We start from the raw sequence: 55,923 nt of genomic DNA on the forward strand, positions 1-55,923 counted from the left end.
GCCGCTAATCCCAATCACGAATCCATCCATTCTTGCATTTACAGCATAGGTTTTTAGCCAATTTACAATGTGATCTATAACTTTTTCGGTTTGCATTTTTTTTTGAAATTTAACTTTGAAACAATATAACGGATTTTATTATTTCTAAACATCTAAACATCTAAACATCTAAACATCTAAACATCTAAACATCTAAACATCTAAACATCTAAACATCTAAACATCTAAACATCTAAACTTTTAAACTCATAAACCATAAACTCATTGAGCAAAAAAGTACCTTTGCACGGCAAAAGTTTTTAAAGATAAAATTAATAAAGAGGAATGGCGTTAACCAATAATAACATTTTTTCTGCTATGAAGTATTTCGTTTTGGTTTTTTTGGGAGCTTTCTTTTTTTCGTGTAGTAATAGAAGTGAAGTTGAGGGTGAAATTGAAAAAATTCCTATAAACATTGAAATAATCCGCTTCGATAAAGAATTTGCAGCAGCCACTCCGGCAGACCTTTCATCGTTAAAGGCGAAATTTCCAGCATTTTTTCCGAAGCAATACAACGATAGTATTTGGCTTGAAAAACTGAGTGACACACTTCAAAACCAACTAGAAGAAGAGGTTATTAAAACTTTTCCAAAAGATGAAACATTGGAAGATCTACTTGTTCCGTTATTTCAACATATACAATATTATTTTCCAAAATTTATGACTCCGGTGGTTGTGACCACAACTTCAGATGTAGATTATCGCAATAAAGTGATACTTGCAGATGGTATGCTGGTTATTGGTTTGGATAATTATCTGGGGGCCGAGCACCGTTTTTACGAAGGCATTGATAATTATATTTCGAAGGAAATGAAGCCATCCCAAATTGGTCCCGATGTGGCCGAAACCTATGCAAGACAATATATAAAACCGCCAACCAAAGCTTCATTTTTGGGACAGATCATTTACTTTGGAAAAGAGCTTTATTTGAAAGATCTTTGGCTGCCAAATACTACCGATGCTGAAAAGATAGGATACACCGAGCAAGAATTTGAATGGGCAGCGGAGAATGAAGAATATATGTGGCGCTATTTTATTGAAAAGGAATTGCTTTACAGCACAGATCCCAAAATGGGTGCGCGGTTTATTAGCCCGGCGCCTTTTTCAAAATTTTATCTTGAAATAGACAATGAATCCCCTGGAATGTTGGGTCGCTATTTGGGCTGGAAAATTGTCCGTGCCTATATGGAAAATAACAAAACAGACGTTCAGCGATTAATGGTTATGGATGCAGACGAAATATTTTTAAATTCAAAATACAAACCAAAGAAATAATGGCAATAAAACACACTTCTGAAATAAAACTCAACATAGAGCTTGATGCAAACAAAATTCCTGAAACCATTCATTGGACGGCCGAAGACGGAGGAATATCAAATGAAGAGACCAAAGCAATAATGCTTTCTGTTTGGGATAGTAAAAAAAAGGAATCGCTTAGAATAGACCTTTGGACAAAAGATATGCCTGTGGACGAGATGAAGATTTTCTTTCACCAAACCTTGAGCGCAATGGCAGATACTTTTCAGCGTGCCACCAATGATGAAAAAATGAGCGCTACGATGCGAGATTTCTGCGATTATTTTGCCGAAAAACTGGAGCTGAAGCGCGAATAATGAAGTATATATTTGTTTACAATGCAGATTCTGGAAAGTTGAATGCCTACAAAGATATGCTTCACAAAATTATAAGTCCAAGCACCTATCAGTGTAGTCTTTGCGACATTACTTATGGCGTTTTTAAAGAAAAAGAAATTTGGAAAAATTTTCGCCAAAGCAGTGCCATAGATTTCGAATTTTTGCACAAGAATGAATTTTATACAAAATACAAATCAAAATTTTTACTGAAATATGACTTGCCCATAATTTTGGCTGAAAATCACGGGGAACTTGAGATTGCTGTAAGTAAAAAAGAATTGGACAATCTTAAAAATGCAGAAGAATTGATCACGCTTGTTATTGAACGTTCAACTGTTCATTAAGTTGGTCTATGTATTTTAAAACTTCATCGCGGCCAGTACTGTCGCTTGCAGAAGTAATAAAAAATGGGGGCATTTCTTCCCAAGTTTCCAACATTTTTGTGGAGTAAACCTCAAGGTTTCTTTCCAACGCTTTTGGTTTCAACTTATCTGCTTTTGTGAAGATTATGTTGAAAGGCACTCCTGTTTCGCCCATCCATTCCATAAATTCAAGGTCTATAGGTTGCGGTTCGTGGCGACAATCTACCAAAACAAAGGCGAGCACCATCTGTTCACGCTTTTCGAAATAATTGGTGATGAATTTCTGAAAAACCTTTTTGCTGCTTTTTGAAACGCGGGCGTAACCATAGCCAGGTAAATCTACCAAATACCAGTTTTTGTTAATGAGAAAATGATTAATAAGCTGAGTCTTTCCAGGCCTTCCTGAAGTTTTTGCCAAACTTTTGCGCAGCATTAACATGTTGATTAGGGAAGACTTTCCCACATTGCTTCGGCCTATAAACGCATATTCTGGTAGGCGGTCTTTTGGGCATTTGGCAACATCACTATTGCTCATTAAAAATTCCGCCGATTTAATCTGCATTGCTTAAGTATTTATTTTAAAATTTGAATGTTGTGGCTTAATATCCTCGCTTTTCCAACCAAGCATTAAGCAGTTGGTTAAACTCATCAGGATGCTCCATCATTGCTGCGTGGCCACATTTGTCAATCCAGTAAAGATCTGAATTTGGCAGCAGTTCATCAAACTCCACGGCTACCTCTGGTGGTGTTACATTGTCGTTTTTTCCCCAAATAATGCAGGTTGGTGTATGCATTTTGGGCAAGTCTTTTGCCATATTATGCCTTATTGCACTTTTGGCAATCGCTAAGGTTCTAATAAGTTTATTTCGGTCGTTTACTGTTTCGTAAACATCATCAACAATTTCTTTTGTAGCAATGGCTGGATCGTAAAAAACATTCTCAGCTTTTTTCTTAATATATTCGTAATCACCACGCTTTGGATAGCTTTCGCCCATTGCACTTTCATAAAGCCCAGAACTTCCGGTTATTACCAGAGCCTTGACTTTTTCAGGATACATTTTTGTGCAGAGCAAGCCAATGTGCCCGCCAAGAGAATTTCCCAAAAGAATTACTTCTTCATAACCCAAATGGTCAATAAATTGCGCCGCATATTTCGCAAAATTTTTCACGTTTGTGCGCAATAAGGTCATCTTATAAATAGGCAATTCGGGAATAAGAATTTTATATCCTTTTGGTGGAAAGAAATTTGCAACTCCGTCAAAATTGCTCAACCCGCCCATAAGTCCGTGAAGGATAATAATTGGAGTGCCTTTACCTATTTCTAAATATGAAAATTTTCCTTCTTTCTTTAAGTTTTCTGACATGCTTGGTTGCTGCAATTTAGAATGACAAAAGTAAACAAAATTATTTCATACAGTTCATTTAAACACAGCCTTTGTTTTTTCAAATTTGGAGTAGATATTTATTACAAAGCGGTAAAACTTATCAACAAAGTGGTAGAATGTGGTAAAAAGTGGTAAAAGTTATATATATTTGAAACTATAAATTACAAACAGGGAATATCCACAATGCTCAATCTAGTAGGCACATACGAGTGTAAAGCAGACGTAAAGGGACGGGTCATGGTACCCGCGCCTTTAAAAAAGCAGTTGGCTTCTGTGGCTCCCGAGAGCTTCGTGATTAAGCGTGCCGTTTTTCAGCCTTGTCTGGAAATCTACCCAATGAAAGAATGGGAGGCTTTAATGCTGAAGATGAGCGAACTCAATCGTTTCAGTAGAAAAAACAATGATTTTATTCGAAGATTTACGGCGGGTGTCAAAACCGTTGAGCTAGATGCTACGGGGCGTTTATTGATTCCGAAAGACCTACTTTCTTTTGCAGGCATTAGCAAAGAAATAGTGCTCTCTTCTGCAATAAATATTGTGGAAGTATGGGATAAAGACAAATATGAACAGGCTATTGATGATGCTGCAAATGATTTTGCAGACTTAGCCGAAGAAGTAATGGGAGACAAAAGTAATGATGGTGATGGAATATCATAATCCAGTTTTACTCACAGAAACTGTCGATGGACTAAACATAAAGCCGGATGGTGTTTATGTGGACGTTACCTTCGGCGGTGGTGGTCATTCCCTCGAAATCTTGAAGCGGCTGGGGCCCAATGGAAAACTTATTGCTTTTGATCAAGACAAGGATGCTTTGGAAAACGCAATTGACGACGCACGTTTTCTGCTTATCAATCAGAATTTTAAGTTTCTGAAACAATTTTTAAGATTTCACGGCTTCAAACAAGTCGATGGAATTTTGGGCGATTTTGGTGTTTCCTCCCATCAGTTTGATGTTGCCGAAAGAGGATTTTCAACCCGTTTTGAAGCCGATTTGGATATGCGAATGAACCGCGACAGTAATTTTTCGGCATATACGGTTGTCAACAAATATGAAGAAGCACAATTGCGAAACGTACTTTCAAATTATGGTGAATTAAGAAGTGCACCGGCAATGGCAAGAGTAATTGTCGAGGCCAGACAAGAAGAAAAAATAAAAACAAGCGAACAGCTAAAAAAAGCACTCAGCAGATTTCTGCCGGCGCATAAAGAGAATAAAATTCTGGCTCAGATTTATCAAGCAATCAGGATTGAAGTGAATCAAGAATTGGAAGCGCTGAAAGAATTTTTATTACAGACCAATGAAGTTTTAAAACCCGGAGGAAGAATCAGTTTAATTAGCTATCATTCTTTGGAAGACAGGCTGGTTAAGAGGTACATCCGCAGTGGTTTATTTCAGGGTGAGCCAGAGAAAGATGCGTTTGGTCATTTTGAAGTGCCATTTAAAGCAGTGGGAAAATTCATAATTCCTTCCAAAGCAGAAATTAAACTAAACAATCGCGCCCGAAGTGCCAAGCTTCGCATTGCAGAAAAAGTTTAGTTTTTTGGAAAAAAGAGGAAAGAGTAAAGAAAAAAGAAATATCAAAAATACCTAATTCACGAATTCAAAAAATGAAAGAAGGCTTTTACAACATAATAAAGGGGAAATTTTTGGTAAGTGATGATGCCCTAAAAAACTGGCGTTTTATCATTTTCCTTTCTGTTTTGGCCTTGGTGATGATTGGCAGTTCACATAGTGCAGATAAGAAAGTTCACAGAATTTCAAAATTGAACGCTGAAGTGAAGGAGCGAAAAAGCGAATATGTGGACATAAGAATGTTGCTGATGCAAGCGCGGATGGAAAGCAAAATTATTGCCGCAATGGAAAGTCGTGGCTTAAATCCGTCGTCAACACCGCCCAAGCGAATCCGAATTATCGAAAAGAAAGAATAGGAGTTAGCGAAGAGCCAAAAGAGAAAAATTATTTTACAACCAACAACCAACAACCAACAACCAACAACCAACAACCAACAACCAACAACCAACAACCAACAACCAACAACCAACAACCAACAACCAACAACCAACAACCAACAACCAACAACCAACAACCAACAACCAATAATGGCTTTTGAAGAGAAAAACATACTAAACCGCTTATACATCATCGCCGGATGTATGTTTCTCTTCGCGCTTGCTATAAGTATTAAGTTGATGAACATTCAGTTTGCTGACGGTGAAAAGTACCGTGAGCTAGCTAAGGAAAACACTACAAAAAACTTCGTGATTCCTGCAAATAGAGGTAATGTTTATGCAGATGATGGCAGTCTTTTAGCTACTTCGGTTCCTAAATACGATATCCGCTTTGATGCTGTAACAGTTACTTCCGAAGATTTCAAAGAAAATTTAAAGCCGCTTTCCGAAGGTTTGAGCAAGATGTTTGGTAAGCCAGTTTCGCATTATCAAAACATTTTTAGAAAAGCACGGGCAGATAAAAATAGGTATTTGCTAATCGTTAAAAACTTAGGCTATTCAGATTATATAAGAGTGAAGAATTTGCCGCTTTTCCGCAAAGGACCGTATCAGGGCGGAATCATTGTAGAGCAGCGCACCGTTCGGGAACATCCCATTGGAAAAATTGCACAACGCACCGTTGGCGACGAAGCTTTTGATCGTCCCGGCTATTACGCGGTCGGTTTGGAAGGAGCTTTCAACGATTTATTAACAGGAAAAGAAGGACATCGCCTAAAACAAAAGATTGCAAAAGGACAATGGAAACCTGTTTCTGATGACAACGAGATAGAGCCGCAGGATGGTTTTGATATTGTATCAACTATTAACGTGAACATGCAAGATATTGCGCACCATGCCCTATTGAAACAGCTTGAATATTATGAAGCTGAGCATGGATCAGTTATAGTTATGGAAGTGGCTACGGGCGAGATTAAGGCTGTTTCAAATTTAGGGCGCACTTCTGACGGGACATATTACGAAAAATTGAATTACGCAATTGGCGAATCTCACGAGCCTGGTTCAACTTTTAAAGTAATGGCAATGATGGCTGCATTAGAAGATAAAGTGATAGATACCAGTACCGTTGTGGATACCGGAAACGGTAGAAAAGTATTTTACGGAAAGGCCATCAACGATTCGCACCGTGGTGGTTACGGAAAAATCTCTGCGGCAAAGGCGTTGGAAGTATCTTCAAATATTGGGCTCGCTACGATTATTGACGACGGGTATTCCAAAAACCCAAATAAATTTATCAACCGCTTAAAAAGCTGGCATCTCACGGAAAAAACAGGAGTTGCAATAAAAGGAGAAGGACAGCCAATGATTCCACAACCAGGCGATAAAAAGTGGAGTAAGAATGCCCTGCCTTCTTTGGCTTACGGCTATGGCTTAGAGATTACGCCGCTGCAAACCTTGACTTTTTACAATGCCATTGCAAATAATGGTGTGATGGTGAAACCCAGATTTATAAAGGAAGTGCGGGCTTGGAATGAAAAAGTTACAATTTACGATACGAAGATTATAAATCCTAAAATCTGTTCTGATGAAACCTTGGGAGCTATCAGGGAAATTATGAAGAACACCGTAATTCGTGGTACGGGAAAATCACTTTACTCCCCAGATTTTTCAATGGCAGGAAAAACTGGAACCGCCCAAACTGAATATTGGATGCCAGATTGGAGCAGCAATCGACGTTACATTTCTTCTTTTGCAGGCTTCTTTCCCGCCGAAAATCCAAAATATTCTTGCATTGTGATTATCCACAAGCCGAGTACAAAAAAAGGTTTTTACGGAGCTGATGTTTCGGGGCCAGTTTTTAAAAGAATAGCACAGAAAATATTTACCGAATCTCGGAATATTGACTCTGTAGAAGAAATTGAAAAAACAGATCCAATAATTGAGAAGGATTTTGAAAAATATTATTCAAAACTGCAACAGTCCTCTAAAACTATTCCCAATGTAACCGGAATGGCGGGTATGGACGCGGTTTCCATTTTAGAAAATCTTGGGCTTAGAGTACAGGTTGTGGGTAACGGAACTGTTTCCAGCCAATCCATTAAATCTGGCGAAAATCTTAAGAAAGGACAATTAATAACCTTGAATTTATCGTGATATTGTTAAAGGACATATTGTACAAAGTTACCATCGAAAGTGTCGTTGGAAATACTTCCGTGGCCATACATAATCTAGAATTTGATTCGCGAAATGTATCGTTGAATGATGTTTTTGTTGCAATTAAAGGAACACTTTCAGACGGACATCAATTCATAAAAAAAGCTGCAGATCAAGGCGCTTTGGCTATTATTTGTGAAACGCTGCCAGAAAATATCGTGAACGGAATTACCTACGTTCAAGTTGCCGATTCGCATAGCGCATTGGCAATTATGGCTGCCAATTATTATGGAAATCCTTCAGAAGAATTAAAATTAATTGGCATAACCGGAACCAATGGAAAAACTACGGTTTCTTCACTCTTATATCAACTTTTCAAAAAAGCGGGATTGGAAACTGGCTTGCTTTCCACTGTAAAAATTATGGTCGGCGATACTGAATTCAAAGCAACGCATACAACACCGGATTCATTGACAATAAATAAATATTTGCGTGAAATGGTGGATGCTGGCGTTGAATATTGCTTTATGGAAGTAAGTTCTCACGGAATACATCAAAAACGTACCGAGGCGCTTCATTTTGTTGGTGGCGTTTTTACAAATCTTTCGCACGACCATTTGGATTATCACAAAGATTTCGCAGAATACCGTGATGTGAAAAAATATTTTTTTGACGGCTTGCCCAAAACCGCTTTCGCATTGGTAAATGTGGACGATAAAAACGGCGTGGTAATGCTTCAAAATACGAAAGCGAAAAAACAAACTTACGCCCTAAAAACCTATGCTGATTATAAAGCACAGGTTTTGGAAAGTCAATTCACTGGACAACTTTTGAAAATAAACAACCAAGAAGTGTGGGTGAAATTGATTGGCGGTTTCAACGCTTATAACTTGTTGGCAATCTATGGAACAGCCCAGCTTTTAGGATTGAAAGAGCTTGAAACCCTTCAATTAATGAGCACGTTAGAAAGTGTGGGCGGACGGTTTCAGTATTTAATTTCAGAAAAGAAAATCACCGCGATAGTTGATTATGCACATACACCCGATGCGTTGAAAAATGTTTTGGAAACCATAAACAGCATCCGTACCGGCAACGAAGAAGTAATTACCGTTGTAGGATGCGGCGGCGACCGCGACGCACAGAAACGCCCGGTGATGGGAAACATAGCAGCTTCGTTAAGCACAAAAGTGGTTTTTACAAGCGACAATCCGCGTACGGAAAATCCCGAAAAAATTATAGAACAAATTGAAACAGGCGTACCTGCAGAACATTATAAAAAGACGATTTCAATCACCAATAGAAAGGAAGCCATAAAAGCTGCCTGCCAGATGGCGCAGGAAAACGACATTATTTTAATTGCAGGAAAAGGCCACGAGACCTATCAAGAAATTAACGGAGAGCGATTCGATTTTGATGATTTCAAAATAGTAAATCAACTTTTAACAACCCTAAACAAATAGCCAATGCTGTATTATCTGTTTGATTATTTAGATAAAACGTACGATTTGCCGGGCGCTGGGTTGTTTAATTTTATTACGTTCCGTGCTATCTTGGCGGTTATTCTTTCACTTTTTATTGCTTCGGTTTACGGTAAAAAAATAATTAATTATTTACAAAAAAAGCAGGTAGGTGAATCTATTCGCGATCTCGGTTTGGATGGCCAAAACGAAAAAGCCGGAACGCCAACAATGGGAGGAATCATCATAATTCTTGCTACGTTAGTTCCAGTGTTTCTTTTCGCGAAACTCGAGAATATATATGTAATCCTTTTGATAGTAACCACGCTGTGGATGGGAACCATTGGTTTCATTGACGATTATATCAAAAAATTCAAAAACGACAAACAGGGTCTGCCTGGAAAATTTAAAGTGATTGGGCAGATTGGATTGGGTTTGTTCGTGGGCGCAACAATGTATTTTCACCCAGATATAGTTGTTCAACGTACCATCGAAAACCCTGGGACCGAAACCCAAATAATTACAAAAGGTGTTACCAACCAATTTTATGTAAAGGACAAAGCGATGCTTACCACTATTCCTTTCGTAAAAGAAAACGAGTTCAATTATGCTGAACTAATTAGCTGGGCGGGCGAAAATTATAAGAGCTACGTGTGGCTAATTTTTATTCCAATCGTAATTTTTATTATCACCGCCGTGTCAAACGGAGCTAATCTCACCGATGGAATAGATGGACTCGCCGCGGGAACTTCTGCGATTATTGGAGTTACGCTCGCACTTTTTGCTTGGGTTTCGGGCAATGTAATACTGTCTGACTATCTCAATATTATGTACATCCCAAACACGGGTGAAATGACCATTTTCATCACGGCGTTTGTGGGAGCACTAATCGGTTTTTTATGGTACAATACCTATCCCGCACAAGTGTTTATGGGCGATACCGGAAGTTTAACCATTGGTGGAATTATAGCAGTAATTGCAATAGCAGTTCGAAAAGAATTATTGATACCTATTCTCTGCGGAGTATTTCTTATGGAAAATCTTTCGGTGGTTTTGCAGGTGGGCTGGTTTAAATACACGAAGAAAAAGTTTGGTGAAGGAAGACGCATTTTCAGAATGGCGCCACTACATCATCATTATCAAATAAAAGGTTTTCACGAAAGTAAAATTGTAACACGGTTTTGGATTGTGGGGATTTTTCTGGCAATCATTACGATTGTAACACTTAAGATTAGATAGGAAGGATTTAAGATATACGATTTTAGATTTACGATTTATGAAGGAAGAGATTAAAAAAAGAATGTTACGCTTTGCGGTTGATTGTGGAAAGTTATGTATGCAATTTCCAATTTCACGGGAATATAATGCTTACTGCAATCAATTGATTAGATGTTCGAGTTCAGTGGGTGCAAATTATACGGCTGCGTGTAGGGGAAAGTCTGATAAAGATTTTATAAATAAGTTGAAAATAGTCGAAGAGGAAGCAGATGAGAGTATGTATTTCTTGGAAATATTAAAAGAAATGTCAGAAATGCATCACACGGAAATTGACCGATTGCACAAAGAGGCGGATGAATTACTATCAATAACGATTGCATCGATTAATACAGTTCGAAAAAGATTAAACTCAAAATGAGCAAACAATCTAAAATCGTAAATCATAAATCGAAAATCGTAATTCTGGGCGGAGGCGAAAGTGGAGTAGGTACAGCCATTTTAGCAAAAAAGAAGGGGTTTGAAGTATTGGTTTCAGACTTTGGAAAAATAAAAGAGAAGTACAAACAAGTTCTTATAAATAATGGGATTGAATGGGAAGAGGAAGGTCATTCCGAAGAAAAAATCCTTTCCGCAGATGTAGTGATGAAAAGTCCGGGAATTCCCGATAAGGCGCCAATCATCAAGAAATTGCACGAGAAAGGAGTGAAGGTAATTTCTGAAATCGAATTTGCTGCAAAATATACAAAAGCAACAATCGTGGGAATCACCGGAAGCAACGGAAAAACCACAACCGCAAGCTTGACGTATGAATTGTTGAAAAACGGAGGATTAAATGTGGCTTTGGGAGGAAACATCGGTAAAAGTTTCGCTGAACAAGTATCCGAAGAAAAGTATGAAAGTTTCGTACTCGAGCTCAGCAGTTTTCAGCTCGACGGAATTGAAACCTTTGCACCACACATTGCAGTTTTGACCAATTTAAGTCCGGATCATTTGGACAGATATGATTACAAATACGAAAATTATATCGCTTCAAAATTCAGAATAACAATGAACCAAACGTCGCAAGACTATTTTATTTACGATGCTGACGATGTAGAAATTATAAAATGGTTGTCGCAAAACCCCATAAAATCGCAACCGCTGCCTTTTTCAGTCAAAAAAGAATTGAATCAAGGAGCTTTCAAAAGAAACAACGAAATAATAATAAAAATAAATAATAAAGAATTCAATATGCCAATCGCAACAATAGGAATCCAGGGAGAACACAATGTAAAAAACGCAATGGCGGCTTCTACGGTAGCCACATTATTAAGAATTAGAAAACAAACCATCCGCGAAAGTCTGGAAGGATTTCAGGGGGTGGAACATAGACTGGAGAAAGTTTTAAAAATCAATAATGTGCTTTACATCAATGATTCTAAGGCCACGAATGTGAACGCCACTTATTTTGCTTTGGACAGTATGGAAAACCCAACGGTATGGATTGTTGGCGGGGTGGATAAAGGCAATGATTATAACGAACTATTGCCGTTAGTGAATGAAAAAGTAAAAGCAATTATCTGTTTGGGAGTAGACAACGAAAAATTAATTAGTGCCTTCGGAAATATTGTGGATACAATTGTTGAAACAGATTCAATGGCAACAGCGGTGCAAGTTGCTTACAAACTTGCCGAAAGAAACAATAGTGTTCTCCTTTCTCCCGCCTGCGCAAGTTTTGACTTATTTGAAAACTACGAAGACCGCGGAAGACAATTTAAAAATGCGGTTAGAAATTTATAAAATGTGAAATACGAAATGCTAAAACGGAAATTTTAGGAACTAGGAACTAGGAACTAGAAACTAGAAATCAGAAACTTTTTAAATGAAAAACATTTTTCAATACATACAGGGCGATAAAGCAATTTGGGGGATCGTAGGTCTTTTGGCACTATTTTCCTTTTTGCCGGTTTATAGTTCTAGCAGTAACCTTGCTTATTTGTATGGCGATGGTAGCACGCTTCCTTATTTGTTGCGACACTTTTCACATTTGGTTTTAGGTTTTGGAATTTTATATGGTGTTCATAAAATACCGTATCATTATTTCCGCGGGCTTTCCATTATTGCTTTACCGATAATTATTTTGTTATTAATTATCACAATGGCAGAAGGAACAACTATTGACGGCGCAAATGCCAGCCGTTGGATTCGCTTGCCGTTCGTAGGTATAACATTTCAAACTTCAACCTTGGCGGGTGTAGTTTTAATGACTTATGTAGCGCGATATCTGTCACGTATAAAAGACAAAACGGTAACCTTCAAAGAAACAATTTTGCCACTTTGGGTGCCTGTTTTTATAGTACTTGCATTAATACTTCCCGCAAACTTTTCTACGGCTGCAATCTTTTTTTCAATGATTGTAATGCTGGTTTTCGTGGGTGGATATCCTCTTAAATATTTGGGAATAATTCTCGGAGTGGGTTTGGTTTTCCTAACAATCTTTGTGCTGACAGCTAAAGCCTTTCCAGATGTATTTCCCAATCGGGTTGATACATGGATTAGCCGTGTTGAAAATTTTAGCGACAATAAAGATACCGAAGCCGACTACCAAATAGAAAAAGCAAAAATAGCAATTGCATCTGGCGGTATAGCAGGATTAGGCCCTGGTAAAAGTGTTCAAAAAAACTTTTTACCACAGTCTTCCTCAGATTTTATTTATGCAATAATAGTTGAAGAATTTGGTCTATTGGGCGGTATGTTTTTGATGGTTCTTTATTTGTTTTTGCTCTTCCGAATTATTGTTGTTGCACACAAATCAACCTCCATTTTTGGAAAATTACTCGTCATTGGCGTTGGATTGCCTATTGTTTTTAGAGCGATGATAAATATGGCGGTTGCAGTGGAACTATTCCCTGTAACGGGACAAAATTTACCATTAATAAGTAGCGGAGGAACGTCAATATGGATGACGTGCTTAGCGCTCGGAATGATTTTGAGCGTAAGTGCAAAAAGAGAAGTGTCTGTTAAAGAAGAAACAGAAGAAAACCCATTAGATATTTTAAGCGAAGCTATTTAGAAATACGAAATACAAAATTGAAGTTAAGATTTGAAATATAAATTCATCATATCAGGCGGAGGAACCGGAGGTCATATTTACCCCGCGGTTGCGATTGCGAACGAACTGAAAACTCGTTTCCCCGATGCTGAATTTTTGTTTGTAGGCGCAAAAGATAGAATGGAGATGGAAAAGGTGCCGCAAGCAGGTTATAAAATAAAAGGACTTTGGATTTCTGGACTTCAGCGGAATCTGTCTTTGCAGAACTTGGCGTTTCCGCTGAAACTTGTTTCAAGTCTTCGGAAATCCCAAAAAATTCTCCGAAAGTTTAAACCCGATGTAGCAATAGGAACCGGCGGTTATGCAAGCGCTCCGTTACTGCGAATGGCGGCATTGCGCGGTACGCCGTGCCTCATTCAAGAGCAGAACAGCCACGCGGGAATTACAAACAAGTGGTTGAGCAGTAAAGTTCAAAAAATTTGTGTTGCTTATGAAGGGATGGAGAAATTTTTCCCTTCAGAAAAAATAAAACTTACCGGAAATCCAGTTCGGCAAGATTTGTTGGATATTTCTTCAAAAAGAGAAGAGACGATTGCTTTCTTCAACTTGAAAAAGGAAAAGCAAACATTGTTGGTTTTAGGTGGAAGTTTAGGTGCGCGAAGAATAAATGAATTGATTGAAAAATCACTACCGTTCTTTGAAAAGCAGAACCTACAAGTCATTTGGCAATGCGGCGAATATTACGAGGAAACCTATAAAAGCAAAGGTTCTGAAAATGTGCAAGTGCACGCATTTTTAAACCGAATGGATTTGGCTTATGCTGCGGCAGATTTCATTATTTCAAGATCGGGCGCGCTATCTGTTTCAGAATTGTGTTTGGTTGGAAAACCAGTTGTTTTCATTCCGTCACCCAACGTTGCGGAAGATCACCAAACAAAAAATGCATTGGCAATTACAGAAAAAAAGGCGGCTTTGTTGATTAAGGAAAGCGATTTGGATGCAAATTTTGAAAATCAATTTTCAGAAGTGATTAGTTCAGAAGAAATGCAAAAAATGCTTTCAGCAAACATAAAAAAACTTGCAAAACCAAATGCCACAAAAGATATAGTTGAAGAAATTGAGAAATTATTGAAATGAGTTTATGAGTTTAGGTGTTTAAAAGTTTAAGTGCTTTTAATACACTCCACGCTTATAAACATTTAAACGATTAAACATTTAAACTGAAAAATGAATAACCTGAAAAACATACAAACTTTCTACTTCGTCGGCATCGGCGGCATTGGGATGAGTGCGCTTGCACGTTATTTCAAAATGCAGGGGAAGTCTGTTTTTGGGTATGATAAAACTCCAACCGATTTGACTGATGAATTGGTAGCCGAAGGAATTCCGGTTACTTTCAATGATGAAATCTCAGAAATTCAAAAGGAGGTACTTTCAAAGGAAAACGTTTTAGTGGTTTATACGCCAGCAATTCCGAAGGGCAACAAAATTTTAAACTATTTCTTTTCTGAAGAATTTTCAATTTTAAAACGCGCCCAACTTTTAGGTGAAGTTTCAAAAAATACACTTTGTTTAGCGGTTGCTGGAACCCACGGAAAAACCACAACTTCAGCAATTTTAGGACATTTATTGGCAGAATGCAATATGCCGGTAACTGCATTTTTAGGAGGAATTGCAGAAAATTACAATTCAAATTTTATTTACAAAGGCAGCGAAATTACCGTTGTGGAAGCAGACGAATTTGATCGCTCATTTCTTCAGTTGCGTCCAGATATTGCTTGCGTAACCTCGATGGACGCAGATCATTTGGATATTTACGGCGATGTTGTGGAAATAGAAAATGCATTTAGATCTTTTGCTCAATTGGTTGAGAACGAAGAAAACGTTTTTATTAAAAGGAATCTTCCGCTGGACGGAATGACCGTTGCCGTTGAAGAACCCGCAGATTATGAAGCTCAAAATGTTAAAATTGAAAACGGCGCGTATCTTTTTGACTTAAAAACTCCGAATGGAACTTTGGAAAATTTAACCTTTCATCTTCCCGGACATCATAATCTTACAAATGCCATAATGGCTTTGGGCATGGCAATTTTAGCAGGATCCCCAACCGATTGTCTGCCCAAAGCGTTGGCATCTTTCAAAGGTGTAAAACGTCGCTTTTCGTATAAAATTAAAACTGATGAATTGGTTTTAATAGACGATTATGCACACCATCCCACAGAACTAGACGCGCTGTTTCAAGCGGTGGATGAAATGTACCCGAACGATCACAAACAGATTGTTTTTCAGCCGCATCTTTTCAGCAGAACCCGTGACTTTGCTGAAGGTTTCGCAAAAAGTTTATCAAACTTTGATGAAGTAGTATTGCTGGATATTTATCCCGCAAGGGAAGAGCCTATTGAGGGAATTACTTCAGAATGGCTTTTAAATCAAGTTGAGGCACAGCACAAAAGATTGGTTTTTAAATCTGCGCTGCCCGAAGTTTTATTGAAATCCAAGTGTAGAATAAAGTTACTCGTAGGTGCCGGTGACATTGGTGCAGAGGTAAATAAGCTAACTAAAATATTAAAAAATGAAGCGTAGTCTAGAAATCATCAAATTTATTGTTCTGCTTGGTATAATGGCTTTTCTTTTCAGCTTTGCCAAAAAGCGGAATGACGCCAGAAAAATTACTAAAGTGGACGTTGTTTTTGTAGATGACAACAGCCCATTTATCACCTACAATACGGTTAATAAATTGTTGATACAAAGTCAAGCGAAGGTTACGAGCATAGGCAAAGAAACTTTAGTTTTGAAGAAGATGGAGCAAAGACTGCAGGAAAATCCTATGGTTCGTGACGCTCAGGTCTATATATCGGTTGACGGTACATTGGGGGCAAAAATTGAGCAGCGCAAACCTATCGGCAGGGTATCTGCTTCGCCGGACTATTACTTAGATGCAGATGGGAAAAAGATGCCCCTGTCAGATGTTTATTCAGCAAGAGTGCCAATAATTACAGGAGCTTCAAAAAATAATTTTAATGAAGTTACGTCATTGCTGCTTAAAATTGGAGAAGATGATTTTATGAAAAGAAGCGTGGTGGGTGTAAACCGAAAAGTAGATGGCGATATAGAATTGGAACTTCGAAAGGTAAATTTTAAAGTGCTCTTCGGAAAGCCGGAAGACATTGAAAAAAAGTTTCAAAACTTTAAAGCATTTTATAAAAAAACAAAGCAAGATAGTACTCTTTATGGGTACGACAGAATAAACTTGAAATTTGAAAGTCAGGTAATTGCCACAAAAAAGTAAGGCCATGGAAAACGATAATATTGCTGTAGGATTGGATATTGGAACTACCAAGATAGTTGCTATGATTGGTAGAAAAAACGATTATGGCAAAATGGAAGTTTTGGGAATTGGAAAAGCGAAGAGCCTTGGTGTGCACCGTGGGGTTGTTAACAATATTACCCAAACCATTCAATCCATTCAGCAAGCGGTACAAGATGCGGAAACTTCCTCAGGTTTGAAAATCAAGGAAGTGGTTGTTGGTATTGCAGGGCAGCACATTCGTAGTCTTCAGCACAGTGATTACATTACCCGGGCTAATGGTGAAGACGTAATACAGGAAGAAGATATTGACCGTCTTTGCAACCAGGTTCACAAATTGGTAATGCTTCCCGGTGAAGAAATATTACACGTTTTGCCACAGGATTTTAAGGTTGACGGACAAGCAGAAATAAAGGAACCCATCGGGATGTACGGTGCACGTTTGGAAGCTAATTTTCACGTGGTTGTTGGGCAGGTTTCCTCAATTAGAAATGTGGGGCGATGCATAAAGAGTGCTGGTTTAGAACTTTCAGCCATTACTTTGGAACCATTGGCTTCTGCAAAAGCAGTACTTAGCCAAGAGGAAAAAGAAGCTGGTGTAGCCTTGATAGACATAGGTGGCGGAACGACGGACTTGGCAATCTTTAAAGATGGAATTATTCGACACACAGCGGTTATTCCTTTCGGAGGAAATGTAATTACCGAAGACATAAAAGAAGGTTGCTCAATCATTGAAAAGCAGGCAGAATTGCTGAAAATAAAATTCGGATCTGCTTGGCCGGGAGAAAATAAAGACAACGAAATTGTGTCTATTCCTGGGTTAAGAGGAAGAGAGCCAAAGGAAATCAGTCTTAAAAACCTTTCAAAAATAATCCACGCACGCGTTATTGAAATTATCGAGCAGGCGTATATGGAAATAAAAAATTACGGACACGAAGATCAAAAAAAGAAACTAATTGCTGGTATTGTTTTAACTGGAGGAGGAGCACAGCTTCAGCATATTAAACAACTTGTGGAATACATTACAGGAATGGATACGCGCATTGGTTATCCAAACGAGCATTTGGCCGGCGATAGCGATGCCGAAACCACCAGCCCAATGTACGCAACTGCAGTAGGTTTAGTGTTGAATAGTTTGGAAAGCAAAGAAAAATCTTCATTAATGAAACGCTTTTCGCACGACGTATCTGAAAAAGATAAAGAGGTAAAGGAAAACGTAACTGAGACGGAAGAGGAAAATAAAGAAGAGCAAGGCAAAGAAAAGGAACAGAAAACCTCAAAACGGTTTTTTGATAAATGGGCAGAGAAGTTTAAGGAGTTTCTTGACAACGCTGAGTAAAAGTGTTCAGTTTTTAGTAACAGAATACAATAAGTATAAAAAATAAAAAATTGCAATAAAAAATAAAATTATGAGCAGCAAAACAGAATTTGAAAACATTTCATTCGATCTGCCGAAAAACCAATCAAATGTGATAAAGGTTATCGGAGTTGGCGGCGGAGGGAGTAATGCCATTAACCATATGTTCAGCCAGGGCATAAAGGGAGTAGACTTTGTAATCTGTAATACAGATTCGCAAGCATTGGAAAATAGCCCTGTGCCAAACAAAATCCAATTGGGAGTATCCTTAACTGAAGGTTTGGGTGCTGGCGCAAACCCTAAGGTTGGCGAACAGTCTGCCGTGGAAAGCATGGAAGAGATTCGCAGTATGCTTACCACAAATACAAAAATGATTTTCATTACTGCCGGAATGGGTGGCGGAACTGGTACTGGTGCCGCGCCTATTATTGCAAAAATGGCGAAAGACATGGACATTCTTACGGTTGGGATCGTAACTATTCCGTTTCAGTTTGAAGGAAAAACCAGAAATGAGCAAGCGCATATTGGAGTAGAAAAACTGCGTCAGAATGTAGATTCTTTGGTAGTTATCAATAACAATAAATTACGTGAAGTTTATGGAAACCTTGGTTTTAAAGCAGGATTTTCAAAAGCTGATGAAGTTTTGGCCACCGCTGCTCGTGGTATAGCCGAAGTAATTACACATCACTACACACAAAACATTGACCTTCGCGACGCCAAAACTGTACTCGCAAACAGCGGAACCGCCATTATGGGAAGCGCCACAGCTTCTGGAGCTAACAGGGCTAAAGAAGCCATTGGCAGAGCTTTGGATTCTCCATTGCTTAACGATAATAAAATTAAAGGTGCCAAAAACGTGCTGCTGCTTATCGTTTCCGGAACAGATGAAATTACTATTGATGAAATTGGTGAAATCAGTGACCATATTCAAAATGAAGCTGGCCACAGCGCAAATATCATTATGGGTGTGGGCGAAGAGGAAAGCTTAGAGGGATCAATCTCAATTACCGTAATAGCAACGGGTTTTAACTTTGAGCAACAGAACGAAATAGTAAATACAGAAACAAAAAAAATAATCCACACCCTGGAAGACGAGCAAAAAGCTGAACATGATTTAACGCCCAAAACAACTGCTACAGCTGTAAGATTGCCTGAAAATCCTTTGCCTTCCCAGCTTAAGTCTGATACTTCAGCTATAACGCACACACTATTTGACGAAGCGGAAGTTGAAGAAAAGTTGCCTTTTGATGGTTACATCAAAACTTCGGAATTGCTTAAAAACATAGGTGTTTCCTATGAAGAGGTTGAAGTTAAAAATATAGAGGAATTCAATCAAGTAGAAGTAAATAAAATAAACGTTAATGAGTTTGTAATTATTGAAGCACCAAAAAAGCAAGAAGCGGACAAAGTAAACACTCCGAAAATTGCTTTTGAAGATACTGATGAGCAAATATTGATGTTTGACCTTCCTATAAATTCAGCTTCCAAAAAGAGTGCTGAAAAGGAAAAAAAAGATGAAAATGTTATCTTCGATTTAGGGCAGATAGAAGTACAGGATCACGTTGAAATTGTTCCCATAACAGAAGTTTCCGGCGAGGGGATAAAGCGTTACAGCCTTGACGATTATCAAGAAGTCGAAAATAGATTGAACAGTGCCAAACCTTCAAAATTGACTGCTGAAGAAGTTGAAGACGAAGAGATTGTTTTCGAAAAAAGAACTGTTTCTGAGCCTAATGTGAAACAAAAAGATTCGCGAGAATTGGACGATCCGATGAATTCTCCAATAGCAAAAATTTTGAGCGATCGTACCGAGGAGCGTAAGCGTAAAATGAAGGAGTTCAATTATAAGTTTAAAAATAGTCCTTCCCGAATTGACGAGATTGAAAAACAACCTGCTTACAAACGTATGGGGATTGATCTGAATGAAACTAAAGAACAATCGAACATTTCTCGAACCTCAGTAAATACAGAGGACGATGACATTGAGTTGCGCAAAAACAATTCATTTCTGCACGACAATGTGGACTAGGTGATTTTATTTCACTTAAAGCAGGGGCCCAAATTTCTTAATCGAGTTTGGGTCTTTTTTGTGAATCCTTATTTCATTCATAAATCTACTTTTTACAGTTTCCCATTTCGGCTTAATTAAGTATCTTCGCAATCTATTAAAAACAGACAATGAGCTTACAGGATAAAGTTATGGATGCGATGAAAACCGCAATGAAAGCGAAGGATGCACAATCTTTGGAAGCCTTGCGTTCTGTTAAATCTGCCCTGCTTTTGGCACAGACCGAAACTGGTTCAAAGGCTGATTTAACTGAGGAGGAAGAATTAAAATTACTTCAGAAACAGGTTAAGCAGCGTAAGGATAGTGCGGCAATTTACAAAGAACAAGGCCGTGAAGATCTTGCGGAGCCAGAATTGGCACAGGCAAAGGTAATAGAGCAGTTTTTACCGGCGCAGTTAAGCGAGGAAGAAGTGAGTAAGATTGTAGATCAAATAATTGCGGAGACCGGTGCTTCATCTATGGCAGATATGGGTAAAGTAATGGGCTTGGCAAGTGCAAGACTTACTGGAAAAGCTGATGGCAAAACAATATCAACGGCAGTTAAATCAAGGCTTAGTTAAAAGTTATTGGTTAATAGTTAATTGTTCACTGAGTTGAATCCATAATTTTTATTTTTGAACATTGAACATTGAACATTGAACATTGAACATTGAACATTGAACATTGAACATTGAACATTGAACATTGAACCGGCCGCGTGGCGCAACTGAATAGCGCATCAGATTTCGGCTCTGAGGGTTGGGGGTTTGAATCCCTTCGCGGTCACGAATAAATGGAAAAGGCAAATCTAAAATTTTGAGCGAGCTCAATTTTAGATTTGCCTTTTCTATTTTCAATCCCGATAGCTATCGGGAGAGCTTTGAGGGATCACCGTAGATAATCCCATTCGTGAATGCATGCTTTTTTTACCTTTTAGTCTTCAAACAGAGATTTAATTTTATGCCCTAAATTGTTTCAAATGATGGTCCAGATGTTTGTATTGCATTTGCCCCCATTGTTGCGGCGTAAATTTTCCAAAAATAGGATGTGGGTCCCATTGTGTCTGGTTTTTCTTTGTGTGGAATTCATCCACTAACTTTTCAAGTGCTTCTTGTTCGGTTGCAAAATCCTTGCTTTCCGAAATTTTAAAAGATTTGGCAGTAGGTAAATTCTGTCGCCACGGTTTGTCATTATATAGCGATTTTTTAAAAAGAAATGCTAGTGGAATGAATTGCTTTTTTACATCTCCTTTGCCCAAAGAAACATTCAACGGTTGCTGACAATGATGAAGAGCTTGGCCAATATCCATTTTTCCCCACTTTCGTTCACTTTCTGAATTCAGCGTTTTAAGTCTTTTCTTTATTTCTGTGTATGCTTCGTCATCAAAAAGTGATTTCATATTTAGATTTTTGAAATTAAAAGAATAAATTTATTCAATAATTGGCAAAATTGTATCATACCGAAAGATTGTTTTCAAAAAACAATTCACATTTAGCTATTCATTATTATCTTTAAGGAAACAGAAAAACTTTGGAAGAAAATAATTCCTTTTCCATAAAAAACTGGAACGAAGACGATCGCCCACGTGAGAAACTCTTGCTAAAAGGGCGCATTGCCCTGAGCGATGCCGAATTGATTGCAATACTTATTAGCTCCGGCAGTCGAAATGAAAGTGCGGTTTCACTTAGCCAGCGCATTCTGGCTTCAGTAGATAATAATTTAAGCGAATTGGGACGGCTCTCCATTCCAGAGTTAATGGAGTTCAAAGGTATTGGTGAAGCCAAGGCAATAAGTATAGCTGCTGCTATGGAACTTGGACGAAGGAGAAGAGCAGGAGAGGCTTTGGAACGAAAAAAAATTACCTCAAGCAATTCTGTTTTTGAATACATTCAACCTATTATTGGCGAACTTCCGCACGAGGAATTTTGGGTTCTTTATCTCAACAATTCAAACAAAATAATTAAAAGTGCACAGCTTAGCAAAGGCGGTATCACGGGTACGGTTGTGGATGTTCGCTTGGCTTTTAAAGAGGCTTTACAACTTGGGGCCGTAGGTATTATCTTGGCTCACAACCATCCTTCGGGTGCGCTTAAACCCAGCCAAGCCGATATTCAATTGACCAAAAAGCTGAAAACAGCGGGAGAAAGCTTGGACATAAAAGTGCTGGACCATCTTATAATTACCGAAAAAGCGTATTTTAGCTTTGCCGATGAAAATATGCTGTAATCTCCTATGCTTTTAATCTACACCCAAAAACTTACTCCACGTATATCCTATATATTTAAGCATATTTGTTTGCGTATTTTGGGTATTGATGCAGTTTTTACTTCAGTTATAGAGGAGTTTATTGCGCACCTTGGGCCAAAAATTTCATACGGTAAAAAGCCTTTGGGCAATGAATTATTTTTTCAAAGCAACGGACTTTTGGAACAGCAGGGGCTTGAGGCCATTGAGGTTAGCGTAAAAAAGTGGGGTGACACCTATGGTTTCTTTTCGGTTTCGAATAGCAGCGCTCTGCCTTTTGATATTTTCGCCTCCACCTTTTTTATGTTAACGCGCTATGAGGAATATCTTCCACATGTAAAGGATGAAATGGGAAGATTTATGGCTTCGGAAAGTTTAGCTTTTAAAGAAGGGTTTTTACAGCAGCCCGTTGTAGATATTTGGGCGTATATTTTTAAGGAAAAACTGCTGGAGGCATTTGCTGAAATTGTTTTTCCGAAGAAGAAAATTATCATCCATCCAGTCATTGAAGCTTCCCAGCCTTACGCTTATAAACAAAAAGGTATTTTTCGCTCTGTCGTTGGTTTTTTTGATAGTCTAATCCACGGAAAATTTCGAAATATTATAACTCGAGCTCAAGTAATTGTAGGGTTGAAACGCGATCCTTTGGACACTTTTAAGTGGATCGTGAACAAAGCGAACCGCAGTAATTTTAAGCTTACCGTTTTCTTTATGTTGGGCAATGCATTGTCGTTCAATGAAAGTATGAACACCCATCGGCAAAAAATTAAATTGCTAATTAAATTCTTAGCGGATTATAAGGAAGTGGGGCTTATCTTTTCATTTAATGCGCTGAGCGATTACGAAATTTTAAAAAGCGAAATACGCCGTATGGAGGAAATAACAAACCGTTCTCTAGACAGCTCGATGAATTCTGAGTTTTTGGTAAACCTGCCTGATATTTATAGGCATTTGGTAGAGCTGGAAGTAAAGCGCGACTATACCATGGTATTTCGAGACACAGTTGGTTTTAGGGCCGGAACCTGTACGCCGTTTCTGTTTTATGATTTGGATTATGAAATTAAAACCCCATTATTAGTGCATCCCGCAGCAATGACAACATTTGCTTTTCAAAAAAAGTATGCTTTAGATATTGAAAAAACAGTTAATAATACAATTGCTTCAATTGAAAGAGTAAACGGAACTTTCACGATGATTTTTTCAAACAAGGATTTTTCTTCTGAAGAAAACAACAAAGTTTGGCGCCAAATCTTTTCAGAAAAATTGCAGCAATATGAAGGATAGGGGAATAACGGATGTTTTTTTTGATTTGGACCACACCCTATGGGATTTTGATAAAAATTCAGGCTTGGCGTTTGAAAGAGTTTTCAAAAAACATAAAATTGAATTACCACTCACAGATTTTTTAAAGGAATATGAGCCAATTAATTTTGATTATTGGAAAAAATATCGCGAAGACCGGGTTACCAAAGAAGAATTGCGTCGTGGAAGGTTGACGGAGACCTTTGCTATTTTCAAAATCAAATTTTCGCTTGATATTATTGACTCGCTCGCGCATTGTTACATTGAGGAACTCCCTGTAAACAACCATCTTTTTTTGGGAGCGGTTGAAACTCTTGAATATCTTTCGGCAAAATATAAACTTCATATTATTACAAATGGCTTCGAGGAAGTGCAATATTTGAAACTTCAGAACAGTGGTATAAAAAAATATTTTAACACCATAACTACTTCCGAAGAGGTAGGATTAAAGAAGCCACATCCTGTCATGTTTGAAACAGCTTTAAAGAAGGCTTCGGTTTTGGCCGGAAAAAGCATTATGATTGGCGATAGTCTGGAAGCTGATATTATTGGAGCTAAAAATGTAGGGATGCATACGTTGTTATTTAACTACAGAAATGAAATTGTAACCGACCCATATTTCATTATTAACAATCTGGCAGAAATAAAAAATCATTTGTAGTAATAATCCTGCATAAACGAACGTTACTAACAGATAAACTATCCCTACTAATGAATAAAACCTTATACCAATCCATTTTTTTGGTTTGTGTATGCCTATTTTTTACGGCATGCATTAAGGACACCGATTTTGATCAAACAGAAGATATTGCCTTGACACCAGTCGTGGAATTGGATCTGATTTACTTCAATCTTCGAGCGTCTGATTTTTTTGACTCCATAAATTCTACCCCCATACTTACAGTTAGCGATACCACGGAGATTAGGTTTTTGGACGACAGTACTCTTCAGGAAAGCTTGAAACGCGCAGAATTCTATTTTAAGTTTACCAACAGTATTCCTCGAAATTTCCAGGTTGATTTCCAATTTTTAAGTGAAACCAATGACACTACATACGTTGCGGGTACCTTTGTATCTGAAGGTCTGCCAGCCGCTCCCGTAATTACGGAATATATACAAAATGTAGAAGGGGATGATATATTGAGCCTCACACAGGCTAACAAAGTTGTGGTTTCGGTAACGATACCCTCTTCCAATGAAAATTTGGAGGGCACCTTAAATTTAAAATCCAAAACAACCTACTTTTTGGAATATTAATACAATGCGAAATATATTTACTTACATACTATCCCTCGTGGGCTTTTTTGCTATTTCCCAGAATAAGCAAATACTTTACGGCTTTGATGATATTCCGCAATCACTGTTGGTGAATCCCGGCAGTAAAGTAACCCAGAAAAAACATTACGGAATTCCGTTTCTGTCTCAAATCCATTTTAATGGTGGCTCTTCAGGCGTGTCGGTTTATGATATTTTTAAAGATGGAAATGATAATATCAACGATCGCATTACACAAAAGATATTTGAAATGAAGAATACAGATTTCTTCACGGCAACACAACAATTGGAACTCATTAATTTTGGTTGGAGGGCAAGGAACGAAATCTATTTTTCGGGCGGAATTTACCAAGAGTTTGACTTTATCGCCTATTTCCCAAGAGACTTGGCAATACTCGCGTGGGAAGGAAATAGAGACTACCTGAACTATTCTTTTGATTTAGGTGAGATTAGTACCACAGGCGATTTTATGACTGTTTACCATTTTGGGTTGAACAAAAAAATCAACGATAAACTAACAGTCGGTGCGCGTTTGAAACTATATTCCAGTATGTTCAGTTACCGAAGCGTTAATAATACCGGAACTTTTACAACCCGATTGGGTGATGAGAATTCTGAAAATATTTACGAACACACAGTCCAAAATGCTGATGTTAGTGTAGAAACTTCCGGCTATGTTTCATTGCGCGATTTGGACGGCGCTTCACAAGTAACCAGTGAAATTTTAGGTAGAGCCTTTTTTGGAGGAAACATTGGAGTGGGAGTAGATTTAGGTTTCAATTACGATATTAATGAGGCGTGGTCACTTTCTGCAAGTGCATTGGACGTTGGCGCTATTTTTCACTCCAAAGACGTGGAAAGCTATCGCGCCCAAGGAACGTATACTTTAGATGGAATAAACCTGATTTTTCCACCACTAAATGAAGGAGATCCCACTTTTCCGTATTATGATGATCTAGAAGATGAAATAGAACGTGAGATTCCAATAGATACAATTCAAAATTCATATACCCAATTTCGACCTGTAAAAATAAATGCTGGGTTGAGTTTTGGCTTTGGAAGATTTGATATGTCTGGGGACTGCGACTGTTTAAATATGGACGGTGGAAAGCTTCACAAACAAAACCTCGGATTGCAATACTACGCTATATTTAGACCGAAAGGCCCACAAATGGCGGGAACTCTCTTTTACCACAGAAGACTCACAGAATATCTATCTGCAAAGGCAACTTACACCGTAGATTCCTATTCCTTTTCAAATGTAGGTTTGGGAATTTCGGCAGATATCGGTAAGATCAATTTTTACCTCGCTGCGGATAATCTAATAAGGTATAGCAATTTGGCAAAAGCAAAAAGTGTATCTTTACAACTAGGTTTCAACATAATAATTGACGAAGAATGACACGATTTTTAATGCTCGCAATTGCTTTCTTTTTAACTACAAGCGTTGGTGCACAGACTACAAATTTAAGTGATTACAGCTACGTTGTTGTTCCCGAACAGTTTAGTTTTTTCAATGAAAAGGATAAGTATCAAGTAAACTCCATGACAAAATTTTACTTGGAAAAAAGCGGTTTTAACACCTATTGGTCTGCAGATACACCCAACGCCAACCGTTGCGATGGTCTATATGCAGACGTAGAGAAATTGAGCAGTATTTTCGGAACAAAACTTCAAGTAGTTTTAAAGGATTGCAACAACGTTGAAATTTACAGAAGTCAAGAGGGAAAAAGTAAGTATAAGGAATTTGACAAGACATACCAGGACGCTCTCCGCAAAGCTTTCAATAGTTTAGAAGCTATGAACGTAAAACAAAAAAATATTGTTCTTTTGAGAAATATTCCAAACAGCGTGGTAGTTTCTAAAGAAACAAATCAAAATCCGGTTATGGAAGAACTTACAAAGCCAAAGGTTTCAAGAGTATCTGGGAATTTACTGCCCGATGCAAAATTTTCTAACTACGCTAATTCTGGAAAAACATTTCTGCTTCGGAAAACTGCTGATGGATATTCTTTATATGAAGAATCTACCAGTACGGCGGATGGGCTTCTTTTAATAGGAAAAATAATAGTGATTGAAAAAGTGGTTAAGTATATAGATACTTCTGGAAAAGTTTCAGAGGCATCTTTTGATCCCTCTGGAAATCTTATAATCGAAGGCGATTCTTCACCGACTGTTTATAAATCTGTAAATTAGAAATCGTATTTATCTTTCCAAAGTTGCTTTAAATAAACTTTCAGCGCATTTTCCTTTGGGTTGTTCCCAGGCTTGTAAAAAGTTGTTCCTTTTATTTCGTCGGGTAAAAATTCGTGCGGAACAAAATTGCTTTCGTAATTGTGCGCGTACTCATATTCCTTTCCGTAACCTAATTGCTTCATAAGTTTAGTTGGAGCGTTTCTGATAGACAAGGGAACAGATAAGTCTCCAGTTTGTCTAACCAGTTGTTGTGCTTCGCCTATGGCTTTATACGAAGCATTGCTTTTTGGTGAAGTTGCCAGATAAATAGCGCACTGGCTCAAAATTATACGCGCTTCGGGGTAACCAATGGTATTAACGGCCTGAAAAGTACTTGTTGCCAATAAAAGCGCATTTGGATTTGCATTCCCAATATCTTCAGACGCTAAGATTACCATTCTTCTAGCAATGAATTTTATATCTTCTCCGCCTTCAATCATTCTTGCCAACCAATAAACAGCAGCATTTGGGTCAGTTCCACGAATAGATTTTATAAATGCCGAAATAATGTCGTAATGCTGTTCTCCGGTTTTATCATACAGCACAGTGTTTTTTTGTGCTTTTTGCATAACCAGGTCGTTAGTTATTGAAATCTTTTCATCTTTTTCTGAAAGTACCACCAGTTCCAGAATGTTTAGAAGCTTGCGTGCATCGCCTCCAGAAAGTCTTATAAGCGCTTCAGTTTCCTTGAGAGTTACTTTTTTTTGGGAGAGAACTTCGTCTTCCTTTAAAGCTCTTTTAAGTAATGCCTCCATATCTTCACGAGTGAAAGATTCCAAAACATAAACCTGACAGCGCGACAATAATGCGGGAATTACTTCAAAACTTGGATTTTCAGTAGTAGCTCCAATTAGGGTAATCCATCCTTTTTCAACAGCACCCAAAAGCGAATCCTGCTGCGATTTACTGAAACGGTGTATTTCATCAATAAATAGAATTGGATTTTTAGTTGAAAATAGACTATCGCTCTTTTTTGCCTTTTCTATCACTTCCCGAATGGCAGCCACACCACTATCAACGGCGCTCAACGTATAAAATGGTCTGCCACTTTCATTGGCAATTATGTTCGCAAGGGTGGTTTTGCCGGTTCCCGGTGGTCCCCAAAAAATAATAGAGGGAATCATTCCAGTGGCTAATTGTGAAGTAAGTGAGCCTTTTGGCCCAACTAAATGTTGCTGGCTTAAATAACTTTCTAGGCTCGTTGGGCGGATTCTTTCGGCAAGAGGTGCGTTCATAGATTTCATCTTTATAAAATATTTCAGAAATAAGAAGATGGAATGCCCAGATAATAACTTCGTTTGTTTTGCAATTCGTTAATGGGCATTTCAAAATTACAATTTTAATATATCGGTTTCACTGACAATTTATCATAAATTTGATTTTAGGATTGTTTTTTGTAACCTGTCTTTTATGTCGAATTCAAACCAATTACAATTTAGCCCGGGAGTTTTTGGATATCCATTATTTTTTGTGATGGTGCTATGGGTGGTATTTTGGGTTGAGACACGTTTTAATATTAATTTCAATTCTTTCGGTATATATCCCGGCAAATTGGAAGGTTTACAGGGTGTTATTTTTAGTCCTTTCATCCATGGCAGTCTGGAGCATCTTTTCAATAACTCGGTTCCGCTTTTCGTATTAACTGCCGCACTCTTCTATTTTTATAATGATATTCGCTGGAAGGTTTTGTGCTATGGCTTATTATTGACCGGTTTGGCGACTTGGGCTATTGGCCGTCCGTCGCTACATATAGGCGCGAGTGGGGTAGTTTATATGCTTGTCGCTTTTTTATTTTTCAAGGGAATTTTTTCGAAACAATTTCAACTAACAGCACTGGCGTTGGTAGTGGTTTTCTTGTACGGTGGATTGCTGTGGTATGTTTTTCCTGTAGATCCAGAGATATCTTGGGAAGGACATTTGTCCGGCTTTTTTGTGGGGTTGTTATTTGCGTTCTTGTTTAAGGGTAATCCTATTGAGAACAAAAAATATGAATGGGAAAAGGAAAGTTACAATCCAGAGAACGATCCTTTTTTAAAACAGTTTGACGAAGATGGAAATTTTATTGAATTGGCAAAAGAAACCAGTGCTACAGATGGTCAACAATCAATAAAAGAATTAACTGCAGATGGAACTAAGAAGATCATTAAAATAGTGTACAGTATAAAAAAAAGTACTGACACCAAGACTGAATAACATTATAAACGTCTCTGTCTTGTTATTTCATATAAAAAAGCTCCGCATGCAACTGAGACGTTTAAGGAATTTATTTCGCCAAGTAGGGGTAGAGAGGCTCTCTCGTCTACCAAACCAAGTACAGATTTGGACACGCCCTTTCCTTCAGAACCCATTATAATGGCCACTGGTCTTGCTAAGTCTAAAGAATATATTTCTGTTTGCGTTTTCTCCGTTGCGGCAATAGTTATAATTCCAGAGCCTTGTAGGTAAAAAATGGCGTCTTTAATATGTTCTACTTTACAGATTGGTATTTTAAAAATAGCTCCGGCCGATGTTTTTACGGTATCTCCTGAAACTGGAGCTCCTCCAGACTTCTGAATAATAACGGCATCAACGCCAGTACATTCTGCTGTGCGCAATATGGCTCCAAAGTTTCTAACGTCCGTTATCTGGTCTAAAACTAGGAATAATGGGGGCTTATCGCTCTCTAGGGCTTTTGCAACAACTGATTCCAACGAATGAAATGCAACAGGAGATGTGAGGGCGACAATGCCCTGATGGTTACCTCTGGTGAGTCTATTCAGTTTTTCAAAAGGAACTATGCTAACAGATACGTTTGCCTTTTCCAAATCTTTAACGAGGCTTTCAATTTTATCGCTATCTATTCCTTTTTGAACGAATACCTTATCAAAGACAACCTGTGAGGTTAATGCTTCTTTAATAGGGTAAATGCCAAAGATGGTGTTGGTTTTGTCTTGCATTGATGTGTTGCTTATAATTTAAATCTCGGTAAAGGTAAATAGAATATTCGTTCTATGTTATTTTAAATTTGGCATAAAAAAAGCATCCCTTAATTGAAAGGGATGCTCTATAAATTGAATTGTATTCTAATTAGAAATTAATTCCTAACACCTATTAAAGTTCTACCTCCAGATACAACGTCAGCTTCCCCTTGAATTGCAAGGCGGAAAAATGATCTGTCTTCGGTAATGGAATTGTCTACTCCTGTAACCTCAATGCTTGCTTCACGCGTATTTGCAGGAAAAGTTACAGTAGTTTCAAACGTATAGTTATCCGGCGCTGTGCCTAGAGTGTCTACAGGTACTGTAGTGACTGAAAACGTTCTATCTGAACTCGATATATCAGACACGAATAAATCTACGGTTGTACTTTTGGTACCTCCTTCTGGAATACCGTTAATATTCTTCGTAGCAGTTGTAAAACCTACAACCGTTTTACGATCTGCGTTATAATCATCGTAAGTTTCGCAAGAAACGGCAACTATCGCTATGGCAAGAATGACCATTATTATATTAGCTTTTTTCATTTTTTATAGATTTTAAAAATTATTAATACCCAGGATTTTGAACAAGGTTAGGGTTTAGATCCTTTGCTGTTTGGGGTATAGGTAATTGGAATTTAAAGCTACCAGCAGGTAATGATAATTGATCGGATGCTGTACCTGAACCGTCAGCCAAGTCGCCAAAACTTTCACGTTCTACAGGCAATCCCCATCTTTTTAAGTCAAAGAAACGCTGATATTCAAAAGCGAATTCCAATCTTCTTTCTAAGCGAATTGCATCGCGTAAAGCAGTACCGGTTTCGCCACTTGGAGGTGTTAAGTATCTTTTAGTCCTAACAGCATCCAAAGCAGTTCTTGCTGGTCCTTCTTGACCTAGATTATAAAGAGCCTCAGCCTTGTTCATAGCAGCTTCAGCAGCACGGAAAATTTTAATATCTACTTTTCCTGGAGCTCCACCTGTTCTTTTGTATAATTTTTTAATTGCATTGAAATCTAGATCGTCATTTGATGCTTGAAATGTATACGCATCTTTACGAATATCATCATCAGCAAAAAGAGTATAAAGATCGAAGGAAACAACGTATTCTGGAATTAAGGTATTATCACCTCCTTGGCTCCAAGTAACGCCAATGCTATTGTTCAAAATTGGTGGCTCAACTGGTATGTAAAATGTTAAGCCTGCCTGATTCGCATCTTCCCATACACCCACAACTTTATCGCGAGGAGCTATTGGAGTGGCAACAGCATTAGCTGCATTAATTGAATTTTGCCATTGACCCATATATAAATATACCCTTGACAATAAAATATTCACTGCATCTTTGCCCATTCTTCCGGGGCCGTTATCATCATTGATATTTGCTGCGGCGTCTGTTAAATCCTGTACTAATTTATCATATACAGCCCCAACTGTTTCTCTAGCAGGCTCAATAAGTGGATCAGGTTCGGTAACATAGGCTATACCTAAACTTCCGTTAGCATCACCAGATTGGGTTGGTATTTTTCCGAAGAAAGTTACAACGTCAAGATGCGCCAATGCTCGTAAAGCTTTCGCTTCAGCAACTACGTTAGCTTTATTATCTCCTTCAAAACCTTCGCTTTTCGATAAAAGTACATTCGCACGATATATTAATTCATATGCACGAATGTATAAGCCTCCCATCGGCTCATCTGAAGCTCCATAACGCCAATTGTGCAGTGTTCTTCTAGTTTGACGACCCTTTTGGGCGAAAGTAACATTGTCTGCCAATACATCTGGCGCATCAAGCATGCCGCCTGCATCGCTACCCCCGTAAAGAGGTCCAAAAGTTAATGATGCATAAACACCACGGATGGCATTTTCAAAATCAGCTGCTGTAACGTAAGCATTTTCAGTACCAAATTCATCAAACGGTACCTGATCCAGTTCATTATCACAAGAGGTGAAGCCTCCTATAATTAATGCTAAAACTGTTATTTTATAAATTATTTTTTTCATTGTATCAATTTTTTTTAAAAATTAGAAACTTACATCCAAACCAAATTGGATTGACTTGGTATTTGGATAGCTATATAATGTAGCTTCACCAGGAGCAACTGCATTTGCAAAAGAAATGGTTTCTCCAGATGAAAGACCTACTTCTGGATCTCCCCAAAATTTAGTAAAGGTCAAAAGGTTTTGACCTTGTGCATAAATTCTCAAAGAGCTAATAGGAGTCTTGTCTAAATACTTACTAGGGAAACTGTATGATAAAGTAACATTACGCATACGAATATAATCTCCCTTTTCTAGCCATCTGTCTGAATTTCCCATAACAGTTGCATCTTCAGTGGAATAAATTGGACTTGGCAATACATTAGTATCTCCAGGTTGTTGCCAGTAATTGAAAGCATTCGTAGACTGATTGTCTTCAATTGCTAAACCATCTGATTCACGGTCCGAACGAACAAAGTTATTTATCCAGTTTCCTGCTTTGAAAACAAAGTCAGTACGAAGACCAAAACCTTTATAAGTAATATTTGAGAAGAAACCTCCTTCTTTATCAGCAATGGTAGATTTACCTTGGAATACACGGTTATCGTTTTCATCAGTTGGTAATTTATCAGCTGTATAAACGTTACCATCTGCCCCGTAAAATAAACCACGTCCTGTTGCAGGATCTACACCGGCATAACGTACTAGGAAGTGTTCATTAATTTTCTGACCTTCTTTAAAACGAATATTGAAAGCATCTTCTGGAGTTATATCCTCACCGTCTGGAAGCTCTACAATCTCTGTGTCCAAGAATATAATATTTCCTCCCAAAGTCCAAGTGAAATCAGGACTGCGGAAAACATCAGCTTGTAATGAAATCTCAAGACCTTTGTTCTGAATTTCTCCTAAGTTACCATCGATTGAACCTACTCCTGATTCATAAGTTGTTGGAATAGGGAAAAGCAAATCTGTTGTATTTCTGATAAAATAATCAGACACCAAACGAACTCTTTTATTAAACATATTAAGTTCTAGACCAATGTTGTAGGTTTCTGTAGTTTCCCACTGTAGTTCAGGGTTTGCAACACGTGTAGGAATTGTACTAGATCCACCTGGATAAGAATCAAAACCTACTGTACCCTGAGAGGCGTAACGGCTAATACCCGTTCTGTTACCTACAGTTCCATAAGCAGCTCTAATCTTAAAGTCATTTACTGCGTCAACTGAAAAGAAATCTTCTTTTGCAATGTTCCAACCAAGACTTCCACTGTAGAAGGTTCCATATCTTACATCAGTACCAAAGTTAGAAGAACCATCACGACGTACAGATGCAGAAAGAAGATATTTTTCTTGGTAGTCATAATCTGCAAATGCTCCGTAAGAAACTAATGTTAATCTGCTTCTATTGGTAAAACCATTATCAAGGGTAGATGCATTTGTTTGCGTAGTTAACAAAGCTGAAGGAAATCCTTTACTTCTAACAAATAAACGGTTAAACTCATTCATGTTATATTCATATAAACCCAAAACATTCAAGTTGTGATTGTTTTTGTTTAAATTATATACCAAGCGATTACTTACAGTCAAATCTAGTCTGTGTTGTTGGTCATCAAATTTATTTCCTGTAGGATTATCAGCACCTTCTAATATTACGTCCAATATTCCACCAGGTTTTGAATAACTCTCTCTTCTAGTTGCGCCCCAGTTAACAGCCACATTAAAGCCATAACTCCAGTTTTTGCTGAAAGTTACTACTGCATCAACGCTACCTATAGTTTGGTTGTCTATATCCTCGCTAGGTTCAGATAATAAAGCACCGCGAATTGGGAAACCTGTGTGTGTTGGGTTATAAACAGGATTTCCGTTATCATCAATTACGGTGTTCCCCTCATCATCTAAAAGGAATTCTGTTTCATATGCGTTATAATCAAGTATACCGCGGAAAGGGTTTTGTGTATTGTTTCTATCGCGAGGTTCATCGCTCATAGATCTTGAGTAACCAACGTTAACACCAACAGAAAGCCATTCTTTGGCATCAAAGTTTACGTTAAGACGAGTACCCAATCTTTCAAAACCGTCAATATTATCAATAATACCAGTGTTTCTGTCATTAGATACAGAAAAGTAATAATCCACTTTTTCAGCACCACCAGAAATAGCAACACTATTGTTTTGGACAATACCATCCTTTAAAATAATATCTCTCCAATCTACCTCTCTATCCAAAAGTTGTTGACGTTCTGGAGATCCAGGTTGGGTTGTAACACCCGGTAAGGTTGCAGCACCAGTAACACCCAATGCATACATCTCCGCTTCATATTGCAATTTTTGGGATGCATTCATCATAGTGTAGTTTGGATCGATCATCGATGAAACTCCATATCTGGAGCTAAAACGAATTACAGCATCTTTATTACGATTACCGTTCTTTGTGGTTATAACCACAACTCCGTTAGCACCACGCGATCCATAACGAGCAGTAGTTGCGGCATCCTTAAGAATTGTGATATTCTCAATGTCCTCATTAGGAATATTTGCAAGATCTTGCTCTCTAATAGGAGAACCGTCTACAATATATAATGGGGAAGAAGCTCCAGCTGTCAATGATCCCGTTCCACGAATACGAACAAAAGCTCCTTGACCTGGTTTACCGTTAGCAGCAGTTACCTGCACTCCGGCCGCCTTACCTTGCAGCATATTATCAATACTGGTGGTCGGTGCCATTTGCGACAATTCCGAAGCGGAAATTGATACAACTGCAGATGTCTGTACCGTTTGATTTCGTGTAGAATACCCTGTAACAACAACCTCTTCCAAAGACGCACCAGGCATCAATGTAATGTTTATTGAATTTTGGGCTCCTACTTTTACTTCCTTGGTGTCAAAACCTACATAACTAAAAGTAAGTGTCTGGCCCACATTTGCAGAGATGGTGTAATTTCCATCAAAATCTGATTGTGTACCACTACTTGTACCTTTAATAATAACGTTTGCACCAGGCAATGGCAGACCTGTATCGTCTGTCACTGTACCTGTAATAGTTTTTTGCTGCGCGAAGGTAAGCTGCACAACTAACACTAATAATAGCGTTAAAATTCCACTAAACTTTGTTCTCATTTTTATAAATTATTTGAATTAGCCAACGGCAAAAATCATAATAAAAAGTTAATTACACAAGTATTTGCTCCCAATTTTATGTTTTATTTGGCTAAATCCCGTGGGTTAAGGTGATCTTCGCTAAAATTTTGATGAAATGCTGATGTGTATTTTGGTATTAGAAAAACTGAAATCTCCATCTTGCGCATTACCGTTGGCGACGTTAAAACGAAATAACCCGGCTTGAGTGCTCAGCCCAAGACCAAGACCGAAACTGTAGATGTTCTGTTTCACTGAGATGGTTTCGTTCTCAAAATAGCCAAAGTCTATAATGCTATGAACGTAAACCCCGTCATTAAATTGATAGCGATATTCTGTATTCAGTATGGAAAAAAGAGAGGCGTCAATGCTGTTCTCGTTAAAACCGCGAATGCTATTAATTCCTCCGAAACGAAATAGCTCATTGGTCAAATAGCTTTCGCTAAAAAGAACACTAGTGCTATTTGCTACAAATATGGAGTTTCTATAATTCAAATTGAAAATATTGTTTACTGTAGCTTCAATGCTAATTTGACTCTCAGATTTATCTTCCTTTTTGCGGGATCCAAAGCCCATATCCAAGTATATTGATGTTTTTACAGGAAAAAGTTTTCGATTTTGGGGTTTTATGTAGTTGCCTCCTAAAATGAAGAATTGAGATTTAAAATCCTCGATTGGAACACCTGCCACTGCTTCATCCAGTAGGTTGCTAGAATCATAACCTTTGTAGCCAATATGAATAGTGGATTTTGGGTTAAGCTGATAGGTAGTGCGAACTTGTTGCTCGGTTGTAATAAAGGTGCTATCTCTTTTAAATATCATCAGCTCTCCACTCAAACCGAATGGGGTGGCAAATAGGTAGGGTAGTGTAAGCTTGGTTCTAAAATTCACTTGCTCTTTTCCATCTGCTTTATAGTTAATCAAAAGTTGCTCGCCGTAGTTTAAGTTATTGTTTAGCTCTAAATTTAGATATCCGTTGAATGTTAATTTTTGAGTTTCCTCATCGGTGGCAAAACCTAATATTCCATCAAATAGATTGTTGTTCTGTTTTTCCAGATAAAAATATACTACAGTGGAGTCTTTTCGGAATAATGCCTCTGGGGGTTTTATAGTGGACACAAACCCAAGGCTGTTTAAACTTTCATTTTGTGAAACCAATTTTTTCTGGTTGAAAATTTTTGTCTTGCGGATGCCTGAGTAATATTTCAGAAATGATCGCGGGAACTTTTCATATCCTTTTACTACGATGGAATCTATCGTTCTGATCTTTCCGTTGTCTATAAACAAGGTTGCACTCAAGCCATTATTTTCATCTTTGTGGAAACCTGTAAGTTTTACCCGTGCAAAAGCATTTCCTTTTTGGTTGCGGAGTGCGGTTAGTTTTCTCAATGAATTGGGAATGGTTTCAAAGGGCAGCACAAAATATGATTCGTCAATTTCTGAAACCACTTGTTGAAGTTCTTTTTTTGTGAAATCTTCTTCAGAATAAAAAATTTTCAGTTCGCTGTATTTTCTTCCGAGGAAAAAATCTGCGCTGTAGCTGCTATCGTTTTCTTTTTTCAGTTCAAGCAGTTCGCTTTCAATATAACCCATGCGCTGAAGTTTCAAATACAGCGTATCTGCTTCGCTTTTCAAAGAAGTGAAGTCTTTGAAAGTAGTTTGCATTCGCAGTGAATCTGCCATGCTTTTAGAAATAGCCTTTTCAGCCTTTATGGAAAGCGAAAGCTCCTGTGCTTTTATTCCGAAGATAAAACAGCTATATATATTAAGGTACAGAAAAAAGTAAAGTGGGTGTTTCAAATCAGTGTTCAGTATTCAATGTTCAATAAATAACATTACTTCTTGAGCAAGCAGCATTCCCAAAACTAACGTTTCAACTTGCCATTTCATATCTAAAAATAAAAAATATTAAAAGTAGGCGGAAAATTAATTCGGTAAGGTTTGATTTATGAAAAAAAAATTCTACATTTGCATCCCCTAAAAATAGGGGTGTTTTATTTTTAAACAGTAATAATACATATTTTATATGCCAACAATTTCACAATTAGTACGTAAAGGAAGGACCAAAATAACCAAGAAGAGTAAATCGGTTGCTTTGGATTCGTGCCCACAACGTCGTGGTGTTTGTACGCGTGTATATACTACTACACCTAAGAAACCAAACTCTGCTATGCGTAAAGTAGCAAGGGTTAGGCTTACAAATGGTAAAGAAGTAAACGCATACATACCAGGCGAAGGTCACAATCTCCAAGAGCACTCGATAGTATTGGTTAGAGGTGGAAGGGTAAAGGATTTACCAGGAGTTAGGTATCACATTGTTCGTGGAGCTTTAGACACCGCAGGTGTTGCAGGCCGCACACAACGTAGATCTAAGTATGGTGCAAAACGCCCAAAGAAGTAGAAACGCAATGCTTGCGTTTTAAGAAAAATGAAAACGGGTTAATGTTAAGTGTTAGCAGAACAACTAGCAATTAGGATTAACCATTAACAAAACAACAAATGAGAAAAAGACAGGCCAAAAAAAGACCCCTTTTACCAGATCCAAGGTTTAACGACCAGTTGGTTACGCGTTTCGTAAACAATATGATGTGGGACGGAAAAAAGAGTGTGGCTTTCAAAGTTTTCTATGATGCCATTGACATTGTAGACGAAAAGAAACAAGACGAAGAAAAAACTGCGTTGGAGCTTTGGAAAGATGCACTTTCCAATGTTATGCCTCACGTAGAGGTGCGTAGCCGTAGAGTTGGTGGGGCAACCTTCCAAATTCCTATGCAAATACGTCCAGACCGTAAAATTGCAACCGCAATGAAATGGTTGATTACTTATTCAAGAAAAAGAAACGAGAAATCCATGGCTGCAAAACTTGCAGGTGAGATTCTTGCTGCTGCCAAAGAAGAAGGTGCTGCTGTAAAGAAACGTATGGATACTCACAAAATGGCAGAAGCTAACAAAGCATTCTCACATTTCAGATTCTAAAAAATGGCACAAAGAGATTTAAAATACACAAGAAATATCGGGATTGCTGCGCACATTGATGCTGGTAAGACCACAACTACAGAACGTATCCTTTTTTATACAGGCGTAAGCCATAAAATTGGTGAGGTTCATGATGGAGCTGCAACCATGGACTGGATGGAGCAAGAGCAGGAGCGAGGTATTACTATTACTTCGGCTGCTACTACTTGTACTTGGAAGTTTCCAATGGAAAACGCCGAGGTGCTTCCAGAAACAAAAGAATACAACTTTAATATTATTGACACTCCTGGTCACGTAGATTTTACCGTAGAGGTAAACCGTTCGCTTAGAGTGCTTGATGGTTTGGTGTTCCTTTTTAGTGCAGTAGATGGTGTTGAGCCACAGTCTGAAACTAACTGGAGACTTGCTGACAACTATAAGGTGCCTCGTATTGGGTTCGTAAATAAAATGGACCGTCAAGGTGCTAACTTTATGGAAGTTTGCCAACAGGTAAAAGACATGTTGGGTAGCAATGCAGTGCCAATTGTTTTGAACATTGGTGACGAGGAAAATTTTAGAGGAATTGTTGATTTGGTTAAGAACCGTGCTGTTATATTTCATGATGACTCATTTGGTGCTACTTTTGACGTTATTGATATTCCTGAAGAATTAAGGGCTGAGGCAAAAATGCTAAGAGGTAAACTTATTGAAGAAGTTGCCGCTTACGATGAAAATTTGCTCGAAAAATATATGGAAGATGAAAACTCCATTACCGAGGATGAAATCCACGCTGCGCTTCGTGCTGCTGTTATGGATATGAGTATCATTCCAATGGTATGTGGTTCTTCTTTCAAAAATAAAGGGGTTCAGTTTCTTTTAGATGCTGTATGTCGTTATTTACCAGCTCCAACTGATAAAGAAGGTATTATAGGTATTAATCCAGATACTGAAGAAGAAGAAATTCGCAAGCCAGATGTTACTGCTCCTTTTGCAGCATTAGCATTTAAAATTGCTACAGATCCTTTCGTAGGTCGTTTAGCTTTCTTCCGTGTTTATTCCGGTCGTTTGGATGCAGGTTCTTATATCTTGAACAACCGTTCAGGAAAAAAAGAACGTATCTCTCGTATCTACCAAATGCATTCCAACAAACAAAACGCTATCGATTTTATCGAGGCTGGAGATATTGGAGCGGCAGTTGGATTTAAAGATATTAAAACTGGTGATACCATGTCCGACGAAAAACACCCAATTGTATTAGAAAGTATGAACTTCCCCGATCCAGTAATTGGTATCGCGGTGGAGCCTAAAACAAAGGTTGATGTTGATAAATTGGGTATGGCTTTGTCAAAGCTTGCCGAAGAAGACCCTACATTCCAAGTACGTACAGACGAAGCTTCTGGACAAACAATCATTTCTGGAATGGGTGAGCTTCACTTGGATATTATTGTTGACCGTTTACGTCGCGAATTCAAGGTTGAAGTAAATCAAGGTCAGCCGCAGGTTGAGTATAAAGAAGCGGTTACAAAAGTTGCCGATCACAGAGAAGTATATAAAAAACAATCTGGTGGTCGTGGTAAATTTGCTGATATCGTGTTTACCTTAGGTCCAGCAGATGGAGAAGATGATGCTAAAGAAGGACTTGTGTTTGTAAACGCCGTAAAAGGTGGTAACGTACCAAAAGAGTTTATACCTTCAGTTGAAAAAGGTTTCAAACAAGCAATGGCTAATGGCCCGCTTGCAGGTTTTGAAGTTGACAGTATGAAGGTTACTTTGAAAGATGGATCTTTCCACCCTGTGGATTCTGATGCACTATCTTTTGAGCTTGCCGCAAAAATTGGTTTCAAAGAAGTTGCCAAAAAAGCAGGAGCTGTAATCCTTGAACCTATTATGAAACTTGAGGTGATTACGCCAGAAGAGAATATGGGTGATATTGTGGGTGACCTGAACCGTCGCCGCGGAACAATCAGTAACATGGGCGATCGTGCCGGAGCAAAAGTTATCAAAGGCGAAGTGCCACTTTCTGAAATGTTTGGTTATGTAACCACTTTGAGAACGTTGTCTTCTGGCCGTGCAACTTCCACTATGGAATTTTCACATTACGCTGAAACTCCTTCAAATATTTCTGAGTCAGTAATCGCGGCAGCAAGAGGAACCGCTAACGCATAATAATTTCAGCAATGAGTCAAAAAATAAGAATAAAGCTAAAATCTTACGATCACAATTTGGTGGACAAATCTGCTGAAAAAATCGTAAAGACTGTAAAGAGTACTGGTGCTGTAGTAACAGGACCAATTCCTTTACCAACACACAAAAAAATCTTTACCGTATTGCGTTCTCCACACGTGAACAAGAAAAGTAGAGAGCAATTCCAACTAAGTTCTTATAAAAGACTTTTGGATATCTACAGTTCTTCTTCAAAAACAATTGACGCTCTAATGAAATTGGAGTTGCCAAGTGGTGTTGAGGTAGAGATTAAAGTATAGTTTTTTTGTTGGCGGTCGATTAATCGCTCGCCAACAAAAAAATCGAAAATGTCCTCAACGATGGTTGGGGAAAAACGGAAACAAAGTAATATTCAGGGTTGAATTTATTTTGACCCTGTTTTTTTGAATAGAAATTTAAATAAGTAATAATCAATAAATAATTAAATATGTCTGGGTTAATTGGAAGAAAGATAGGGATGACCAGCATCTTTGACGAGAACGGAAAGAACATTCCGTGTACCGTTATTGAGGCAGGACCCTGTGTTGTCACCCAAGTCAGAACCATAGAGGTTGACGGGTACAATGCTCTTCAACTTGGTTTCGATGACAAGAAGACTGTAACTAAGGCTGCCGAAGGGCACGCCAAAAAAGCAGGAACCGTTGCAAAACGCAAAGTTGTTGAATTCAAGGGATTTGAAGAAAAATACAAATTAGGTGACACAATTACTGTGGAACATTTTATTGAAGGTGAATTCGTGGACATCGCGGGTACATCTAAAGGTAAAGGTTTCCAAGGGGTTGTAAAACGTCACGGTTTTGCCGGTGTTGGTCAGGCCACACACGGTCAGCACAACCGTTTACGTGCGCCAGGTTCCATTGGAGCTGCATCTTATCCTGCTAGAGTATTCAAAGGAATGCGTATGGCTGGCCAGATGGGGAACGAAAGAGTAAAAGTTGAAAATTTAAGAGTTTTGAAAGTAGTTCCTGAAAAGAATCTACTTGTGGTAAAAGGAGCAGTTCCTGGCCATAAAAACGCTTATGTAATGATCGAGAAATAATGAAGGTAGCTGTATTAGACATAAACGGAAAAGACACAGGCCGGAAAGTTGAACTTTCTGCAGATGTGTTTGGAATAGAGCCTAACAATCACGCGGTTTACCTTGATGTGAAACAATACCTTGCCAATCAAAGACAAGGAACTCACAAAGCTAAGGAACGTGCTGAAATTTCTGGTTCTACCAGAAAGATAAAGAAACAAAAAGGAACTGGTACTGCCCGTGCGGGTAGCATCAAGTCTGGTATATTTAAAGGTGGTGGTAGAATGTTTGGACCTCGTCCACGTAGCTATTCTTTTAAATTGAACAAGAACCTAAAGCGTTTGGCACGTAAATCTGCCCTTACGATGAAGGCAAATGATAAAGCTATTTTTGTACTAGAAGACCTTAATTTTGACGCTCCAAAAACCAAGAGTTTTACTGCGGTTTTGAACAGTTTAGGGCTTAATGACAAAAAATCTTTATTTGTGTTGGGAGACTTAAATAATAATGTATATTTGTCCTCTCGCAATTTGAAAGGTACCGAAGTTATAACTAACTCACAATTAAGTACTTACAAAATTATGAATGCAAACAGTTTAGTGCTGTTTGAAGGTTCTTTGGAAGGAATTGAAACAAACTTAAGTAAATAGAAACAAGATGAACATCTTAATTAAACCTATAATTACGGAAAAAGCTACCAAAGATGCTGAAGACAAAAATGTTTTTGGCTTTGTAGTGAACCCAAAGGCGAATAAGGTAGAAATCAAGAAAGCGGTGGAAGCTGCTTACGGAGTTTCTGTTGAAAAAGTTCGCACAATGAATGTCCGCCCTGATAGGAAGACCCGTTATACAAAAACAGGTGTCCAAACTGGTAAAACGAATGCTTACAAAAAAGCAATCGTACAGGTGGCGGAAGGTGATACAATAGATTTTTACAGTAACATCTAAGGGAACTTAGATTAATTAGACACAAATGTCAGTAAGAAAATTAAAACCAATCACCCCAGGTCAGCGTTTTAGAGTTGTAAATGGTTTCGACGCCATTACAACTGATAAGCCGGAGAAGTCTTTACTCGCTCCGAACAAACGATCTGGTGGTCGAAACAGTACAGGTAAAATGACCATGCGCTACATAGGTGGTGGTCATAAAAAGAAATATCGAATTATCGATTTTAAACGCGATAAAGTGGGGGTTCCTGCTACCGTGGCAAGTATTCAATACGATCCAAACCGTACTGCGTTTATCGCACTTTTGAACTATCAAGATGGTGAAAAGCGATATGTAATTGCACAGAACGGACTTCAAGTTGGGCAGAATATCCTATCCGGTGAAGCAGTAGCTCCAGAGATTGGAAATGCCATGCAACTTTCAGCTATTCCATTAGGTACTATTATTTCCTGCATCGAGCTTCGTCCCGGTCAAGGAGCTATTATGGCTCGTAGTGCTGGTGCATTCGCACAACTTATGGCTCGTGATGGTAAATATGCTACCGTTAAACTTCCTTCAGGTGAAACCCGATTAATTTTGGTGAACTGTATGGCTACCATTGGTGCCGTTTCTAACAGTGACCATCAATTATTAGTTTCAGGTAAAGCTGGTAGAAGTAGATGGTTGGGCAGAAGACCACGTACAAGACCAGTAGTTATGAACCCTGTTGATCACCCAATGGGTGGTGGTGAAGGTAAATCTTCTGGAGGTCACCCACGTTCTAGAAAAGGTATCCCTGCAAAAGGTTACAGAACCCGTACTAAAACGAAAGCAAGTAATAAATATATCTTAGAACGTAGAAAGAAATAAGTTATGGCAAGATCGTTAAAAAAAGGACCGTACGTTCATTACAAACTAGACAAGAAAGTTCAACAAAACGTTGATGATAATAAGAAAACCGTAATCAAAACTTGGTCACGTGCTTCTATGATTACTCCAGATTTTGTTGGCCAAACCATCGCTGTACACAACGGGCGACAATTTGTTCCTGTATATGTAACAGAAAACATGGTTGGGCATAAACTAGGAGAATTTTCACCTACCAGATCATTCCGTGGTCACGCAGGTGCTAAAAACAAAGGTAAAAAATAATAGGCCATGGGAGTTCGTAAAAGAGAAAGAGCAGAAGCAATCAAGGAAGCAAAGAAGACAATGTACTTTGCCAAATTGAATAATTGCCCCACTTCACCAAGAAAAATGCGTTTAATGGCAGACTTGGTACGTGGTGAGAAAATAGACAAAGCACTTAATATTTTGAAGTTTAGTTCAAAAGAATCTTCGCGCAAGTTGGAGAAACTACTTTTGTCTGCCATCAATAACTGGCAACAAAAAAACGAAGACGCTTCAGTAGAAGATGCAAATCTTTTTGTTAAGGAAATCCGTGTGGATGGTGGAACAATGTTGAAAAGACTTCGCCCAGCACCGCAAGGCCGCGCACACAGAATTAGAAAGCGCTCCAACCACGTAACACTGGTATTGGCAGCTAACGATAACACACAAAGCAATTAATTAAATGGGACAGAAGACAAATCCAATCGGGAATCGCTTAGGTATCATTAGAGGTTGGGAATCCAACTGGTACGGAGGGAACGACTACGGCGATAAACTTGCCGAAGACTACAAGATCAGGAAGTATATCCATGCTCGTTTAAGTAAAGCTAGTGTGAGTAGAGTAATTATTGAGCGTACGCTTAAGCTTGTAACCGTTACTATAACCACTGCCCGTCCCGGTATCATTATCGGAAAAGGTGGTCAGGAAGTAGACAAGCTAAAAGAAGAGCTCAAGCAAATTACAGATAAAGAAGTACAGATCAACATCCACGAGATTAAAAGACCTGAACTTGATGCATTTTTGGTAGCTGCGAGTATTGCACGCCAAATTGAAAGCCGTATTTCATACCGTCGCGCAATCAAAATGGCGATTGCAGCAACAATGCGTATGAATGCTGAGGGTATTAAAGTTCAAATCTCAGGACGTTTGAATGGCGCTGAAATGGCACGTTCAGAATCTTACAAAGAGGGTCGTATTCCTTTATCAACTTTTAGAGCCGATATTGACTACGCTTTAGTTGAGGCACACACTACTTATGGTAGACTGGGTGTTAAAGTATGGATTATGAAAGGTGAAGTATATGGAAAGAGAGAGCTTTCCCCACTTGTTGGTTTATCAACTGGCAAAAAAGGTGGTGGTAAAGGAGCTCCAGCAGGACGCGGTGGCAACAAAGCACGTCGCAGAAAGTAATTTTTTAAATAGAAGAAAATGTTACAACCTAAAAGAACAAAGTACCGTAAACAAATGAAAGGCCGTATGAAAGGCGATGCCGGTCGTGGCAACCAGCTAGCATACGGAACCTTCGGTATAAAATCGTTGGAATCAGAATTTCTTACAGCAAGACAAATTGAAGCTGCACGTATCGCTGCTACTCGTTTTATGAAGAGGGAAGGTTCTATTTGGATTATGATTTTTCCAGATAAACCAATCACCAAAAAACCTCTTGAAGTACGTATGGGTAAAGGTAAAGGTGCTGTAGAATATTACGCTGCTGTAGTTAAACCGGGAAGAATGCTTTTCGAAGTATCCGGTGTTACACTTGAAACGGCAAAAGAAGCATTGCGCCTTGCGGCACAAAAGCTTCCGGTTAAAACTAAATTTGTAATGTCTCGGGATTTCCAAGCATAATTTTTTTGAACGATGAAACAATCAGAAATTAAAAAAGCATCAACGGCTGAACTTAATGAAGCATTCGCTGAATCAAGAAAGGCGTATTCAGACCTTAAAATGGCTCATACCATTTCACCGTTGGAAAATCCAATTCAACTAAGATCCCACAGAAGGGCGATAGCAAGAATAGCGACGGAACTAACTAATAGAGAAGTGCAATAATTGTACAGCTGAAAGATGGAAGAAATTAAAAGAAACTTAAGAAAAGAACGTGTAGGTGTAGTAACCAGTAGCAAAATGGACAAGTCTATTGTAGTTGCAGAGGTTAAAAAAGTAAAGCACCCTATGTACGGAAAGTTCGTTTTGAAAACGAAAAAATACGTGGCGCACGACGAAACAAACAACTGCAACGAAGGTGACACTGTAAGGATTATGGAAACACGTCCTTTGAGTAAAACCAAATGTTGGAGATTAGTAGAAATAATTGAAAGAGCGAAGTAATTATGTTACAACAAGAATCAAGACTCAAAGTCGCAGATAATACCGGTGCTAAGGAAGTACTTACCATCCGTGTATTGGGCGGTACCAAAAGAAGGTATGCCTCTATTGGTGATAAAATTGTAGTTTCTGTAAAAGAAGCCACACCAAACGGAAGCATTAAAAAAGGAGCAGTTTCTACAGCAGTAGTAGTACGTGTTGCTAAGGAAATTAGAAGACCTGACGGTTCTTACATCCGTTTCGACGATAATGCTTGTGTACTTTTGAACCCGCAAGGGGAAATGAGAGGGACACGTGTTTTCGGACCGGTAGCAAGAGAACTTCGTGACAGACAATTTATGAAAATAGTATCATTAGCACCAGAGGTGCTTTAATATGAAAACTAAGATGGCAAAGCTTAAAATAAAATCAGGCGATACAGTAGTAGTTACTGCCGGAGACCACAAAGGTTCTGAAGGCAAAGTAATGGTGGTGTTCCTTGAGAAAAACAAAGCAATCGTAGAAGGAGTAAATATGGTTTCCAAACATGAGAAGCCAAGCGCAAAAAACCCACAAGGTGGAATTGCAAAAAAAGAAGCTCCTATCCATATTTCAAACCTTTCATTGGTAGATCCAAAATCTGGAAAAGCAACACGAGTAGGTTACAAAATGGAAGATGGTAAGAAAGTACGGTTTTCAAAACAATCGAATCAAGCAATATAGTTATGGCATATTCACCAAGACTTAAAGAAGAGTACAAAAGCAGAGTGATCAATTCACTTACTGACGAATTTGGTTACAAAAACGTTATGCAGGTACCAAAATTGGAGCGTATCGTTGTTTCCCGCGGAGTGGGTGCAGCAGTAGCAGACAAAAAACTTATTGACTATTCGGTTGATGAGTTTACAAAGATAACCGGGCAAAAAGCGGTTTCAACAAACTCTAAAAAGGATGTTGCAAACTTCAAACTTCGTAAAGGCATGCCAATTGGTGTGAAAGTTACGTTGCGTGGAGAGCGTATGTACGAATTTTTAGACAGGTTGGTTACTTCAGCTTTGCCAAGGGTACGTGACTTTAACGGAATTAAAGCAACCGGTTTTGACGGAAGAGGAAATTACTCTTTGGGAATCACCGAACAAATTATCTTCCCAGAAATCGATATCGATAAAGTGAAGAAAATTGAAGGAATGAACATTACGTTTATCACTTCGGCAGCTACCGATAAAGAAGCTAAATCATTATTACAAGAATTGGGATTACCCTTTAAAAAGAACTAAGAGATGGCTAAAGAATCAATGAAAGCCCGCGAGGTTAAGAGACAAAAAACGGTATTGAAGTATGCTGCCAAACGCAAAGCTTTAAAAGAAGCTGGCGATTGGGAAGGTTTGCAGAAACTACCAAAAAATGCCTCACCAGTACGTTTGCACAACCGTTGTAAACTTACCGGAAGACCAAGAGGGTATATGAGAACTTTTGGAGTTTCACGTGTAATTTTTCGTGAAATGGCAAATTCAGGGTTAATTCCAGGAGTGCGCAAAGCATCTTGGTAAGAATAAGAACAGGTTTCTGTTCAAAATGAAAAGTATAAACTGGTTGTAGGTTTGGTCCCGATAGCTATCGGGAAATCCAAAAACCACTTCCGAAAATTGAAATAAATGAATACAGATCCAATTTCAGATTATCTAACGCGAGTTAGAAATGCTGCAAAAGCCGGACATCGCGTAGTAGAGATTCCAGCGTCAAATCTTAAAAAGGAGATTACAAAAATCCTTTTTGATCAAGGTTATATTTTAAGCTACAAATTTGATGACGAAAGTACCCCACAAGGTATCATCAAAATTGCGTTGAAATACGACAAGATTACCAAGGAATCGGTGATCAAGAAAATACAAAAAATAAGTAAACCAGGTTTACGTAAATACGCAGGTTCAACAGAACTTCCTCGTATTCTGAACGGTTTGGGTATTGCCATTGTTTCTACTTCTTCAGGAGTTATGACCGGCAAACAGGCCAAGGAACAGAATGTAGGTGGCGAAGTATTGTGTTACGTTTACTAAAAAATAGACAAAGAAATGTCAAGAATAGGTAAAAACCCGGTAGCAATTCCACAAGGAGTTACAGTTGATGTAAAAGACAACGTGATTACCGTAAAAGGAAAATTAGGCGAGTTAACTCAGGAGTATGCTGATGTAACGGTAAAAGTAGAAGACGGACAGGTATTGGTTGAACGGCCTTCAGATTCAAAAGACCACACTGCAAAGCACGGTCTTTACAGATCTTTGATCAATAATATGATTGAAGGTGTAAGCAATGGCTGGACCAAATCTTTAGAATTGGTAGGTGTGGGTTACCGCGCCAGCAACCAAGGACAAAAATTAGATTTAGCGTTAGGATATTCACACAATATCGTTTTGAACATCGCTCCAGAAGTGATAGTTGAAACAATATCTGACAAAGGTAAAAATCCAATCGTAAAACTAACATCACACGACAAGCAATTGGTAGGGCAAGTAGCGGCAAAAATACGTGGCTTCCGTAAACCTGAGCCGTACAAAGGAAAAGGGATCAAGTTTGTAGGTGAACAATTAAGAAGAAAAGCAGGTAAATCTGCATAAAAATATTTTTCGGTCTCCCGATAGCTATCGGGACTAAAATCCGAAATCTAAAATCGAAAATCGACATGGCATTATCAAAGTACGAAAGAAGAGAGCGCTTGCGCATGAGGATCAGAAAAACGGTTGAGGGGACTGAAAGTCGCCCACGTTTGGCTGTTTTCCGCAGCAATAAAGAAATATACGCTCAGATTATTGACGATGTAAATGGAAAGACCATTACCGCTGCATCTTCAAGAGATAAAGACATTGACGCTTCAAAAGTAAACAAAGTTGAAGCTGCAAAATTGGTAGGAAAAGCAATCGCTGAGAAAGCAGTAAAAGCAGGTGTAGAAGCCATCGCTTTTGACAGAGGCGGTTACCTATACCACGGAAGAGTAAAATCATTAGCTGAAGGTGCACGCGAAGGTGGCCTTAAATTCTAAGCAATATGTATCAAGATTATAAAAACGTAGAATTAGTAAAACCAGGAGGTCTTGAATTGAAAGACCGTTTGGTAGGTGTACAACGTGTAACCAAGGTGACCAAAGGTGGTCGTGCCTTCGGATTTTCAGCTATTGTAGTTGTTGGAGACGAAAAAGGAGTGGTTGGCCAAGGTCTTGGGAAATCCAAGGATGTAGCCAGCGCTATAGCGAAAGCTATTGAGGATGCTAAGAAAAACTTAGTTCGCATCCCGCTTAATAAAGTGACTCTTCCACACGAACAAAAAGGAAAATACGGCGGAGCCCGTGTTAACCTTCTTCCAGCTGCGCCTGGTACCGGAGTAATTGCTGGAGGTGCCGTACGTGCCGTATTGGAAGCAGTTGGAGTTCACGATGTATTGTCAAAATCTCAAGGATCTTCCAATCCACACAACGTGGTAAAAGCAACTTTTGATGCCCTTTTGCAAATGCGAAGCGCACAAACCGTTGCCAACCAACGTGGAATTTCACTTGAAAAAGTTTTTAAAGGATAAATATCAGAACGATGGCAAAAATTAAAGTAACAAAGGTAAAAAGCGTTATAAAACGCCCAAAAAACCAAAAGAGAATCATGGAATCTTTGGGTCTTCACAAGATGAACCAAACGGTTGAACATGATGATACGCCAAACATTCTTGGTATGATCAATAAAGTTAATCACTTGGTTTCTGTTGAAACCAAATAAGGAAACACGAAAAAATGGATTTAAGTAACTTACAACCCGCCGCAGGATCGGCGAAAAACAAAGGCAAGCGAGTAGGTCGCGGACAAGGTTCCGGTAAAGGTGGTACTGCCACCCGCGGACATAAAGGAGCAAAATCACGTTCAGGTTATTCCAAGAAAATTGGATTTGAAGGTGGACAAATGCCCCTACAACGTCGTGTTCCTAAGTTTGGATTTACAAATATCAACCGTAAAGAGTACAAAGGAATCAACATTGATACTTTGCAACAATTGGTTGACGACAAAAAATTAAATGATACCGTTGACTTTGAAACCTTGGTAGGTTTGGGTCTTGCTGGTAAAAACGAAATGGTGAAGATTTTAGGAAGAGGCGAAATAAAAGCAAAATTAAGGGTGTCTGCACACAAGTTCACTGCCTCGGCAAAGGAAGCTATTGAAGCTGCCGGAGGTGAAGTAGTAACATTGTAACAATAGATAAGGATGAAATTTATCGAAACCTTAAAGAATGTTTGGAATATAGAAGAGCTGCGTAACCGCATCTTTCTCACCCTTGGAATGCTTTTAGTGTACCGTTTTGGAGCACAAGTAGTACTTCCGGGGATTGACGCAGATATGCTTGCGAACTTTGCAGGTCAGTTTGATGCTGGCGGTATTGGCGGTTTGCTAAACGCATTTACGGGAGGAGCTTTTGCTAACGCATCTGTTTTTGCATTGGGTATTATGCCTTACATCTCTGCTTCTATTGTGGTGCAGTTAATGCAAATTGCAGTGCCTTATCTTCAGAAACTACAAAAAGAAGGTGAAAGTGGACGTAAAAAAATCAATCAGATTACCCGTTGGTTAACCATCGGTATTTGTTTGGTACAAGCGCCAAGTTATCTTGCAGGTCTTCCAGCAATGGGAGTTCCAGCAGAAGCTTTTATAATGGGCCAGAGTTTTATGTTTTACTTTTCTTCAGTAATCATACTTGTAACAGGAACCATATTCGCAATGTGGCTGGGTGAAAAAATTACTGACAAAGGTATAGGGAACGGTATTTCCATATTAATTATGGTTGGTATTATTGCACGTTTACCTCAGTCTTTTGCTCAAGAATTCGTTTCAAGAGTAATGGAATCAAACGGTGGTTTAATTATGATACTTATTGAATTGGTTATCTGGTTCGTCATTATACTACTATCAATTATGTTAGTAATGGCAGTACGCAAGATACCTGTTCAATATGCAAGAAGAACGGCTAGTGGTGGTTATGAGAAGAACATTTTCGGGGCACGACAGTTTATTCCATTAAAGTTGAATGCTTCCGGAGTAATGCCAATCATCTTTGCCCAAGCAATTATGTTCGTGCCCTCAGCGGTGGCTAGTCTTAATGATAGTGACTTTTCACAGAGTATTCAAGCTACCTTTAGTGATATCTTCGGATTTTGGTACAACTTGGTATTTGCAGTGTTGATTATAATATTCACGTATTTCTATACTGCTATCACGGTGCCAACAAACAAAATGGCTGACGATCTAAAACGTAGTGGTGGGTTTATTCCTGGTATTAAACCAGGCACGCAAACCGCTGAATATTTAGATCGAATTATGTCCCAAATTACCCTTCCAGGTTCTGTATTTTTGGCCTTGATTGCTATTTTTCCAGCTTTCGTGGTTAAATTAATGGGTATCCAGCAAGGATGGGCATTATTCTACGGTGGTACTTCACTCCTAATTATGGTAGGTGTAGCTATCGATACAATGCAACAAGTAAACTCGTACTTATTGAACCGTCACTATGATGGCTTAATGAAAAGCGGCAAAAATAGAAAAGCAGTAGCATAATTATGGCAAAACAAAGCGCAATAGAACAGGATGGAAGTATAGTGGAAGCACTATCAAACGCAATGTTCCGTGTAGAACTCGAAAACGGTCACGTAGTAACCGCTCATATTTCTGGTAAAATGCGAATGCACTACATAAAATTGTTGCCTGGAGATAAAGTGAAACTGGAAATGAGCCCTTACGATTTAACAAAGGCCAGAATAACATACAGATATTAATACAATGTACCTCGCGGTTCATTGAACTATAAAAACGAAAACAGATGAAACCAGATGGTTCCATCTGACCTTTAAAAATTAAATAATAAAGACAGATGAAAGTTAGAGCATCCGTAAAGAAAAGAAGTGCCGACTGCAAGATTGTTCGCAGAAAGGGCAGATTATATGTAATTAACAAAAAGAACCCAAAGTTCAAACAAAGACAAGGATAAGTTATGGCAAGAATCGCAGGTGTAGATATCCCGAAGCACAAAAGGGGTGTAATCGCGTTAACGTATATCTTCGGAATCGGTAAAAGCCGTGCCCAAGATATTCTGAAAAAAGCCGAGGTTAACGAAGACAAAAAAGTAAGTGAATGGAACGATGATGAAATCGGTGCCATTCGTGATGCTGTGTCGTCTTTCAAAATCGAAGGTGAATTACGTAGTGAAGTTCAATTAAGCATTAAACGCTTAATGGATATTGGTTGTTACAGAGGTATTCGTCACAGATCGGGTCTTCCGCTTCGTGGCCAACGTACTAAAAATAACTCCCGTACAAGAAAAGGAAAACGTAAAACTGTTGCTAACAAGAAAAAAGCAACTAAATAAAACCTAGAGTTATGGCAAAGACAACTTCCAAAACTGGAAAAACAGTTAAAAAACGCAAGGTTAATGTTGAATCTGTTGGTGAAGCACACATTACTGCTTCATTCAACAACATTATCGTTTCGTTAACAAATAAGAACGGAGATGTTATCTCTTGGTCCTCAGCCGGTAAAATGGGCTTTCGCGGATCTAAGAAAAACACTCCTTATGCAGCTCAATTGGCATCAGAAGATTGTGCGAAAGTTGCACACGACGCTGGTTTACGTAAAGTAAAAGTTTACGTAAAGGGGCCAGGAAACGGTAGAGAATCTGCAATACGTTCCATCCACAATGCAGGAATTGAAGTAACTGAGATTATCGACGTTACGCCAATGCCGCACAATGGATGCCGTCCTCCAAAAAGAAGAAGAGTTTAATATTTTTTATTCTCTATTGCTTTTCAAAAAAAAGCATTCTTTATTGTTGCCTAGCGCAAAAATAAATAGAGAATAAATAATAATAATAAGTAATAATTAATAACAAGTATCAATCTGAAGGAATAAAGAACTAAAGGATAGTACAGGCGCAATGTATTGCGTCTCCACAAATGACCTTAATTTAGTTTTCCTTCATAACCTTAAATTAGAAATGGCAAGATATACTGGTCCAAAAACTAAAATAGCCCGTAAGTTCGGGGAAGCAATTTTCGGGGACGATAAATCTTTCGAAAAAAGAAACTACCCTCCGGGGCAACACGGTAACACACGTCGCCGTGGTAAAAAATCTGAATATGCAATCCAATTGATGGAGAAGCAAAAAGCAAAATATACCTATGGTATCTTGGAGCGTCAATTCAGAAATATGTTTAAAAAAGCAACAGCTGCTCCTGGTATTACAGGTCAGGTATTGCTTCAATTGGCGGAGTCTCGTCTAGATAATGTTGTGTACCGAATGGGAATTTCCCCAAGTCGCTCTGGTGCTAGACAATTAGTCTCTCACCGTCATATCACCGTTAATGGTGAAAAAGTAAACATTCCATCTTACCAGTTGAAACCTGGAGATGTAGTGGCCGTTAGAGAGAAATCAAAATCTCTTGGCGCAATCAACGATTCGTTGGCAAACGCAAATCATGTTTACGAGTGGATCACTTGGAACGACGAAAAAAAGGAAGGAACTTTCGTTTCTGTACCTGAGCGTATCCAAATCCCAGAAAACATTAACGAGCAGTTTATCGTCGAATTATATTCTAAATAATAAAAACAGAAAGTCAATTATGGCAGTATTTAGTTTTCAGAAGCCTGATAAAGTTATAATGGTAAATTCTACCGATTTCGAGGGGAAATTTGAATTTCGTCCTTTGGAACCGGGTTACGGACTTACCGTTGGTAACGCATTAAGACGCGTATTACTTTCCTCTTTGGAGGGATTCGCCATTACTTCAGTTCGCATTGAAGGCGTGGATCACGAATTTTCTACCATTGCAGGAGTAGTGGAAGATGTTACCGAAATTATTTTGAACCTTAAGCAAGTTCGTTTCAAAAGACAGATTGATGAGATAGATAACGAAACCGTTACTATTTCAGTTTCTGGGAACGAGCAGTTAAAGGCTGGTGATTTCCAAAAGTTCATTTCAGGTTTCCAAGTATTGAATCCAGAATTGGTTATTTGCAATATGGACAAGAAAGTGAACCTTAATATGGAAATCACTATCGAAAAAGGCCGCGGTTATGTTCCTGCAGAAGAGAACAAAAAAGCGAACGCTCCATTGGGAACCATCTTTACAGATTCTATCTACACTCCAATTAAAAATGTGAAGTACAGTATTGAAAACTTCCGTGTAGAGCAAAAGACAGATTACGAAAAATTAGTTTTCGAAATCGTTACAGACGGATCTATTCATCCTAAAGATGCTTTAACCGAAGCTGCAAAAACATTGATTCACCACTTTATGTTGTTCAGCGATGAGCGCATTACTTTGGAAGCAGATGAGATTGCACAAACTGAAACTTATGATGAAGAATCCCTTCACATGCGTCAGTTGCTTAAAACTAAACTAGTAGATATGGACCTTTCTGTCCGTGCGCTAAACTGTTTGAAAGCTGCAGAGGTTGATACTTTGGGAGACTTAGTATCTTACAACAAAAATGACTTGATGAAGTTCCGTAACTTCGGTAAAAAATCGCTTACAGAGCTTGAAGAGCTTGTAAACGTGAAAGGCCTAAATTTCGGGATGGATCTTGCAAAATATAAATTAGATAAAGACTAGTTGATTAACGATTTTAGATTGACGATTGTAGAATTATTGAAATCGTCTATCTAAAATCGTAAATCTAAAATCAAATTAACCCATCATAATTTGCTCTCCGAATAATGGATATTGCAGCAAGATGATGATAACAAAAATGTCATGAGACACGGAAAAAAAATAAATCACTTAGGTAGAAAAACTGCCCACAGACACTCAATGTTGGCCAACATGGCTTGCTCACTAGTTGAGCATAAACGTATCAACACTACTGTTGCAAAAGCAAAAGCGTTGAAGAAGTTTGTAGAGCCATTGGTAACAAAGTCTAAGGAAGACACCACACATAACCGTCGTTTGGTTTTTGCAAAAATGCGTCAAAAGGATGCAGTTGCAGAACTTTTTAGAACTGTTGCGCCAAAAGTTGGTGACCGTCCAGGAGGTTACACCCGTATTATTAAATTGGGTAACCGTTTAGGTGATAACGCTGATATGGCAATGATAGAGCTTGTAGATTTCAATGAAATTTACAATGCCGGTAAAGCTACTAAGAAGAAGACCACACGTAGAAGTCGTCGTGGAAGCGGAACAGGAACTGAAGCTGCCGCTGCTGCACCAGCTGCAAAAGCCGCTCCAGCAAAGGCTGAAAAAGAAGCGAAGAAAGAAGAAGAATAAATGAACCTGAATTCATTAAATAACAAAGGGATAAACGTTTTCGTTTATCCCTTTTTTTGTTTTTCGAATAATTGCAAACTACAGTATTAATATTTATAAAAAAACATTTTTAATTAGTTAATAAATTATTTTCAGCGCAAATTTGCGGGCTTTAAATCAAGTGTTTATTAATTTAAAATTTGAAAATCATGAAAAAGAAATTACTACTACCGCTGCTTCTGCTTTTTATTATTTTTGCGAATGCTCAGAGCGTTTATGAATTTGAGACTGAAAATAGTACTTACACAAATTTGACGGGAAGCACATCCCTAAACAACGGTGCTGTTTGGGACGACCCGGAATATACCATTCCGCTAGGTTTCAATTTTACAATTAGTACGCACACGTTCAGCACTATATACATTGTGGATTGGAGTTTTGGAGGTGAGCTCTCAAACAATCCAATTGATTCGGGAATTTTAACATTGATATCACCAATAGGACAGGATATAGCAGATTTGGGCTTCAACTCTGGAATTTCACAATCAAATATTTCCTATAAAACCGAAGGCTCGCCAGGAAACAAAATCCTAAAAATTGAATGGAACAATATTGGTTTCCTTGATGATTCCACAGAAAGCGACTTTATGAATCTCCAGCTTTGGCTATACGAAAGTTCAAACATTATTGAATATAGGTATGGCCCAAACCAAATTAATAATCCAGCCGAATCTTTTGAAGGTATTTCAGGACCGTTGGTTACTTTGGCAACATCGCTAAATATTGATGAGGGCGAATTGGTGGATAATGGGTATGTAGTGGAGGGAGACCCCGCTAACCCAACAGCAGCGATCGTTGCGTCCGGTGATTTTTATGAGGGCGATTATTTGGAAGGCGCCATTCCCGACGGGATGGTTTACAGGTTTACGCCTCAAACGCTTTCAACCGAAGATTTCTCAAAAATCGATTTTAAAATCTATCCAAACCCAGCTTCGGAATATTTGAATATTAAAACGCAGACAGGCGATTATAATTTCAGCATTTATAATTCACTTGGACAAAGAATGAATGTAACTTCAATTGAAAATAAAATATATATTTCAAGCCTTTCCAATGGAATCTATTTTATAAAGATAGAAACTGAAACAGGTTCAGCAACAAAAAAGTTTATAAAGCAATAATGCTGATAAAACTTGGCTCTAATTTATAAATTTTAAGAACTAAATAACAAAGGGATAAGCGTTTTCGTTTATCCCTTTTTTTTATACTATTTTTG

The 55,923-nt window shown here is 38.4% G+C and carries 68 protein-coding genes and 1 tRNA gene (1 of these 69 running past the window's edge); 59 read left to right on the plus strand and 10 right to left on the minus strand.

The features are described from left to right. Positions 1–96, minus strand: the start of a protein-coding gene (nadE, locus tag ESV24_RS01910; protein ID WP_111813876.1) for an NAD(+) synthase. The gene continues 693 nt to the left of window position 1, outside the view; only the first 96 of its 789 coding nucleotides appear in the window; the start codon lies at positions 94–96; its stop codon lies off the left edge, out of view. 261 nt (positions 97–357) lie between these two features. On the opposite strand from nadE, the gene gldB reads away from it, so the two are divergent. Genes gldB through ESV24_RS01925 form a run of 3 tightly spaced genes read left to right on the plus strand, consistent with a single transcriptional unit; the run spans position 358 to position 2,017 of the window. Then, positions 358–1,314, plus strand: coding sequence for a gliding motility lipoprotein GldB (gene gldB, locus ESV24_RS01915; protein WP_235003965.1), 957 nt, complete (start codon positions 358–360; stop codon positions 1,312–1,314). Then, positions 1,314–1,652 carry a gliding motility protein GldC gene (gldC, locus tag ESV24_RS01920; protein ID WP_111813879.1) on the plus strand — a complete coding sequence of 113 codons (339 nt, stop codon included), beginning with the start codon at positions 1,314–1,316 and terminating at the stop codon, positions 1,650–1,652. The genes gldB and gldC overlap by 1 nt, the downstream gene beginning before the upstream one ends. After that, positions 1,652–2,017, plus strand: a complete 366-nt coding sequence (locus ESV24_RS01925) for a GTPase (RefSeq protein WP_111813881.1) — start codon at positions 1,652–1,654, stop codon at positions 2,015–2,017. Before gldC ends, ESV24_RS01925 begins: the two co-directional genes overlap by 1 nt. Here the strand turns inward: ESV24_RS01925 and yihA are convergent. Then, positions 1,992–2,597 carry a ribosome biogenesis GTP-binding protein YihA/YsxC gene (gene yihA / locus ESV24_RS01930; RefSeq protein ID WP_111813883.1) on the minus strand — a complete coding sequence of 202 codons (606 nt, stop codon included), beginning with the start codon at positions 2,595–2,597 and terminating at the stop codon, positions 1,992–1,994. The genes ESV24_RS01925 and yihA overlap by 26 nt on opposite strands. 37 nt (positions 2,598–2,634) lie before the next feature. Beyond that, positions 2,635–3,399, minus strand: a complete 765-nt coding sequence (locus tag ESV24_RS01935; protein ID WP_111813885.1) for an alpha/beta fold hydrolase — start codon at positions 3,397–3,399, stop codon at positions 2,635–2,637. A 204-nt stretch (positions 3,400–3,603) separates the two neighbouring features. Here ESV24_RS01935 and mraZ point away from each other — a divergent pair, with 204 nt between their 5' ends. The 16 genes from mraZ (at position 3,604) to ESV24_RS02020 (ending at position 20,727) form a co-directional block, all read left to right on the plus strand. Next, positions 3,604–4,077, plus strand: coding sequence for a division/cell wall cluster transcriptional repressor MraZ (gene mraZ / locus ESV24_RS01940; RefSeq protein WP_111813887.1), 474 nt, complete (start codon positions 3,604–3,606; stop codon positions 4,075–4,077). After that, complete coding sequence (gene rsmH / locus ESV24_RS01945; RefSeq protein WP_111814134.1) at positions 4,064–4,960, plus strand: 16S rRNA (cytosine(1402)-N(4))-methyltransferase RsmH; 897 nt, start codon at positions 4,064–4,066, stop codon at positions 4,958–4,960. Before mraZ ends, rsmH begins: the two co-directional genes overlap by 14 nt. 71 nt (positions 4,961–5,031) lie before the next feature. Next, entirely contained in the window at positions 5,032–5,352 is a 321-nt protein-coding gene (locus tag ESV24_RS01950) for an FtsL-like putative cell division protein (RefSeq protein ID WP_111813889.1), read from the plus strand. A 171-nt stretch (positions 5,353–5,523) separates the two neighbouring features. Beyond that, on the plus strand, positions 5,524–7,524 hold the full coding sequence (locus tag ESV24_RS01960) for a penicillin-binding protein (protein ID WP_111813891.1): 2,001 nt from the start codon (positions 5,524–5,526) through the stop codon (positions 7,522–7,524). Continuing rightward, positions 7,521–8,984 carry a UDP-N-acetylmuramoyl-L-alanyl-D-glutamate--2,6-diaminopimelate ligase gene (locus ESV24_RS01965; RefSeq protein WP_111813893.1) on the plus strand — a complete coding sequence of 488 codons (1,464 nt, stop codon included), beginning with the start codon at positions 7,521–7,523 and terminating at the stop codon, positions 8,982–8,984. Before ESV24_RS01960 ends, ESV24_RS01965 begins: the two co-directional genes overlap by 4 nt. A 3-nt stretch (positions 8,985–8,987) precedes the next feature. Next, positions 8,988–10,220: a phospho-N-acetylmuramoyl-pentapeptide-transferase gene (mraY, locus tag ESV24_RS01970; protein ID WP_111813894.1), complete on the plus strand. Its 1,233-nt coding sequence runs from the start codon at positions 8,988–8,990 to the stop codon at positions 10,218–10,220. A gap of 37 nt (positions 10,221–10,257) precedes the next feature. Beyond that, positions 10,258–10,617 (plus strand): four helix bundle protein, encoded by a 360-nt coding sequence (locus tag ESV24_RS01975; RefSeq protein ID WP_111813896.1) that lies wholly within the window; start codon positions 10,258–10,260, stop codon positions 10,615–10,617. Further along, positions 10,614–11,978, plus strand: coding sequence for a UDP-N-acetylmuramoyl-L-alanine--D-glutamate ligase (gene murD / locus ESV24_RS01980; RefSeq protein ID WP_111813898.1), 1,365 nt, complete (start codon positions 10,614–10,616; stop codon positions 11,976–11,978). The genes ESV24_RS01975 and murD overlap by 4 nt, the downstream gene beginning before the upstream one ends. An 82-nt stretch (positions 11,979–12,060) precedes the next feature. Further along, on the plus strand, positions 12,061–13,251 hold the full coding sequence (locus ESV24_RS01985) for an FtsW/RodA/SpoVE family cell cycle protein (protein WP_111813900.1): 1,191 nt from the start codon (positions 12,061–12,063) through the stop codon (positions 13,249–13,251). A gap of 30 nt (positions 13,252–13,281) precedes the next feature. Beyond that, positions 13,282–14,367 (plus strand): undecaprenyldiphospho-muramoylpentapeptide beta-N-acetylglucosaminyltransferase, encoded by a 1,086-nt coding sequence (murG, locus tag ESV24_RS01990; protein ID WP_111813902.1) that lies wholly within the window; start codon positions 13,282–13,284, stop codon positions 14,365–14,367. A gap of 90 nt (positions 14,368–14,457) precedes the next feature. Further along, entirely contained in the window at positions 14,458–15,813 is a 1,356-nt protein-coding gene (murC, locus tag ESV24_RS01995; RefSeq protein ID WP_111813904.1) for a UDP-N-acetylmuramate--L-alanine ligase, read from the plus strand. Beyond that, on the plus strand, positions 15,803–16,519 hold the full coding sequence (locus ESV24_RS02000) for a cell division protein FtsQ/DivIB (protein WP_111813906.1): 717 nt from the start codon (positions 15,803–15,805) through the stop codon (positions 16,517–16,519). Before murC ends, ESV24_RS02000 begins: the two co-directional genes overlap by 11 nt. Positions 16,520–16,523: 4 nt before the next feature. Beyond that, a complete protein-coding gene (ftsA, locus tag ESV24_RS02005; protein WP_111814136.1) occupies positions 16,524–17,876 on the plus strand; it encodes a cell division protein FtsA in 1,353 nt (450 codons plus the stop codon). 70 nt (positions 17,877–17,946) lie between these two features. Further along, on the plus strand, positions 17,947–19,923 hold the full coding sequence (ftsZ, locus tag ESV24_RS02010; RefSeq protein ID WP_111813907.1) for a cell division protein FtsZ: 1,977 nt from the start codon (positions 17,947–17,949) through the stop codon (positions 19,921–19,923). A 149-nt stretch (positions 19,924–20,072) separates the two neighbouring features. Next, positions 20,073–20,522: a GatB/YqeY domain-containing protein gene (locus ESV24_RS02015; protein ID WP_111813909.1), complete on the plus strand. Its 450-nt coding sequence runs from the start codon at positions 20,073–20,075 to the stop codon at positions 20,520–20,522. Between the two features lie 131 nt (positions 20,523–20,653). Beyond that, positions 20,654–20,727, plus strand: a tRNA-Arg gene (locus ESV24_RS02020). A gap of 172 nt (positions 20,728–20,899) precedes the next feature. Here ESV24_RS02020 and ESV24_RS02025 read toward each other — a convergent pair. Next, on the minus strand, positions 20,900–21,340 hold the full coding sequence (locus tag ESV24_RS02025; RefSeq protein ID WP_111813911.1) for a DUF1569 domain-containing protein: 441 nt from the start codon (positions 21,338–21,340) through the stop codon (positions 20,900–20,902). A 131-nt stretch (positions 21,341–21,471) separates the two neighbouring features. On the opposite strand from ESV24_RS02025, the gene radC reads away from it, so the two are divergent. Genes radC through ESV24_RS02055 form a run of 6 tightly spaced genes read left to right on the plus strand, consistent with a single transcriptional unit; the run spans position 21,472 to position 26,958 of the window. Beyond that, positions 21,472–22,167 (plus strand): RadC family protein, encoded by a 696-nt coding sequence (radC, locus tag ESV24_RS02030; RefSeq protein WP_111813913.1) that lies wholly within the window; start codon positions 21,472–21,474, stop codon positions 22,165–22,167. Between the two features lie 6 nt (positions 22,168–22,173). Then, positions 22,174–23,469 carry a DUF7033 domain-containing protein gene (locus ESV24_RS02035; protein ID WP_111813915.1) on the plus strand — a complete coding sequence of 432 codons (1,296 nt, stop codon included), beginning with the start codon at positions 22,174–22,176 and terminating at the stop codon, positions 23,467–23,469. Further along, positions 23,459–24,148, plus strand: coding sequence for a YjjG family noncanonical pyrimidine nucleotidase (locus tag ESV24_RS02040; protein WP_111813917.1), 690 nt, complete (start codon positions 23,459–23,461; stop codon positions 24,146–24,148). The genes ESV24_RS02035 and ESV24_RS02040 overlap by 11 nt, the downstream gene beginning before the upstream one ends. A 50-nt stretch (positions 24,149–24,198) precedes the next feature. Continuing rightward, the gene (locus ESV24_RS02045; RefSeq protein ID WP_111813918.1) at positions 24,199–24,744 is read left to right on the plus strand and encodes a hypothetical protein; all 546 of its coding nucleotides are present in this window, start codon (positions 24,199–24,201) and stop codon (positions 24,742–24,744) included. A 4-nt stretch (positions 24,745–24,748) separates the two neighbouring features. Further along, positions 24,749–26,164, plus strand: coding sequence for a DUF5723 family protein (locus tag ESV24_RS02050; protein WP_111813920.1), 1,416 nt, complete (start codon positions 24,749–24,751; stop codon positions 26,162–26,164). Beyond that, entirely contained in the window at positions 26,161–26,958 is a 798-nt protein-coding gene (locus tag ESV24_RS02055) for a hypothetical protein (RefSeq protein ID WP_111813922.1), read from the plus strand. Before ESV24_RS02050 ends, ESV24_RS02055 begins: the two co-directional genes overlap by 4 nt. Here the strand turns inward: ESV24_RS02055 and ESV24_RS02060 are convergent. Continuing rightward, positions 26,955–28,232 (minus strand): replication-associated recombination protein A, encoded by a 1,278-nt coding sequence (locus ESV24_RS02060; protein WP_111813924.1) that lies wholly within the window; start codon positions 28,230–28,232, stop codon positions 26,955–26,957. The two genes, ESV24_RS02055 and ESV24_RS02060, sit on opposite strands and share 4 nt — an antisense overlap. A gap of 175 nt (positions 28,233–28,407) precedes the next feature. Between ESV24_RS02060 and ESV24_RS02065 the strand changes: the two genes are divergently transcribed. Continuing rightward, positions 28,408–29,190, plus strand: coding sequence for a rhomboid family intramembrane serine protease (locus ESV24_RS02065; protein WP_111813925.1), 783 nt, complete (start codon positions 28,408–28,410; stop codon positions 29,188–29,190). A 2-nt stretch (positions 29,191–29,192) separates the two neighbouring features. Here the strand turns inward: ESV24_RS02065 and rlmB are convergent, their stop codons facing one another. From rlmB to ESV24_RS02090, 5 genes are all read right to left on the minus strand, one after another. Beyond that, complete coding sequence (gene rlmB / locus ESV24_RS02070) at positions 29,193–29,933, minus strand: 23S rRNA (guanosine(2251)-2'-O)-methyltransferase RlmB (RefSeq protein ID WP_111813926.1); 741 nt, start codon at positions 29,931–29,933, stop codon at positions 29,193–29,195. Between the two features lie 137 nt (positions 29,934–30,070). Continuing rightward, entirely contained in the window at positions 30,071–30,499 is a 429-nt protein-coding gene (locus ESV24_RS02075; protein WP_111813928.1) for a hypothetical protein, read from the minus strand. 22 nt (positions 30,500–30,521) lie between these two features. Further along, the gene (locus tag ESV24_RS02080) at positions 30,522–31,952 is read right to left on the minus strand and encodes a RagB/SusD family nutrient uptake outer membrane protein (protein ID WP_111813930.1); all 1,431 of its coding nucleotides are present in this window, start codon (positions 31,950–31,952) and stop codon (positions 30,522–30,524) included. Positions 31,953–31,973: 21 nt separating this feature from the next. Further along, positions 31,974–34,997 carry a SusC/RagA family TonB-linked outer membrane protein gene (locus tag ESV24_RS02085; protein WP_235003966.1) on the minus strand — a complete coding sequence of 1,008 codons (3,024 nt, stop codon included), beginning with the start codon at positions 34,995–34,997 and terminating at the stop codon, positions 31,974–31,976. Between the two features lie 168 nt (positions 34,998–35,165). Beyond that, entirely contained in the window at positions 35,166–36,863 is a 1,698-nt protein-coding gene (locus tag ESV24_RS02090) for a BamA/TamA family outer membrane protein (protein ID WP_111813933.1), read from the minus strand. 226 nt (positions 36,864–37,089) lie between these two features. Between ESV24_RS02090 and rpsL the strand changes: the two genes are divergently transcribed. The 33 genes from rpsL to ESV24_RS02255 all read left to right on the plus strand — a co-directional run bounded on the left by rpsL (position 37,090) and on the right by ESV24_RS02255 (position 55,828). Further along, positions 37,090–37,464 (plus strand): 30S ribosomal protein S12, encoded by a 375-nt coding sequence (rpsL, locus tag ESV24_RS02095; RefSeq protein ID WP_014782632.1) that lies wholly within the window; start codon positions 37,090–37,092, stop codon positions 37,462–37,464. A 98-nt stretch (positions 37,465–37,562) separates the two neighbouring features. Then, positions 37,563–38,039 (plus strand): 30S ribosomal protein S7, encoded by a 477-nt coding sequence (gene rpsG, locus ESV24_RS02100; protein WP_111813935.1) that lies wholly within the window; start codon positions 37,563–37,565, stop codon positions 38,037–38,039. Between the two features lie 3 nt (positions 38,040–38,042). Next, positions 38,043–40,184, plus strand: coding sequence for an elongation factor G (fusA, locus tag ESV24_RS02105; protein WP_111813937.1), 2,142 nt, complete (start codon positions 38,043–38,045; stop codon positions 40,182–40,184). 11 nt (positions 40,185–40,195) lie between these two features. Beyond that, entirely contained in the window at positions 40,196–40,501 is a 306-nt protein-coding gene (gene rpsJ, locus ESV24_RS02110) for a 30S ribosomal protein S10 (protein ID WP_010181931.1), read from the plus strand. A gap of 167 nt (positions 40,502–40,668) precedes the next feature. Next, the gene (rplC, locus tag ESV24_RS02115; protein WP_111813939.1) at positions 40,669–41,280 is read left to right on the plus strand and encodes a 50S ribosomal protein L3; all 612 of its coding nucleotides are present in this window, start codon (positions 40,669–40,671) and stop codon (positions 41,278–41,280) included. After that, on the plus strand, positions 41,280–41,909 hold the full coding sequence (gene rplD / locus ESV24_RS02120; protein ID WP_111813941.1) for a 50S ribosomal protein L4: 630 nt from the start codon (positions 41,280–41,282) through the stop codon (positions 41,907–41,909). The genes rplC and rplD overlap by 1 nt, the downstream gene beginning before the upstream one ends. 7 nt (positions 41,910–41,916) lie before the next feature. Beyond that, positions 41,917–42,207 (plus strand): 50S ribosomal protein L23, encoded by a 291-nt coding sequence (rplW, locus tag ESV24_RS02125; RefSeq protein WP_045079239.1) that lies wholly within the window; start codon positions 41,917–41,919, stop codon positions 42,205–42,207. A gap of 25 nt (positions 42,208–42,232) precedes the next feature. Then, entirely contained in the window at positions 42,233–43,057 is an 825-nt protein-coding gene (rplB, locus tag ESV24_RS02130) for a 50S ribosomal protein L2 (protein WP_111813943.1), read from the plus strand. 3 nt (positions 43,058–43,060) lie between these two features. Next, a complete protein-coding gene (gene rpsS, locus ESV24_RS02135) occupies positions 43,061–43,339 on the plus strand; it encodes a 30S ribosomal protein S19 (protein WP_111813945.1) in 279 nt (92 codons plus the stop codon). Between the two features lie 6 nt (positions 43,340–43,345). After that, positions 43,346–43,756: a 50S ribosomal protein L22 gene (gene rplV / locus ESV24_RS02140; protein ID WP_111813947.1), complete on the plus strand. Its 411-nt coding sequence runs from the start codon at positions 43,346–43,348 to the stop codon at positions 43,754–43,756. 4 nt (positions 43,757–43,760) lie between these two features. Further along, entirely contained in the window at positions 43,761–44,489 is a 729-nt protein-coding gene (gene rpsC / locus ESV24_RS02145; protein ID WP_111813949.1) for a 30S ribosomal protein S3, read from the plus strand. 18 nt (positions 44,490–44,507) lie between these two features. After that, a complete protein-coding gene (rplP, locus tag ESV24_RS02150; protein WP_014782642.1) occupies positions 44,508–44,927 on the plus strand; it encodes a 50S ribosomal protein L16 in 420 nt (139 codons plus the stop codon). A gap of 12 nt (positions 44,928–44,939) precedes the next feature. Continuing rightward, positions 44,940–45,131, plus strand: a complete 192-nt coding sequence (gene rpmC / locus ESV24_RS02155) for a 50S ribosomal protein L29 (RefSeq protein ID WP_111813951.1) — start codon at positions 44,940–44,942, stop codon at positions 45,129–45,131. A 15-nt stretch (positions 45,132–45,146) separates the two neighbouring features. After that, positions 45,147–45,410 carry a 30S ribosomal protein S17 gene (gene rpsQ / locus ESV24_RS02160; RefSeq protein ID WP_111813952.1) on the plus strand — a complete coding sequence of 88 codons (264 nt, stop codon included), beginning with the start codon at positions 45,147–45,149 and terminating at the stop codon, positions 45,408–45,410. Positions 45,411–45,412: 2 nt separating this feature from the next. Then, the gene (gene rplN, locus ESV24_RS02165) at positions 45,413–45,781 is read left to right on the plus strand and encodes a 50S ribosomal protein L14 (RefSeq protein ID WP_111813959.1); all 369 of its coding nucleotides are present in this window, start codon (positions 45,413–45,415) and stop codon (positions 45,779–45,781) included. A gap of 13 nt (positions 45,782–45,794) precedes the next feature. After that, positions 45,795–46,109 (plus strand): 50S ribosomal protein L24, encoded by a 315-nt coding sequence (gene rplX, locus ESV24_RS02170; RefSeq protein WP_111814138.1) that lies wholly within the window; start codon positions 45,795–45,797, stop codon positions 46,107–46,109. 2 nt (positions 46,110–46,111) lie between these two features. Further along, positions 46,112–46,663 (plus strand): 50S ribosomal protein L5, encoded by a 552-nt coding sequence (gene rplE / locus ESV24_RS02175; RefSeq protein ID WP_111813961.1) that lies wholly within the window; start codon positions 46,112–46,114, stop codon positions 46,661–46,663. Between the two features lie 3 nt (positions 46,664–46,666). Then, on the plus strand, positions 46,667–46,936 hold the full coding sequence (gene rpsN, locus ESV24_RS02180) for a 30S ribosomal protein S14 (protein ID WP_111813963.1): 270 nt from the start codon (positions 46,667–46,669) through the stop codon (positions 46,934–46,936). Between the two features lie 105 nt (positions 46,937–47,041). Then, on the plus strand, positions 47,042–47,443 hold the full coding sequence (rpsH, locus tag ESV24_RS02185; RefSeq protein ID WP_111813969.1) for a 30S ribosomal protein S8: 402 nt from the start codon (positions 47,042–47,044) through the stop codon (positions 47,441–47,443). 15 nt (positions 47,444–47,458) lie between these two features. After that, the gene (rplF, locus tag ESV24_RS02190; RefSeq protein ID WP_111813971.1) at positions 47,459–48,001 is read left to right on the plus strand and encodes a 50S ribosomal protein L6; all 543 of its coding nucleotides are present in this window, start codon (positions 47,459–47,461) and stop codon (positions 47,999–48,001) included. A 65-nt stretch (positions 48,002–48,066) separates the two neighbouring features. Continuing rightward, on the plus strand, positions 48,067–48,423 hold the full coding sequence (rplR, locus tag ESV24_RS02195; RefSeq protein ID WP_111813973.1) for a 50S ribosomal protein L18: 357 nt from the start codon (positions 48,067–48,069) through the stop codon (positions 48,421–48,423). A gap of 5 nt (positions 48,424–48,428) precedes the next feature. After that, positions 48,429–48,953: a 30S ribosomal protein S5 gene (rpsE, locus tag ESV24_RS02200; RefSeq protein WP_111813975.1), complete on the plus strand. Its 525-nt coding sequence runs from the start codon at positions 48,429–48,431 to the stop codon at positions 48,951–48,953. Between the two features lie 11 nt (positions 48,954–48,964). After that, a complete protein-coding gene (rpmD, locus tag ESV24_RS02205; RefSeq protein WP_111813977.1) occupies positions 48,965–49,144 on the plus strand; it encodes a 50S ribosomal protein L30 in 180 nt (59 codons plus the stop codon). A gap of 14 nt (positions 49,145–49,158) precedes the next feature. Continuing rightward, positions 49,159–49,611: a 50S ribosomal protein L15 gene (gene rplO, locus ESV24_RS02210; protein ID WP_111813979.1), complete on the plus strand. Its 453-nt coding sequence runs from the start codon at positions 49,159–49,161 to the stop codon at positions 49,609–49,611. 12 nt (positions 49,612–49,623) lie between these two features. After that, the gene (gene secY, locus ESV24_RS02215) at positions 49,624–50,967 is read left to right on the plus strand and encodes a preprotein translocase subunit SecY (RefSeq protein ID WP_111813981.1); all 1,344 of its coding nucleotides are present in this window, start codon (positions 49,624–49,626) and stop codon (positions 50,965–50,967) included. Positions 50,968–50,969: 2 nt separating this feature from the next. After that, on the plus strand, positions 50,970–51,185 hold the full coding sequence (infA, locus tag ESV24_RS02220; protein WP_014782656.1) for a translation initiation factor IF-1: 216 nt from the start codon (positions 50,970–50,972) through the stop codon (positions 51,183–51,185). A gap of 95 nt (positions 51,186–51,280) precedes the next feature. After that, positions 51,281–51,397, plus strand: a complete 117-nt coding sequence (gene ykgO / locus ESV24_RS02225) for a type B 50S ribosomal protein L36 (protein WP_009779203.1) — start codon at positions 51,281–51,283, stop codon at positions 51,395–51,397. Positions 51,398–51,400: 3 nt separating this feature from the next. After that, positions 51,401–51,775 carry a 30S ribosomal protein S13 gene (gene rpsM, locus ESV24_RS02230; protein WP_111813983.1) on the plus strand — a complete coding sequence of 125 codons (375 nt, stop codon included), beginning with the start codon at positions 51,401–51,403 and terminating at the stop codon, positions 51,773–51,775. An 11-nt stretch (positions 51,776–51,786) separates the two neighbouring features. Then, positions 51,787–52,188, plus strand: coding sequence for a 30S ribosomal protein S11 (rpsK, locus tag ESV24_RS02235; protein ID WP_111813985.1), 402 nt, complete (start codon positions 51,787–51,789; stop codon positions 52,186–52,188). A gap of 211 nt (positions 52,189–52,399) precedes the next feature. Then, positions 52,400–53,005: a 30S ribosomal protein S4 gene (rpsD, locus tag ESV24_RS02240; RefSeq protein WP_111813987.1), complete on the plus strand. Its 606-nt coding sequence runs from the start codon at positions 52,400–52,402 to the stop codon at positions 53,003–53,005. A gap of 19 nt (positions 53,006–53,024) precedes the next feature. Next, a complete protein-coding gene (locus tag ESV24_RS02245) occupies positions 53,025–54,017 on the plus strand; it encodes a DNA-directed RNA polymerase subunit alpha (protein WP_111813989.1) in 993 nt (330 codons plus the stop codon). Positions 54,018–54,158: 141 nt separating this feature from the next. Beyond that, positions 54,159–54,668 carry a 50S ribosomal protein L17 gene (gene rplQ, locus ESV24_RS02250; protein WP_111813991.1) on the plus strand — a complete coding sequence of 170 codons (510 nt, stop codon included), beginning with the start codon at positions 54,159–54,161 and terminating at the stop codon, positions 54,666–54,668. 188 nt (positions 54,669–54,856) lie between these two features. Beyond that, a complete protein-coding gene (locus ESV24_RS02255; RefSeq protein ID WP_111813993.1) occupies positions 54,857–55,828 on the plus strand; it encodes a T9SS type A sorting domain-containing protein in 972 nt (323 codons plus the stop codon). The last annotated feature ends 95 nt before the right edge of the window (positions 55,829–55,923 follow it).

The sequence above is a fragment of the Aequorivita lipolytica genome, assembly GCF_007997135.1.
In the GTDB taxonomy this organism is placed as follows: Bacteria; Bacteroidota; Bacteroidia; order Flavobacteriales; family Flavobacteriaceae; genus Aequorivita; species Aequorivita lipolytica.

Excerpts from the sequence above, each read along its gene's own strand:
- rpsQ (WP_111813952.1), top strand. The coding sequence starts at position 45,147 with ATGGAAGAAATTAAAAGAAACTTAAGAAAAGAACGTGTAGGTGTAGTA.
- ESV24_RS02065 (WP_111813925.1), top strand. The coding sequence starts at position 28,408 with ATGTCGAATTCAAACCAATTACAATTTAGCCCGGGAGTTTTTGGATAT.
- ESV24_RS01975 (WP_111813896.1), top strand. The coding sequence starts at position 10,258 with ATGAAGGAAGAGATTAAAAAAAGAATGTTACGCTTTGCGGTTGATTGT.
- rplX (WP_111814138.1), top strand. The coding sequence starts at position 45,795 with ATGGCAAAGCTTAAAATAAAATCAGGCGATACAGTAGTAGTTACTGCC.
- fusA (WP_111813937.1), top strand. The coding sequence starts at position 38,043 with ATGGCACAAAGAGATTTAAAATACACAAGAAATATCGGGATTGCTGCG.
- rplQ (WP_111813991.1), top strand. The coding sequence starts at position 54,159 with ATGAGACACGGAAAAAAAATAAATCACTTAGGTAGAAAAACTGCCCAC.
- ESV24_RS01950 (WP_111813889.1), top strand. The coding sequence starts at position 5,032 with ATGAAAGAAGGCTTTTACAACATAATAAAGGGGAAATTTTTGGTAAGT.
- rpsN (WP_111813963.1), top strand. The coding sequence starts at position 46,667 with ATGGCTAAAGAATCAATGAAAGCCCGCGAGGTTAAGAGACAAAAAACG.
- rpsE (WP_111813975.1), top strand. The coding sequence starts at position 48,429 with ATGTATCAAGATTATAAAAACGTAGAATTAGTAAAACCAGGAGGTCTT.
- rpsH (WP_111813969.1), top strand. The coding sequence starts at position 47,042 with ATGAATACAGATCCAATTTCAGATTATCTAACGCGAGTTAGAAATGCT.
- rpsJ (WP_010181931.1), top strand. The coding sequence starts at position 40,196 with ATGAGTCAAAAAATAAGAATAAAGCTAAAATCTTACGATCACAATTTG.
- murC (WP_111813904.1), top strand. The coding sequence starts at position 14,458 with ATGAATAACCTGAAAAACATACAAACTTTCTACTTCGTCGGCATCGGC.
- rplB (WP_111813943.1), top strand. The coding sequence starts at position 42,233 with ATGTCAGTAAGAAAATTAAAACCAATCACCCCAGGTCAGCGTTTTAGA.
- ESV24_RS01985 (WP_111813900.1), top strand. The coding sequence starts at position 12,061 with ATGAAAAACATTTTTCAATACATACAGGGCGATAAAGCAATTTGGGGG.
- rsmH (WP_111814134.1), top strand. The coding sequence starts at position 4,064 with ATGGAATATCATAATCCAGTTTTACTCACAGAAACTGTCGATGGACTA.
- mraY (WP_111813894.1), top strand. The coding sequence starts at position 8,988 with ATGCTGTATTATCTGTTTGATTATTTAGATAAAACGTACGATTTGCCG.
- rpmC (WP_111813951.1), top strand. The coding sequence starts at position 44,940 with ATGAAACAATCAGAAATTAAAAAAGCATCAACGGCTGAACTTAATGAA.
- rpsK (WP_111813985.1), top strand. The coding sequence starts at position 51,787 with ATGGCAAAGACAACTTCCAAAACTGGAAAAACAGTTAAAAAACGCAAG.
- rpsL (WP_014782632.1), top strand. The coding sequence starts at position 37,090 with ATGCCAACAATTTCACAATTAGTACGTAAAGGAAGGACCAAAATAACC.
- rplN (WP_111813959.1), top strand. The coding sequence starts at position 45,413 with ATGTTACAACAAGAATCAAGACTCAAAGTCGCAGATAATACCGGTGCT.
- secY (WP_111813981.1), top strand. The coding sequence starts at position 49,624 with ATGAAATTTATCGAAACCTTAAAGAATGTTTGGAATATAGAAGAGCTG.
- ftsA (WP_111814136.1), top strand. The coding sequence starts at position 16,524 with ATGGAAAACGATAATATTGCTGTAGGATTGGATATTGGAACTACCAAG.
- ESV24_RS02035 (WP_111813915.1), top strand. The coding sequence starts at position 22,174 with ATGCTTTTAATCTACACCCAAAAACTTACTCCACGTATATCCTATATA.
- ESV24_RS02075 (WP_111813928.1), bottom strand. The coding sequence starts at position 30,499 with ATGAAAAAAGCTAATATAATAATGGTCATTCTTGCCATAGCGATAGTT.
- ESV24_RS02245 (WP_111813989.1), top strand. The coding sequence starts at position 53,025 with ATGGCAGTATTTAGTTTTCAGAAGCCTGATAAAGTTATAATGGTAAAT.
- ESV24_RS01925 (WP_111813881.1), top strand. The coding sequence starts at position 1,652 with ATGAAGTATATATTTGTTTACAATGCAGATTCTGGAAAGTTGAATGCC.
- gldB (WP_235003965.1), top strand. The coding sequence starts at position 358 with ATGAAGTATTTCGTTTTGGTTTTTTTGGGAGCTTTCTTTTTTTCGTGT.
- ESV24_RS02255 (WP_111813993.1), top strand. The coding sequence starts at position 54,857 with ATGAAAAAGAAATTACTACTACCGCTGCTTCTGCTTTTTATTATTTTT.
- rpsM (WP_111813983.1), top strand. The coding sequence starts at position 51,401 with ATGGCAAGAATCGCAGGTGTAGATATCCCGAAGCACAAAAGGGGTGTA.
- rpsS (WP_111813945.1), top strand. The coding sequence starts at position 43,061 with ATGGCAAGATCGTTAAAAAAAGGACCGTACGTTCATTACAAACTAGAC.
- gldC (WP_111813879.1), top strand. The coding sequence starts at position 1,314 with ATGGCAATAAAACACACTTCTGAAATAAAACTCAACATAGAGCTTGAT.
- rplO (WP_111813979.1), top strand. The coding sequence starts at position 49,159 with ATGGATTTAAGTAACTTACAACCCGCCGCAGGATCGGCGAAAAACAAA.
- mraZ (WP_111813887.1), top strand. The coding sequence starts at position 3,604 with ATGCTCAATCTAGTAGGCACATACGAGTGTAAAGCAGACGTAAAGGGA.
- rplP (WP_014782642.1), top strand. The coding sequence starts at position 44,508 with ATGTTACAACCTAAAAGAACAAAGTACCGTAAACAAATGAAAGGCCGT.
- ESV24_RS02060 (WP_111813924.1), bottom strand. The coding sequence starts at position 28,232 with ATGAACGCACCTCTTGCCGAAAGAATCCGCCCAACGAGCCTAGAAAGT.
- rpmD (WP_111813977.1), top strand. The coding sequence starts at position 48,965 with ATGGCAAAAATTAAAGTAACAAAGGTAAAAAGCGTTATAAAACGCCCA.
- ESV24_RS02045 (WP_111813918.1), top strand. The coding sequence starts at position 24,199 with ATGAATAAAACCTTATACCAATCCATTTTTTTGGTTTGTGTATGCCTA.
- ftsZ (WP_111813907.1), top strand. The coding sequence starts at position 17,947 with ATGAGCAGCAAAACAGAATTTGAAAACATTTCATTCGATCTGCCGAAA.
- ESV24_RS02000 (WP_111813906.1), top strand. The coding sequence starts at position 15,803 with ATGAAGCGTAGTCTAGAAATCATCAAATTTATTGTTCTGCTTGGTATA.
- rplE (WP_111813961.1), top strand. The coding sequence starts at position 46,112 with ATGGCATATTCACCAAGACTTAAAGAAGAGTACAAAAGCAGAGTGATC.
- infA (WP_014782656.1), top strand. The coding sequence starts at position 50,970 with ATGGCAAAACAAAGCGCAATAGAACAGGATGGAAGTATAGTGGAAGCA.
- rpsG (WP_111813935.1), top strand. The coding sequence starts at position 37,563 with ATGAGAAAAAGACAGGCCAAAAAAAGACCCCTTTTACCAGATCCAAGG.
- ESV24_RS01935 (WP_111813885.1), bottom strand. The coding sequence starts at position 3,399 with ATGTCAGAAAACTTAAAGAAAGAAGGAAAATTTTCATATTTAGAAATA.
- ESV24_RS02040 (WP_111813917.1), top strand. The coding sequence starts at position 23,459 with ATGAAGGATAGGGGAATAACGGATGTTTTTTTTGATTTGGACCACACC.
- murD (WP_111813898.1), top strand. The coding sequence starts at position 10,614 with ATGAGCAAACAATCTAAAATCGTAAATCATAAATCGAAAATCGTAATT.
- ESV24_RS01960 (WP_111813891.1), top strand. The coding sequence starts at position 5,524 with ATGGCTTTTGAAGAGAAAAACATACTAAACCGCTTATACATCATCGCC.
- ESV24_RS02015 (WP_111813909.1), top strand. The coding sequence starts at position 20,073 with ATGAGCTTACAGGATAAAGTTATGGATGCGATGAAAACCGCAATGAAA.
- rplV (WP_111813947.1), top strand. The coding sequence starts at position 43,346 with ATGGGAGTTCGTAAAAGAGAAAGAGCAGAAGCAATCAAGGAAGCAAAG.
- ESV24_RS02080 (WP_111813930.1), bottom strand. The coding sequence starts at position 31,952 with ATGAAAAAAATAATTTATAAAATAACAGTTTTAGCATTAATTATAGGA.
- ykgO (WP_009779203.1), top strand. The coding sequence starts at position 51,281 with ATGAAAGTTAGAGCATCCGTAAAGAAAAGAAGTGCCGACTGCAAGATT.
- rpsD (WP_111813987.1), top strand. The coding sequence starts at position 52,400 with ATGGCAAGATATACTGGTCCAAAAACTAAAATAGCCCGTAAGTTCGGG.
- rplC (WP_111813939.1), top strand. The coding sequence starts at position 40,669 with ATGTCTGGGTTAATTGGAAGAAAGATAGGGATGACCAGCATCTTTGAC.
- rplW (WP_045079239.1), top strand. The coding sequence starts at position 41,917 with ATGAACATCTTAATTAAACCTATAATTACGGAAAAAGCTACCAAAGAT.
- rlmB (WP_111813926.1), bottom strand. The coding sequence starts at position 29,933 with ATGCAAGACAAAACCAACACCATCTTTGGCATTTACCCTATTAAAGAA.
- rpsC (WP_111813949.1), top strand. The coding sequence starts at position 43,761 with ATGGGACAGAAGACAAATCCAATCGGGAATCGCTTAGGTATCATTAGA.
- ESV24_RS02025 (WP_111813911.1), bottom strand. The coding sequence starts at position 21,340 with ATGAAATCACTTTTTGATGACGAAGCATACACAGAAATAAAGAAAAGA.
- rplR (WP_111813973.1), top strand. The coding sequence starts at position 48,067 with ATGGCATTATCAAAGTACGAAAGAAGAGAGCGCTTGCGCATGAGGATC.
- ESV24_RS02055 (WP_111813922.1), top strand. The coding sequence starts at position 26,161 with ATGACACGATTTTTAATGCTCGCAATTGCTTTCTTTTTAACTACAAGC.
- yihA (WP_111813883.1), bottom strand. The coding sequence starts at position 2,597 with ATGCAGATTAAATCGGCGGAATTTTTAATGAGCAATAGTGATGTTGCC.
- ESV24_RS02050 (WP_111813920.1), top strand. The coding sequence starts at position 24,749 with ATGCGAAATATATTTACTTACATACTATCCCTCGTGGGCTTTTTTGCT.
- rplD (WP_111813941.1), top strand. The coding sequence starts at position 41,280 with ATGAAGGTAGCTGTATTAGACATAAACGGAAAAGACACAGGCCGGAAA.
- rplF (WP_111813971.1), top strand. The coding sequence starts at position 47,459 with ATGTCAAGAATAGGTAAAAACCCGGTAGCAATTCCACAAGGAGTTACA.